Source organism: bacterium (genome assembly GCA_035308905.1).
Taxonomy (GTDB): Bacteria; Sysuimicrobiota; Sysuimicrobiia; order Sysuimicrobiales; family Segetimicrobiaceae; genus DASSJF01.
The window spans coordinates 1-56,121 of sequence record DATGFS010000008.1 but is presented as its reverse complement, the minus strand read 5'-3'; the positions used below and the strand labels follow the sequence as shown (position 1 = coordinate 56,121).

59 protein-coding genes and 1 riboswitch (1 of these 60 only partly in view) are annotated in these 56,121 nt (G+C 70.9%); of the genes, 51 read left to right on the top strand and 8 right to left on the bottom strand.

Features of this window, described 5'->3' with window-relative positions; genetic code table 11:
* The 6 genes in view from VKT83_02585 to VKT83_02560 are tightly spaced (at most 27 nt apart) and all read left to right on the top strand, a layout consistent with a single transcriptional unit that may run on beyond the window.
* Positions 1-1,391, top strand: the 3' portion of a protein-coding gene (locus tag VKT83_02585) for a PTS system mannose/fructose/sorbose family transporter subunit IID (protein HLY21332.1). It extends 226 nt beyond the left edge of the window; 1,391 of the gene's 1,617 nt are visible here — the last part of the coding sequence; its start codon lies beyond the left edge, outside the window; the stop codon is at positions 1,389-1,391.
* A gap of 11 nt (positions 1,392-1,402) precedes the next feature.
* Positions 1,403-2,551 (top strand): SIS domain-containing protein, encoded by a 1,149-nt coding sequence (locus VKT83_02580; GenBank protein HLY21331.1) that lies wholly within the window; start codon positions 1,403-1,405, stop codon positions 2,549-2,551.
* A 27-nt stretch (positions 2,552-2,578) separates the two neighbouring features.
* Complete coding sequence (locus VKT83_02575) at positions 2,579-3,070, top strand: PTS sugar transporter subunit IIB (protein HLY21330.1); 492 nt, start codon at positions 2,579-2,581, stop codon at positions 3,068-3,070.
* Positions 3,071-3,072: 2 nt separating this feature from the next.
* Complete coding sequence (locus VKT83_02570) at positions 3,073-3,537, top strand: PTS sugar transporter subunit IIA (protein ID HLY21329.1); 465 nt, start codon at positions 3,073-3,075, stop codon at positions 3,535-3,537.
* Positions 3,534-4,865: a class II D-tagatose-bisphosphate aldolase, non-catalytic subunit gene (locus tag VKT83_02565; GenBank protein ID HLY21328.1), complete on the top strand. Its 1,332-nt coding sequence runs from the start codon at positions 3,534-3,536 to the stop codon at positions 4,863-4,865. Before VKT83_02570 ends, VKT83_02565 begins: the two co-directional genes overlap by 4 nt.
* On the top strand, positions 4,862-5,611 hold the full coding sequence (locus tag VKT83_02560; GenBank protein ID HLY21327.1) for an SIS domain-containing protein: 750 nt from the start codon (positions 4,862-4,864) through the stop codon (positions 5,609-5,611). Before VKT83_02565 ends, VKT83_02560 begins: the two co-directional genes overlap by 4 nt.
* A 47-nt stretch (positions 5,612-5,658) precedes the next feature.
* On the opposite strand, the gene VKT83_02555 is transcribed toward VKT83_02560, so the two are convergent.
* Entirely contained in the window at positions 5,659-7,437 is a 1,779-nt protein-coding gene (locus VKT83_02555; protein HLY21326.1) for a GAF domain-containing sensor histidine kinase, read from the bottom strand.
* Positions 7,438-7,904: 467 nt separating this feature from the next.
* Between VKT83_02555 and VKT83_02550 the strand changes: the two genes are divergently transcribed.
* Both VKT83_02550 and VKT83_02545 read left to right on the top strand, forming a co-directional pair.
* Positions 7,905-8,099, top strand: coding sequence for a hypothetical protein (locus tag VKT83_02550; protein HLY21325.1), 195 nt, complete (start codon positions 7,905-7,907; stop codon positions 8,097-8,099).
* A gap of 32 nt (positions 8,100-8,131) precedes the next feature.
* Positions 8,132-8,368, top strand: coding sequence for a hypothetical protein (locus VKT83_02545; protein ID HLY21324.1), 237 nt, complete (start codon positions 8,132-8,134; stop codon positions 8,366-8,368).
* A 54-nt stretch (positions 8,369-8,422) separates the two neighbouring features.
* Here the strand turns inward: VKT83_02545 and VKT83_02540 are convergent, their stop codons facing one another.
* Positions 8,423-9,835: an MBL fold metallo-hydrolase gene (locus VKT83_02540; protein ID HLY21323.1), complete on the bottom strand. Its 1,413-nt coding sequence runs from the start codon at positions 9,833-9,835 to the stop codon at positions 8,423-8,425.
* 123 nt (positions 9,836-9,958) lie between these two features.
* On the opposite strand from VKT83_02540, the gene VKT83_02535 reads away from it, so the two are divergent.
* The 33 genes from VKT83_02535 to VKT83_02375 all read left to right on the top strand — a co-directional run bounded on the left by VKT83_02535 (position 9,959) and on the right by VKT83_02375 (position 40,218).
* Positions 9,959-10,183, top strand: a complete 225-nt coding sequence (locus tag VKT83_02535; GenBank protein HLY21322.1) for a hypothetical protein — start codon at positions 9,959-9,961, stop codon at positions 10,181-10,183.
* 229 nt (positions 10,184-10,412) lie between these two features.
* A complete protein-coding gene (locus VKT83_02530) occupies positions 10,413-10,916 on the top strand; it encodes a Rieske (2Fe-2S) protein (GenBank protein HLY21321.1) in 504 nt (167 codons plus the stop codon).
* Positions 10,913-12,268 (top strand): cytochrome b N-terminal domain-containing protein, encoded by a 1,356-nt coding sequence (locus VKT83_02525; protein ID HLY21320.1) that lies wholly within the window; start codon positions 10,913-10,915, stop codon positions 12,266-12,268. Before VKT83_02530 ends, VKT83_02525 begins: the two co-directional genes overlap by 4 nt.
* 126 nt (positions 12,269-12,394) lie before the next feature.
* Positions 12,395-12,886, top strand: a complete 492-nt coding sequence (locus VKT83_02520) for a hypothetical protein (GenBank protein ID HLY21319.1) — start codon at positions 12,395-12,397, stop codon at positions 12,884-12,886.
* Between the two features lie 189 nt (positions 12,887-13,075).
* Positions 13,076-13,684, top strand: coding sequence for a TetR/AcrR family transcriptional regulator (locus VKT83_02515; GenBank protein HLY21318.1), 609 nt, complete (start codon positions 13,076-13,078; stop codon positions 13,682-13,684).
* Complete coding sequence (locus tag VKT83_02510; GenBank protein HLY21317.1) at positions 13,654-14,430, top strand: enoyl-CoA hydratase-related protein; 777 nt, start codon at positions 13,654-13,656, stop codon at positions 14,428-14,430. The genes VKT83_02515 and VKT83_02510 overlap by 31 nt, the downstream gene beginning before the upstream one ends.
* A gap of 50 nt (positions 14,431-14,480) precedes the next feature.
* Positions 14,481-14,702 carry a cold shock domain-containing protein gene (locus tag VKT83_02505; GenBank protein HLY21316.1) on the top strand — a complete coding sequence of 74 codons (222 nt, stop codon included), beginning with the start codon at positions 14,481-14,483 and terminating at the stop codon, positions 14,700-14,702.
* 5 nt (positions 14,703-14,707) lie between these two features.
* A complete protein-coding gene (locus VKT83_02500; protein HLY21315.1) occupies positions 14,708-15,889 on the top strand; it encodes an FAD-binding oxidoreductase in 1,182 nt (393 codons plus the stop codon).
* A gap of 175 nt (positions 15,890-16,064) precedes the next feature.
* Positions 16,065-17,342 carry a 3-isopropylmalate dehydratase large subunit gene (locus tag VKT83_02495; protein ID HLY21314.1) on the top strand — a complete coding sequence of 426 codons (1,278 nt, stop codon included), beginning with the start codon at positions 16,065-16,067 and terminating at the stop codon, positions 17,340-17,342.
* Positions 17,339-17,866: a 3-isopropylmalate dehydratase small subunit gene (gene leuD / locus VKT83_02490; GenBank protein HLY21313.1), complete on the top strand. Its 528-nt coding sequence runs from the start codon at positions 17,339-17,341 to the stop codon at positions 17,864-17,866. Before VKT83_02495 ends, leuD begins: the two co-directional genes overlap by 4 nt.
* Complete coding sequence (locus VKT83_02485; GenBank protein ID HLY21312.1) at positions 17,863-19,155, top strand: phenylacetate--CoA ligase; 1,293 nt, start codon at positions 17,863-17,865, stop codon at positions 19,153-19,155. Before leuD ends, VKT83_02485 begins: the two co-directional genes overlap by 4 nt.
* On the top strand, positions 19,152-20,384 hold the full coding sequence (locus VKT83_02480; protein ID HLY21311.1) for a LeuA family protein: 1,233 nt from the start codon (positions 19,152-19,154) through the stop codon (positions 20,382-20,384). The genes VKT83_02485 and VKT83_02480 overlap by 4 nt, the downstream gene beginning before the upstream one ends.
* Positions 20,384-22,228 carry an indolepyruvate ferredoxin oxidoreductase subunit alpha gene (iorA, locus tag VKT83_02475; protein ID HLY21310.1) on the top strand — a complete coding sequence of 615 codons (1,845 nt, stop codon included), beginning with the start codon at positions 20,384-20,386 and terminating at the stop codon, positions 22,226-22,228. The genes VKT83_02480 and iorA overlap by 1 nt, the downstream gene beginning before the upstream one ends.
* On the top strand, positions 22,221-23,093 hold the full coding sequence (locus VKT83_02470; protein HLY21309.1) for a 2-oxoacid:acceptor oxidoreductase family protein: 873 nt from the start codon (positions 22,221-22,223) through the stop codon (positions 23,091-23,093). Before iorA ends, VKT83_02470 begins: the two co-directional genes overlap by 8 nt.
* Complete coding sequence (locus tag VKT83_02465) at positions 23,090-24,241, top strand: 2-oxoacid:acceptor oxidoreductase subunit alpha (protein ID HLY21308.1); 1,152 nt, start codon at positions 23,090-23,092, stop codon at positions 24,239-24,241. Before VKT83_02470 ends, VKT83_02465 begins: the two co-directional genes overlap by 4 nt.
* Positions 24,241-25,080 carry a thiamine pyrophosphate-dependent enzyme gene (locus VKT83_02460; GenBank protein ID HLY21307.1) on the top strand — a complete coding sequence of 280 codons (840 nt, stop codon included), beginning with the start codon at positions 24,241-24,243 and terminating at the stop codon, positions 25,078-25,080. Before VKT83_02465 ends, VKT83_02460 begins: the two co-directional genes overlap by 1 nt.
* A complete protein-coding gene (locus VKT83_02455) occupies positions 25,077-25,643 on the top strand; it encodes a 2-oxoacid:acceptor oxidoreductase family protein (GenBank protein ID HLY21306.1) in 567 nt (188 codons plus the stop codon). The genes VKT83_02460 and VKT83_02455 overlap by 4 nt, the downstream gene beginning before the upstream one ends.
* A complete protein-coding gene (locus VKT83_02450; protein HLY21305.1) occupies positions 25,640-26,317 on the top strand; it encodes a TetR/AcrR family transcriptional regulator in 678 nt (225 codons plus the stop codon). Before VKT83_02455 ends, VKT83_02450 begins: the two co-directional genes overlap by 4 nt.
* Positions 26,304-27,569, top strand: coding sequence for a CoA transferase (locus tag VKT83_02445; protein ID HLY21304.1), 1,266 nt, complete (start codon positions 26,304-26,306; stop codon positions 27,567-27,569). Before VKT83_02450 ends, VKT83_02445 begins: the two co-directional genes overlap by 14 nt.
* Positions 27,547-28,335 carry an enoyl-CoA hydratase-related protein gene (locus tag VKT83_02440; GenBank protein ID HLY21303.1) on the top strand — a complete coding sequence of 263 codons (789 nt, stop codon included), beginning with the start codon at positions 27,547-27,549 and terminating at the stop codon, positions 28,333-28,335. Before VKT83_02445 ends, VKT83_02440 begins: the two co-directional genes overlap by 23 nt.
* A gap of 14 nt (positions 28,336-28,349) precedes the next feature.
* On the top strand, positions 28,350-29,096 hold the full coding sequence (locus tag VKT83_02435; GenBank protein HLY21302.1) for an SDR family NAD(P)-dependent oxidoreductase: 747 nt from the start codon (positions 28,350-28,352) through the stop codon (positions 29,094-29,096).
* A 1-nt stretch (position 29,097) separates the two neighbouring features.
* On the top strand, positions 29,098-29,520 hold the full coding sequence (locus VKT83_02430) for a Zn-ribbon domain-containing OB-fold protein (protein ID HLY21301.1): 423 nt from the start codon (positions 29,098-29,100) through the stop codon (positions 29,518-29,520).
* On the top strand, positions 29,513-30,655 hold the full coding sequence (locus VKT83_02425; GenBank protein ID HLY21300.1) for a thiolase family protein: 1,143 nt from the start codon (positions 29,513-29,515) through the stop codon (positions 30,653-30,655). The genes VKT83_02430 and VKT83_02425 overlap by 8 nt, the downstream gene beginning before the upstream one ends.
* A gap of 4 nt (positions 30,656-30,659) precedes the next feature.
* The gene (locus tag VKT83_02420; protein HLY21299.1) at positions 30,660-31,820 is read left to right on the top strand and encodes a PrpF domain-containing protein; all 1,161 of its coding nucleotides are present in this window, start codon (positions 30,660-30,662) and stop codon (positions 31,818-31,820) included.
* On the top strand, positions 31,817-32,947 hold the full coding sequence (locus tag VKT83_02415) for an XdhC family protein (protein ID HLY21298.1): 1,131 nt from the start codon (positions 31,817-31,819) through the stop codon (positions 32,945-32,947). The genes VKT83_02420 and VKT83_02415 overlap by 4 nt, the downstream gene beginning before the upstream one ends.
* A 38-nt stretch (positions 32,948-32,985) precedes the next feature.
* Positions 32,986-33,624, top strand: coding sequence for a LuxR C-terminal-related transcriptional regulator (locus VKT83_02410; protein ID HLY21297.1), 639 nt, complete (start codon positions 32,986-32,988; stop codon positions 33,622-33,624).
* A 135-nt stretch (positions 33,625-33,759) separates the two neighbouring features.
* Entirely contained in the window at positions 33,760-34,929 is a 1,170-nt protein-coding gene (locus VKT83_02405; protein ID HLY21296.1) for a 2-hydroxyacyl-CoA dehydratase family protein, read from the top strand.
* 29 nt (positions 34,930-34,958) lie between these two features.
* Positions 34,959-36,284 (top strand): 2-hydroxyacyl-CoA dehydratase family protein, encoded by a 1,326-nt coding sequence (locus tag VKT83_02400; protein ID HLY21295.1) that lies wholly within the window; start codon positions 34,959-34,961, stop codon positions 36,282-36,284.
* Positions 36,285-36,289: 5 nt separating this feature from the next.
* On the top strand, positions 36,290-37,102 hold the full coding sequence (locus VKT83_02395; GenBank protein ID HLY21294.1) for an acyl-CoA dehydratase activase: 813 nt from the start codon (positions 36,290-36,292) through the stop codon (positions 37,100-37,102).
* Complete coding sequence (locus tag VKT83_02390) at positions 37,099-37,908, top strand: acyl-CoA dehydratase activase (GenBank protein HLY21293.1); 810 nt, start codon at positions 37,099-37,101, stop codon at positions 37,906-37,908. Before VKT83_02395 ends, VKT83_02390 begins: the two co-directional genes overlap by 4 nt.
* 30 nt (positions 37,909-37,938) lie before the next feature.
* Complete coding sequence (locus VKT83_02385) at positions 37,939-38,916, top strand: enoyl-CoA hydratase/isomerase family protein (protein ID HLY21292.1); 978 nt, start codon at positions 37,939-37,941, stop codon at positions 38,914-38,916.
* 19 nt (positions 38,917-38,935) lie between these two features.
* A complete protein-coding gene (locus tag VKT83_02380; protein ID HLY21291.1) occupies positions 38,936-39,679 on the top strand; it encodes a glucose 1-dehydrogenase in 744 nt (247 codons plus the stop codon).
* On the top strand, positions 39,676-40,218 hold the full coding sequence (locus tag VKT83_02375) for a hemerythrin domain-containing protein (protein HLY21290.1): 543 nt from the start codon (positions 39,676-39,678) through the stop codon (positions 40,216-40,218). The genes VKT83_02380 and VKT83_02375 overlap by 4 nt, the downstream gene beginning before the upstream one ends.
* A 50-nt stretch (positions 40,219-40,268) precedes the next feature.
* Here VKT83_02375 and VKT83_02370 read toward each other — a convergent pair whose 3' ends face one another.
* The 3 genes from VKT83_02370 to VKT83_02360 are packed head-to-tail and all read right to left on the bottom strand — an operon-like array spanning position 40,269 to position 42,410.
* Positions 40,269-41,303, bottom strand: coding sequence for a cytochrome b N-terminal domain-containing protein (locus tag VKT83_02370; protein HLY21289.1), 1,035 nt, complete (start codon positions 41,301-41,303; stop codon positions 40,269-40,271).
* A complete protein-coding gene (locus VKT83_02365) occupies positions 41,300-41,764 on the bottom strand; it encodes a hypothetical protein (protein ID HLY21288.1) in 465 nt (154 codons plus the stop codon). Before VKT83_02365 ends, VKT83_02370 begins: the two co-directional genes overlap by 4 nt.
* Positions 41,765-41,777: 13 nt before the next feature.
* The gene (locus VKT83_02360) at positions 41,778-42,410 is read right to left on the bottom strand and encodes a plastocyanin/azurin family copper-binding protein (GenBank protein ID HLY21287.1); all 633 of its coding nucleotides are present in this window, start codon (positions 42,408-42,410) and stop codon (positions 41,778-41,780) included.
* Between the two features lie 295 nt (positions 42,411-42,705).
* Here VKT83_02360 and VKT83_02355 point away from each other — a divergent pair, with 295 nt between their 5' ends.
* Positions 42,706-43,884 carry a TIGR04053 family radical SAM/SPASM domain-containing protein gene (locus VKT83_02355; protein ID HLY21286.1) on the top strand — a complete coding sequence of 393 codons (1,179 nt, stop codon included), beginning with the start codon at positions 42,706-42,708 and terminating at the stop codon, positions 43,882-43,884.
* Here the strand turns inward: VKT83_02355 and VKT83_02350 are convergent.
* Both VKT83_02350 and VKT83_02345 read right to left on the bottom strand, forming a co-directional pair.
* Positions 43,878-44,624: an SDR family NAD(P)-dependent oxidoreductase gene (locus VKT83_02350; protein HLY21285.1), complete on the bottom strand. Its 747-nt coding sequence runs from the start codon at positions 44,622-44,624 to the stop codon at positions 43,878-43,880. The genes VKT83_02355 and VKT83_02350 overlap by 7 nt on opposite strands.
* Positions 44,621-45,694 carry a Gfo/Idh/MocA family oxidoreductase gene (locus VKT83_02345; protein HLY21284.1) on the bottom strand — a complete coding sequence of 358 codons (1,074 nt, stop codon included), beginning with the start codon at positions 45,692-45,694 and terminating at the stop codon, positions 44,621-44,623. Before VKT83_02345 ends, VKT83_02350 begins: the two co-directional genes overlap by 4 nt.
* 166 nt (positions 45,695-45,860) lie before the next feature.
* Here VKT83_02345 and VKT83_02340 point away from each other — a divergent pair, with 166 nt between their 5' ends.
* Genes VKT83_02340 through VKT83_02315 form a run of 6 tightly spaced genes read left to right on the top strand, consistent with a single transcriptional unit; the run spans position 45,861 to position 52,110 of the window.
* Complete coding sequence (locus VKT83_02340) at positions 45,861-47,159, top strand: sugar ABC transporter substrate-binding protein (protein ID HLY21283.1); 1,299 nt, start codon at positions 45,861-45,863, stop codon at positions 47,157-47,159.
* A 24-nt stretch (positions 47,160-47,183) separates the two neighbouring features.
* Positions 47,184-48,056: a sugar ABC transporter permease gene (locus VKT83_02335; GenBank protein HLY21282.1), complete on the top strand. Its 873-nt coding sequence runs from the start codon at positions 47,184-47,186 to the stop codon at positions 48,054-48,056.
* On the top strand, positions 48,056-48,889 hold the full coding sequence (locus VKT83_02330) for a carbohydrate ABC transporter permease (GenBank protein ID HLY21281.1): 834 nt from the start codon (positions 48,056-48,058) through the stop codon (positions 48,887-48,889). The genes VKT83_02335 and VKT83_02330 overlap by 1 nt, the downstream gene beginning before the upstream one ends.
* A 1-nt stretch (position 48,890) precedes the next feature.
* Complete coding sequence (locus VKT83_02325; protein ID HLY21280.1) at positions 48,891-50,024, top strand: enolase C-terminal domain-like protein; 1,134 nt, start codon at positions 48,891-48,893, stop codon at positions 50,022-50,024.
* A complete protein-coding gene (locus VKT83_02320; GenBank protein ID HLY21279.1) occupies positions 50,021-50,887 on the top strand; it encodes a TIM barrel protein in 867 nt (288 codons plus the stop codon). Before VKT83_02325 ends, VKT83_02320 begins: the two co-directional genes overlap by 4 nt.
* A 20-nt stretch (positions 50,888-50,907) precedes the next feature.
* A complete protein-coding gene (locus VKT83_02315) occupies positions 50,908-52,110 on the top strand; it encodes a M20 family metallopeptidase (protein ID HLY21278.1) in 1,203 nt (400 codons plus the stop codon).
* 9 nt (positions 52,111-52,119) lie between these two features.
* Here VKT83_02315 and VKT83_02310 read toward each other — a convergent pair whose 3' ends face one another.
* Complete coding sequence (locus VKT83_02310) at positions 52,120-52,674, bottom strand: YSC84-related protein (GenBank protein HLY21277.1); 555 nt, start codon at positions 52,672-52,674, stop codon at positions 52,120-52,122.
* Between the two features lie 257 nt (positions 52,675-52,931).
* On the opposite strand from VKT83_02310, the gene VKT83_02305 reads away from it, so the two are divergent.
* The 3 genes from VKT83_02305 to VKT83_02295 all read left to right on the top strand — a co-directional run.
* Entirely contained in the window at positions 52,932-54,161 is a 1,230-nt protein-coding gene (locus tag VKT83_02305) for an ABC transporter substrate-binding protein (GenBank protein ID HLY21276.1), read from the top strand.
* A gap of 41 nt (positions 54,162-54,202) precedes the next feature.
* Positions 54,203-55,396 (top strand): prolyl oligopeptidase family serine peptidase, encoded by a 1,194-nt coding sequence (locus VKT83_02300; protein HLY21275.1) that lies wholly within the window; start codon positions 54,203-54,205, stop codon positions 55,394-55,396.
* A 159-nt stretch (positions 55,397-55,555) separates the two neighbouring features.
* Positions 55,556-55,631, top strand: a riboswitch (cyclic di-GMP riboswitch).
* Between the two features lie 29 nt (positions 55,632-55,660).
* The coding region (locus tag VKT83_02295; GenBank protein HLY21274.1) for a hypothetical protein at positions 55,661-56,121 on the top strand (461 nt) is incomplete at its 3' end.

Below are 56,121 nucleotides of genomic sequence, written 5' to 3'. Positions count from 1 at the left end.
GCAGCATCCTCGGCACCGCCTTCGGCATCGCCGCCCACCAGGGGATCGGGGCGGCGATTCTGATCGCGGTCCCGGCGGCGCTGCTCGGTTCGTTCTTCGAGCTGCTGGCAAAGACCGTGAGTGTGTTCTTCGTGAACGCCGCGGAGCGCTACGCGGACAAGGCCCAGGACCGGGGCATCGCGCTGATGGTACACCTCGGCAACGCGGTGCACTTCCTCGCCGACGCGGTGCCGACGTTCGTCGCGCTCGCGATCGGCGTGGAGGCGGTGCGGGCCCTCGCAGCGTCGATTCCGCACTGGCTGACCGCCGGCATCAACCTCGCGGGGAACATGCTGCCGGCTCTCGGGTTCGCGCTGCTGCTGAACTCGCTCGTCACCCCGGCGCTCTTCCCGTTCTTCTTCCTGGGCTTCCTGCTGGCGGCGTACACGCAGTTTAACATCCTCGGCGTGGCGGCCCTCGCCGTCGTCATGGCGGCCATAATGCAGACGCGCCGCGCCGCGGAAGGTCCGGCGCGGGTTCCCGTGCCGGCTGCGCAGCCCGCGCGTCCGGTGCCGGCGATCGCCGGCGGCAGCGTGGACATCGCCGTGCGGCCGGCGGTGACGCCCGCCGACATCCGCCAGATCTTCTGGCGCGGCTTCGCCCTGCAGTCGGCGTTCAGCTTCGACCGGATGCAGGCGCTGGGGTTCACGTGGGCGCTGATTCCATTTCTGAAGAGGATCTATAAGGGACAGCCGCAGCGGTACGTGGAAGCGCTCAAGCGGCATCTCGTCTTCTTCAACACGCACCCGTGGATCCACGGCTCGATCCTCGCGCTGACGGCCGACATGGAGGCCCGGCGCGCGGCCGGGGAGGACATCGAGCCCCAGGCGATCCAGGGCATGAAGTCCGGGCTCATGGGCCCGCTGGCCGGCATCGGGGACTCGATGTTCCACGGTACCGCGCGGCCGCTGATGGGTGGGATTTGCGCATCCCTGGCCCTCACCGGCAACCCCGTCGCGCCGTTCCTGTTCATCGCGGTTCTCGGCGTGCTGCACCTCTACGTCTACTGGACCACGCTCGACTCCGCCTATCGTCTCGGCCAGCGTGCGCTGAACATGTTCAGCTCGGCGGGGCTGCGCCGCGTGATGGAGAGCGCCGCGATGGTCGGACTGATGACGGTCGGCGCGCTGACCGCGGTCTGGATCTCCGTGGGAACGCCGCTCACCTACACCGTCGGCAAGACCTCCGTGTCTCTGCAGGCGATGCTGGACGGCATCATGCCGAAGATGCTGCCGCTGGCGCTCGTGCTGGTAGTGTTCTGGCTGGTGCGGCGGCGCACCAAGACCACGACGCTCATGCTCAGCCTGATCGCCGCGTCCCTGATCCTCGGCGGCTTCCAAATTCTGAAGTAGGAGCGACACACGTGATACCCACTGCACTGGGCGGGGGGCACGCGCAGCCGGCGGGGGACATGCTCACCTCCGCGCTCGAGCGGACCACCCATCCGTTTCTGATGTGGGAGGGCGTGGCCAGCGTTCCGGCGACGCTGCGCGGCACGCTGAGGCCGGAACGGCGGGGGGAGGTCGGACGCGCCGCGGAAGCGCTCGACGGCGTCCAAGCGGTGCATCTCGTCGGCTGCGGGACCTCCTATTTCTCCGCGATCGCTGCGACCTACGTCTTCCCGAAGATCGCCGGCGTCCCGGCAGTGGCGCACGACGCGTTCGAGTTTGCGGCATATCCTCCGGCGGCCCTCGACCGGGCCGGCCTCATCGCCATCTCGCACACCGGGGGGACCGAGTCCGTCATGGCCGCGCTGTCGACGGCGCGACAGCGCGGCGCGGTCACGATCGGCCTGACCGACGTGCCGTGGTCGCCGATCGCGGAGGCCGCGACGTGCACGATTCTGGGGGAGGGCGGGCGCGAGCCCGCCCTCCCGAAGACCCGCAGTTACGTCGCCTCCTTGTTGAAGCACTACCTGCTGGCCGTGGAGATGGCGGCCCGCCGGGAACGCAACGCCGACGCGTACCGGCGGGCCCTCGACGTGTCGCCCGAGACGGCCCGGCAGATCCTCGACGAGTCCGCGGCGCAGGCCCAGCGGCTCGGCGCGGGCGCGCGGGAGTGGCCTCGGGTGTTCGTCATCGGGGCCGGACCGAACCTCGCGACCGCGTACGAGGGCGCGTTGAAGCTGCAGGAGACGGCGCACGTCCCGGCGCACGCGTGGGAGCTCGAAGAGGCGATGCACGGGCCCTGGGTCTCGATCGATTCCGGCGACCTGGTCATCCTGCTCGCGCTGCAGGGGCCGGCCTACTCGAAGGCCACCGGGTTCGCCGCGGCGCTCGGGGAAATCGGCGCGCAGGTCTGGGTGATCACGGACGCGGCCGACGGCCTTCCCCGCGTGGCGCACGTCACGCGGCTCGCGCTCGCGGTGCCGGAGTGCCTGACGCCGCTGTACGCCGTGCTGCCGCTCTACCAGTTCGCATACCACGCGGCGCTCACCCGCGGCGTCCGGCCCGACGCGATGCGGCTCGACGACAAGCGCTATCTTGCGGCGCGCCTCGCGCTGCCCAGGTAGCGCACCGCCGCGCCGCGGGGTGCGACCGTGAAGATCGCGCTCGTGCGGGTGGACGACCGGCTGATTCACGGGCAGGTCGTGCTGGGATGGGTCCGCATGGTCGGTGCGACGCGCATCGTCGTGGCGGACGATGACGTGGCGAAAGACGAGATGCAGAAGACCCTGATGCAGTTCGCGGCGCCCCCGGGCGTGCAGACGTCCATTCTGCCGGTGGACGAGGCGGGGGCGGCGCTGGCGCACGACGGGTTTCCGGACGACACCGTGATGGTGCTCGCGCGCGGCCCCCGGGAATTGCTGCGGCTCATGGCGGCGGGCGTGCCGCTGACCAAGGTCAACGTGGGGAACGTGCGGGCGGCCCCGGGCCGGGAGCGGCTGACGAAGGAGGTCGCCGCGGACCCCGACGATCTCGCCGCATGGCAGGCGCTGGACGCGGCGGGCGCGGCGCTCGAGGCCGTATGGATCCCCGGCGGCGCCGTAACGGACTTTAATCGCGTCGTCCGGGCCCGCGCCAAGGTATGAGTATGCCGCCGCCCGCGGAGGCGCCGCGCATCGGGGTGCTCGTGATCTGCCACGGCGGGCTCGGCCAGGCACTGCTCGAGACGGTCGCGATGCTCGTCGGCCCGCCCGCCAAGGCGTGGGCCGTCGGATTGATGCCGGGCGAGGGCGTGGAGGATCTCGAGGCCAACGTGCGCGCCGCGCTCGGGCGTCTCGACCCCGGCGACGGTGCCTTGTGTCTCGTGGATATCCCGGGCGGTGTCCCCGCGCGCGTGGCGGGGGCGCTGACCGTCGGCACGGCACGCGCAGTGGAGACGGTCAGCGGTGTGAACCTGCCCATGCTGGCCGAGGTGATGTTGCGCCGCGACGACGCGGATCTCGCCGCGCTCGCGGAGCTCGCGGCACGCGCGGGTCGCGACGGGGTCGTCGACCTCGGGGCCGCGCTGCGCGCGGCCGCCGCCCGCGCCTCGGCTCGATCGTCGCGCGCATGAGCGCCGTCCGGACGGGCGACCGGCTGTCGCGGATCGTCGCGGAGCACAAAGCCGGCGCCGCGCGCGGGATCGTCTCGATCTGCTCGAGCCATCCCGCCGTGTTGGACGCGGCCGCGCGCCATGCCGCCGCGATCGGCGCGCCGCTGCTCGTCGAATCCACGTCCAACCAGGTCAATCAGGACGGCGGCTATACCGGCATGACGCCGGCCGCGTTCGCGGCGTTTCTGACGGGCATCGGACGATCCGCCGGCCTCAGCGGTGACCGGATCCTGCTCGGCGCCGACCACCTCGGGCCGTACCCGTGGCGATCCCTGGCGGCGGAGGAGGCGATGCGCCGCGCGCGCATCCTCGCGGCTGGCTGCGTCGAGACCGGCTACACGAAGCTCCACCTCGACGCCAGCATGGCGTGCGCCGGGGACCGTGACGATCGGCCGTCCAACACCCTCGTCGCGGAGCGCACGGCCGATCTCTGCGCCGCGGCCGAGGACGCGCACCGCCGCCTGCCGGAGCCGGCCGGCGCCCTCCACTACGTGATCGGATCCGACGTTCCGGCGCCCGGCGGCGAGACGGACGGCACGGCGCCGCCCGCGGTCACGGCGCCCGAGGACGTGGAGGAGATGCTCGAGATCACCCGCCGCGCCTTCGTCCGGCGCGGCCTGGACGCGGCATGGGAGCGCGTGATCGCGGTGGTGGTGCTGCCCGGCGTGGACTTCGGCGCCGGCGCCGTGCACGAGTACGAGCCCGGCGCGGCCGCGCGACTCTCGCGCTGCATCGCCGTCCACGCGCGGCTCGTGTTCGAGGCGCATTCCACCGATTACCAGCGGCCGGGGTCGCTGCGGCGGCTGGTCGAGGACCATTTCGCCATCCTGAAGGTCGGTCCGGCGCTGACGTTTGCGTTCCGGGAGGCGGTGTTCGCCCTGGCGTGGATGGAGCGGGAATGGCTGGGGGGCCGTCCCGGTGCCGTGCTGTCCGATCTGCCGGCGGTCGTGGACCGTGCGATGGTCGCCGATCCGCGGCACTGGGCCGGCTACTATCACGGAACGCCCGACGAGATCGCCTGCGCCCGCCGTTATGCGTATGCCGACCGCATGCGCTACTATTGGCCGCGACCCGACGTGCAGGCGGCCCTCGATCGTCTCTTCGAAAACCTCATTCGCCGCCCGCCGCCGCTTTCGCTGCTCAGCCAGTTCTTGCCGGAGCAGTATGCCGGCGTCCGCGACGGCCGGTTGGGCCGCGACCCGCGGGAGTGGGTCGCCGACCGCATCACCGCCGTGTTGGCCCCGTACACACAGGCCTGCGGCATGGAAAGGGAGTGGCCGAACGCGTGAGCGCCGCCAGCGAGTACCATGCCGGCATCTCCGCGATCGTCGCCCGCGTCGGCGCGGAACAGCGTCCCGCGATCGAGCGGGTGGGGGCCGCGATCGCGGGCACGGTAGCCCGGGGCGCCCTCCTGCACATCTTCGGCTCCGGGCACTCGCACATGGCCGCGGAGGAGATCTTTCACCGGGCCGGCGGCCTCTGCTGCATCAACGCGATCATCGACCCCGCGCTCTCCGGCCACGGGCCCTTCAGCATGTATCTGGAGCGGCTCGAAGGCTACGTGCCGACCGTGCTCGCGCAGTACGACCTTCGGGCCGGCGAGCACCTCATCGTGGTCTCGAATTCGGGCATCAACGCCGCCCCGGTCGAGGCCGCGATCTACGGGAAGACGCGCAGGCTCGTCGTGACCGCGCTGACGTCGCTCGAGCACTCCCGCGACGTGCCGTCGCGCCACTCCAGCGGGAAGCGGCTCTTCGAGGTCGCCGACCACGTCATCGACACCTGCGGGCCGCGCGGGGACGCGCTGCTGGCGATCGACGGGGTGCCCGAGCGCGTGGGCGGCACGTCGACGGTCACGACCGCGATCATCGTGAACATGCTGGTTGCGACCGTGATCGAACGGCTGGTCGCCGCGGGCGTGCATCCGCCGGTGCGCGTCAGCGCCAACGTCCCCGAGGGCGCCGGCGGCAACGAGGCCCGCTGCGCGGCGTTGGAGGAGCGAATCAAGCGGCAGCCGGCCTACGCGTCCCGCTGAGGGCGCCGTCTAGGCGACGGCGGGCGACGCGCTCCGGTATGGTGCGGTCAGGCGCCCCCGGGTGCCGTCAACGGGAGCTCCGCCACGACCTCGGTGCCGTGTCCCTCGTTCGACCGGATCGAGACCGTCCCGCCGATCAGCGCGGCCCGCTCGCGCATGCCCCCGAGGCCGAGGCCGCCGCGGAGCGGCTCGAACGTCCGTTGGCCATCGAGCCGAAAGCCGCGGCCGTTGTCCCACACCCTGAGGCGCACCCGGTCTGCCGCGAGACTCAGTTCGAGCTCGGTGCGCGTTGCGCCGGAGTGCTTGACGATGTTCCACATCGCCTCCTGCGCGATGCGGAACAGGGTCGTCTCGACGACCGTGTCGAGCCGGGCTTCGCCGAGCTCAATCTTGAACGTGACCTCCACCCCGCGGGGCTCGAGCTGCGCGTGCGCGTACCACCGCAGGGCCGAGGCGAGCCCGAGATCGTCCAGCACCGTGGGCCGCAGGTCGTAGATCAGCTTGCGCACCTCTTCCAGCGCCCCTTCCGCCAGGCCCTTGAGCCGGTCGAGCGCCTCCGCCGTCTGCGGCTGGTCCTCGACGGTGGCCCGGGTGATGTCGAGGTTCAGGATGAGCGCCGACAGTGACTGGCCGGTCTCGTCGTGCAGCTCCCGCGCGATCCGGCGGCGCTCGTCTTCCTGCACGGTGAGCACCCGTTTGATGAGCTCGGCGCGGATGCGCTCCTTGACGGCCAATTCCTCGAGCAGATGCGTCTTCTCAATTGCCAGGCCGACTTCGCCGCCCACCGTGGCCAGCAGCGCGAGCTCGCGGTGGCCGAAGAGCCGGCCGGCCGGCAGGACCAGGTTCATCAGCCCGGCGATCCCGCTGGACGTCCGCAGCGGGACGCTGGCGTGCTGGGCGCTCGTCCCGGCCCGCTCGAGTCGCATGCAGTTCACGATATTGACAGGGTCGGTGAGCTGATGTGCCGCGAGCAGATCGAGACACCGGCACGACCCGCGCATCCCCTCCCGCTCGTCCGCCTCGAGCACGCGGGGGAGATGATACGTGGCCGCGAGCTCATACACGTCAGTGTCCGGCCGTCTTAAGAATACCCAGCCGCTGTGGAGTTGAAGGAGCTCACCCGCGCGTTCGAGCACGTCCCGCAGCAGTTCGTGGACTGTGGTCGACCGGTGCAGCGCGGCGCTGATCTGGCTGAGCACGACGAGCCGCCGCGCCCGCTGCACGGACCGCGCGAGCACCCCCGCGCCGAACACCAGCACGAACAGCCCGCCCAGCAGCTCGAACGTGGTCTCCAGGCCGACGGTCTTCGGCACCCACGCCCAGGCGAGGTAGTTTACACCCGCGATCGCCAGCCCGCCGAAGATCAACCGCGTCCCGAGGTCGTCGAGCAGCTGCTCGGCGCGCCGGTAGCCTTCGGCCGCCAGCAGGAAGGCGACCCCGGTCGCGGTGTCCGCGATGCCGTCCGCCAGCATCACCTGACCGGTGGTCAGGAGCAGCACCGCGATCACCGCCGCCATCAGCGCGCCGAAGCCGAGGGTGCCCACGACGGCGATGCCGCGCGAGCGCGGATCGCGGGAGACGGAGGCGGTGAGGAAAAAGCCGGCGCCGGCAAGTTGCAGGGTGGTCTCGACGAGCATCAGCGGGAGTGGCACCGCCGCGGTGAGCGCGGCGAGATCGGCGAGGGCGCGCGCCGCGAGGGCCAAGGCCCCCGCCGCCCACCAGAGCGCATACGCCGCGCGCAGCTCGACGTACTGCGCGATAAGCAGAAGCGCGACCGCGAGGTAGAGGCCGATCGCGATCGCATGAATCGTGGTCAGCGCCTGCATGATTCTTTCGCCGGGTGTTCGTCCAGAAGGGGGGCCGTCCCTCCGGCCGCCGGCGAATCGGTTCTCCGCGGCGGTCGAATACGACTTCGATCCGATAGGCGAGGCCGCGCGCCGGTGCTACCTTGCAAACGGAGCGCACGCGGCGAGTCGCCGAATCAAACGCCGGCGCCCGGGAATCGACGGTCGGCCACGTTCACTTCGAGGAGCGCGCCTCTTCGGAGAGCACCGGACGACAGTAGACCCGGGAGGCACGGCTGAAGACGGTGCGGTGCCGCTCAACAAGTGCGCTCCTTTTTGCGTTTCGCTACCGGGAGTTCCTCCGGTTCCGCCTCTCCCCCGCCAGACGCAGGATCGGGTTGTGGAAGGAGCCGGAATCAGATAATCGCCGGATGGGCCGGCCGCCGGGGCGATGGTACCGTAGGACAAAGGCCCGGGGCGCCGACGGACCGGTCCGCAGGAGGGCAGCGATGAAACCACTCTACACGGCGTGTGAAAAGTGCGGCCTGCGTGAGGTCCGCCACGAACTGGAGCGGCATGGCGTCGTGATCAAGTTCTGCGACGAGTGCTACTGGGGCGAGATCTCCGAGCCCGAATCTGCGGCCGCGGCGCCGCCGCAGAAGCGGACCACCGAGCCGGCGGCCTCCGGCTCCGATCCGAAGTAGATCGTGCGATCCCATCCCTAGAGGACCGTGTCATGTGGCCGATGCTGTTTGGATCGGGTTGGGTCTGGAGCGCGCTGGTCGCGGCAGCGTTGGTGTGCTTCATCGTGGGCGTGCTGGGATTCTTGTTCCTCATCACCGTGAAGCCGGCCCGGCAGACGTCCGACGAGTTCAACGAGTTGTGGCATCGGTATGAGGAAGGCGACCTCACCCGTCCGGAGTTCGAGCGGACTCTCGGCGGACCCGCCGCCGGAGTGCGCGAAATCAGGTGAACAGCGCGGCGGGCGGTTTGTAACGGGCCGCGAACGGCGCCGCCGCAGCCCCGGTTACGACGTGGCGACCTCCACCTGCTGGCCGCGGACCGGCACGTCCGCGGCGTAGCCCCGGGCCCGGAGCGAGGCGGCGAGCGCGAGCGACCCGGCTTCTTCACCGTGCACGCAGTAGATCCGTCCCACGCGCGGCACCCGCGCCACCCACGCCGTTAGCTCGTCCCCGTCCGCGTGCGCGCTGAACTCTGCCAGTTGATGCACTTGAAGGCGCACGTCGTGCGGCTCCCCGAAGATCCGCACCGTGGCGGCGCCGCCGGCGAGGCTGCGGCCGAGCGTGTGCTCCGCCTGGAACGACACGATCACGAGCGAACAGCGGACGTCGTCGATCCGGTGAGCCAGATGGTATAAGATCCGTCCCGACTCGCACATCCCGGACGTCGCGATCACGATGAAGGGATCGGTCAGGCCGTTGAGGGTCTTGGAGTCTTCCACCTCGCGGACGTACCGCAGCCCCTTGAAGCCAAATGGATCTTCGTGCGCCAGCATGGTCCGGGTCTCGTCGTCGAAGCACTCGGGATGCCGCCGGAAGATTTCCGTCGCGTCCACCGCCATCGGGCTGTCGACGATCGTCGGGATCGATGGGATGGAGCCGGCGTTCCGCAGGCGGTGGAGCGCGTAGGTGATGTCCTGCGCCCGGCCGATCGCGAACGATGGGATCAGCACGGCGCCGCCGCGCGCGGCGGTCTCGCGGACAATCACCCCGAGGCGCTCATCCGCCCCGTCGAGCGGTTTGTGCGCCCGGTCGCCGTACGTCGACTCCATCACGAGCACGTCGAGGCCGGGCGGGGTCTCCGGATCGCGCAGGATGGCCTCGCCGGGCCGTCCCAGATCGCCGGTAAACCCGAGCGTCCGTCCATCGGCCTCGACCGTCGTGACGGCGGAGCCGAGGATGTGTCCCGCGTCGTAGAAGGTGACCCGCGCCGGACCGAGCCGGAACGGCTCATGGTACGGGACGGTCCGGAACCGGCCGATCGTGCGGTCTACCTCGCTCGCGGTATAAAGCGGCGTCACGGGCGGCAGTCCCGTGCGCGCGCGGATCTTGTTGACGTGGCGGGCGTCCTGGTGCTGCACCTTGGCGCTGTCGTGCAGCACGAGGGCCGCCAGGTCGCGCGTCGCGGGGGTGCAGTAGATCGGGCCCCGGAAGCCGCTCCGGACCAGCGTGGGCAGGTTGCCGCAGTGGTCCAGGTGGGCGTGCGAGAGCACGGCCGCCTCGAGGCTCGACGCGTCGAAGGGCAGGGTGCCGTTGATGCGGGCCGCCTCCTCGCGGTGGCCCTGGAACAGCCCGCAGTCGAGCAGGAGGCGGCTTCCGCCGGCCGACCCGCGGCCGGCAACAATGTCATTCAAGCCCGTCTCGACGAGATGCATCGAGCCGGTGACGGTGCGTACCGCGCCGAGGAACGTGATCCGCATGCCGGACTTCCGCTTCGACGCCGATGGCCGCCGGACCCCGAATCAGGCGCAGGTCCGATCCCCGGCCTCGGCGCCGCCGGTCATGATAGTGGTGCGGGCAAGGGCGATACCCGGAGGTGGTTCATGGCGCAGGAGCATGAAAGCTACTGGGCCCTGATCGAGGTGGAGCGCCAGCTGCGCAACGCGCTGAGCCAGGTGCGCGAGGCCGAGCGCCTGTCGGCGACGCCGAACACCGTTCGGACCGACATTTCGAAGATCGCGGAAGATCTCGCGGACGCCGTCTCGTTGGCGGCCGCGACCCGCCGCCGGCTGCTGGAGGCCGACAGGGCTACGCTCCGGGCGGCGTAGCACAGGCTCGGCGCGGTACTCCGGCCCGGCCGAGATCCGTCCGGGACGCCGGGTCAGATTGTGACCCGACCCGAGGATCAGCCCAGGGTCTGACGATATTTTGTTGCCCGCTCCGTATTCTCGACACGTTGGTCCAAAAAGGGACCGCCGTCCGAACACCGTAGTGGAAGTCCGGGAAATAGAGGGACCGGCACGTCGCGGGTACACGGGCCCAGGAGCGGGAGGGGAGATGGGCGGACAGCGCGCGCAGGCGCCGGCGGTAGACCGCCGCACGTTTTTCAGCCGCATGTTCTGGACGTTGAGCGCCGTGCTCGGCGCGCTGGTCGGGATACCTGTCATCGGGGCGTTCCTGTCGCCGGCCTTCAAGCCGGTCGAGAAGGCGGAGTGGGTGGCGATCGGACCGGTCACCACGTTCGGGCCGGAGCCGACGCTCGCGCATCACATGCACCCGGCCAACGAGGGATGGGTGAACGCGACGGCCGAGATGCAGGTTTGGATCGAGCGCGACGCCCAAGGCAAGTACCTGGTGTTTGACAACCACTGCACCCACCTCGGCTGCCCGTATCACTGGGAGGCGTCCGAACACAAGTTCATCTGCCCGTGCCACGGCGGCCAGTTCGACGCGACCGGCAAAGTGCTGGGCGGACCGCCGCCGCGGCCGCTCGATCACTACGAGACCAAGGTCGAAAACGGGACGCTCTACATGGGCGCGCTCGTGCGGGGTGGCGCGTGAGCGCACCCGCAGGCGCCCCGCGGGGCGGACCGGCCGCCTGGCTCGATGCCCGGATTCCCGGAGGGCTGTTCGGCGGGTTCTTGAACCGCAGCGTCCCCGACGAGACCGGGCTGCCCCACACGCTCGGCAGCGCCACGCTCTTTCTGCTCGTCGTGCAGGTCGTGACCGGGATCATCCTGGCGATGAACTACTCGCCCGCCCCCGAGCACGCCTACGACAGCATCACGTTCATCATGTCGCAGGTGGTCTTCGGTCCGGCCTTGCGCGGCCTGCACCATTGGGGCTCGAGCGCGCTCGTGATCCTCGTCGGGCTGCACATGCTCCGGACGTTCGTGTGGGGATCGTACAAGGCGCCGCGTGAAGTCACATGGATGGCCGGCGTCGTGCTGCTCTTGATTGTGATGGGCTTTGCGTTCACCGGCTACCTGCTGCCGTGGACGCAGCGGTCGTACTGGGCCACCGTCGTCGGCACGAAGATCGTCGGCACGGTGCCGGTCATCGGCGGCTGGCTGCTCCAACTGGTCCGCGGCGAGGCCGGCGTGGGGCCCGTGACCCTGGCCCGCTTCTACGCGATCCACGTGCTGTTGCTGCCGGCGCTGCTCGTGCCGGTGGTGATCTTTCACCTGTACCTCGTCTACCGGCACGGCATCGCGCCCGCCCCGGGCAACGAGGCGACGGTCGCGAAGAACAAGCGGTTCTACCCCGAGCAGCTGGCGGAAGACCTGGGCGTCTCGCTGCTCATTTTGTTGGTCTTGTTCGCGCTGACGGCGTGGAAGGGGGTGCCGACGGAGGTCCGGGCCGATCCGGCGTCGACCACGTACGTGCCGCGGCCGGAGTGGTACTTCCTGTTCTTCTTCCAGCTGCTCAAGTACTTCGAGGGGCCGTTGTGGGAGCCGGTCGGGGTGGTGGTGCTGCCGCTCGCGGCGACCCTGCTGCTCTTTCTCGTCCCCCTGCTCGACCGGCGTCCCGAGCGCCGCCCGGCCAGGCGGCCGTTCGCGATGGCGGTGGCCGCCGGCACCGTGGTGCTGGTCGGAGGGTTGACGCTCTTCGGCGCGGTGCAGGTGCCGCCCGGGACCCGGCTGGCGCCGGCCGGGTCGCCGCAGGCGCTCGTCGGTCGCGGGCACGAGGTGTTCGTCGAGAACCACTGCGACAGCTGCCACGTCGTCGCCGGGCAGGGCAACACCGTCGGTCCCGAACTGACGCACGCCGGGAGCCGCCTCTCGGCCGACCGGCTCGCCGCGCAGATCCGCAGCCCCGAGAAGGTCAACCCGAAGACGAACATGCCGGCGTTCGACAAGATATCGAACGACGACCTCAAGGCGCTGGTCGCGTATCTGCAGACGCTCAAGTAAAAAACGCCGCTCGTACCTCCGCCCTATACCGAATCCGACCGGCGTCCGATGGGCGTGGCGGGCCTCTGCCGGTAGACTCAGCCCAGTACCAAGATACGCACCAAACCCGGTAGGGAGGGGATATCGATGGCGAAGAATGTGAGCCGGCGTGAGGCTCTGGCGGTCGCTGCGAGCGGCCTGGCCGGCGCGGCGTTGATGGCAGGACCGTTTGCGCGGATGGCCGCCGCGCAAACGCAAAAGGTTACGGTCTACGTCTTCCGCGGCAAGACCGGCATTCTCGGCCCGGACGGCAAAGGGCATGACGCGTTTGTCCCGCCGAACTTCGTCGTGAAGGCGGGCGTTCCGGTGACGGTCGATTTCATCAACTACGACGAGGGCGCGCACACGCTCACGGCCCCCAAGGCGAAGCTCAACATCCAGATCAAGGGCGGCAAAGAGGTCGGCAGCGACGTGGAGCCGGTCACGACGACCGCGACCTTCACGATCGCGCAGAAGGGCACCTACCGGTGGTACTGCGCGCTGACCTGCGACGCCGGCGGCCACGGCTGGGCGATGGAGCAGGGCTACGCCGGACCCGGCAAAGAGGGCTACATGGCGGGCTTCATCGTCGCGATGTAAGAACGCTTCCCGTCCCTACCACGGCACTACGCGCGCCCGCGGCCCCGCCGCGGGCGCGCTCGTGTCTCGCCGCGCCGGCCGGCAAGTGCGGCATTTGCTTCATGCAAATGAGCCGGATTCTCCATTGGCGGCCGCCTCCGCGGCCGATACGCTGGTGTCTAGGTGATCGAGCGCTCGAACGAGGCTGCGATGGCATACGATGCCCGACGAGAGACGATCCTCGAGACCGCCGCGTCGCTGTTCGCGTCGCAGGGGTACGAACGGACGACGATCCGCGATGTCGCCCGCGCCGCCGGCATCAGCGTCGCCGGCCTGTATTATTACGTGCGCGGCAAAGACGAGCTGCTGTACCGCATCTGCGAGCGCAGCTTCACGATGGTCCTGGACTCCCTGACCGAGAAGCTGGCCGCGACCTCGGAGCCCCGGGGCCGCGTCCGCGTGGTGATCCGCAATCACTTCGAGCACTTCCTGCGGCACATGAACGAGATGAAGGTGTTGACCCGCGAGCTCGATGCGCTCGAGGGCGCCCAGGCCGCGCAGATCTACGCGCTGCGCCATCGCTACTATACGATCTGCCGCAACGTGGTGTCCGAGGTGGCCGTGGCTTCGGTGCCGCCGCGCCTTGCGACCATGGCGCTGTTCGGGATGCTCAACTGGATCCATATGTGGTACCGGCCGGAAGCGGACGGCAACGCCGATACGCTCGCCGACGGCATGACCCGGATCTTCCTCGATGGCTACGCCTCCTCCGCGGAGACACGCGCCCCATGGACGAGACCGACGGCCGCATCGCGCTGAACATCGACGGCCGGGCGGCCCGGATCGTGATCGACCGGCCTCCGCTCGGGATTCTCACGCTGCCGATGCTGCTCGGCCTGACGTCCGCCTGCGCGCGGCTCGCCCGGACCCCCGAGGTCGCCGCCGTCACGATCACGTCGACCGGCACGCGGGCCTTCTGCGCCGGCGTGGACGTCGCGGCACACGCGCCCGAGCGCGCGCGCCCGATGCTCGAGGCGTTCGAGGCGCTGGCCGTGGAGATGCTGGCGCTGCCCCAGGCCGTCATCGCCTCGGTGCAGGGTCCCGCGCTCGGGGGAGGGTGGGAGCTTGCGCTGTTGTGCGATCTCGTGGTGGCGGCGGACGGCGTCCGGTTCGGTCTGCCGGAGATCACGCTGGCCGCGTTCCCGCCCGTGGCCGCGGCGCTGCTGCCGCGCCTCGTCGGCGACGCGCGGGCGCTGGCGCTCGTGCTGACCGGCGCGCCGATCTCCGCGGCGGAGGCGCACGCGATGGGACTGGTGGCGCGCGTGGTGCCGGCGGGGGAGCTGGACCGAGCGACCCGCGAGCTGGAAGCGAGGCTCCTGGCCCACAGCGGGGCCGCGGTGCGCCTCGCCAAGCGCGCGGTGGTCGCGGACGGCCGCGACGCCCTGCGGCGCGCGCTGCGGGACGCGACGAAGCTGTACACGTCGGAGCTGGTCGCGACCGCGGACGCGGCCGAAGGCATCGCGGCGTTTCTCGGGAAGCGCACGCCGGTTTGGAAGCACGCGTAGCGGCGGCCGCGCCGATGCGACAGATGCGCGGGCCGGATGGGGGGAGGAGCATGGCGGTGTCGGGCGAGCGGGTGCAGGGCCGGGTCAAATGGTTCAACGTCAACGGCGGGTTCGGGTTTATCGGCGGTCCGGACGGCAGCAAGATTTTCGTGCACTACACGGCGGTCGCAGCCCCCGGTCCGTCGTTCCTCCGTGAAGGCGAAACGGTGGAGTTCACCATCTTCGAGGGCCTGGAAGGTTTGCAGGCGTCCGACGTGCGGCGGGTGGCCTAAGCGTGATGCAGGAGGCCGAGGCCGTCGTTATCGGGGGAGGCGTCCACGGCGCGAGCGTCGCGTATCACCTTGCCAAGGCCGGCAGGCAGGTCGCGCTGTTGGAACGGCGCACCATCGGGGCGGGGTCATCCGGGGCGTCGGGGGGCATCATTCGCTGCCACTACTCCAACCCGTCGATGGTCCGGCTGGCGCACCGGGCGGCCCAGCTGTGGCCGCGGCTCGCGGATGAACTGGGATCGCCGGTCGACTACGTGTGCAACGGGTTCGTCGCGGTCGTCGGCGCCGCCGACGCGGCGAACATGCGGCGGGTCGTGGAGATGCAGCGGCACGCCGGCGTGGACGCCGAGCTGATCGGTCCCGACGAGGTCCACCGCTGGATCCCCGGGTTCGCCCGCGACGGCCTGGCGCTCGCCGCCTACGAGGGGGAGGCCGGGTACGCCGATCCCTACGCGACCGCCACGGCGTTTGCGAACAAGGCGCGGGAACTCGGCGCGGCGATCTATTCGGGGGTCGCGGTGCTCGACATCATCAGCAACGGCGCGGTCTCCGCAGTCGCAACCGACCACGGCTCGATTCGCACGCCGCTCGTAGTCAATTGCGCGGGCGCGTGGGCGCCGCGGATCGCCCGGATGGTCGGAGTGACACTGCCCGTCAGGCCGGGCCTGCTCCAGATGGTCGCGTTCAACCCGCAGTACGGCGGGTGGACGCGGACCAGTCCCACGTGGATCGACGTCACCACCATGACATATTGCCGGCCGGACGCGATGGGCCTCATGCTCGCCGGCGGGGGTTCGGCCGAGAACACCGAGTTGGAGACAGAGGCGCCCGATCTGGACGCCGACCCGCCTCGGCCGTCCATGATGTTCGAGGCGGAGATCCACGATAATCTCGTCCGCCGCTGCCCGTGGGCGGAGCGGATGTCCCGCGTCCGCTCGTGGTCCGGACCGGACGGCATCAGCCCGGACTTCCACCTCATCTTCGGGCCGGTGCCCGGGGTCCGCGGCTACCTGCAGGTCGTGGGCGGCAGCGGCAACTCGTTCAAGCTCTGCCCGGCCACGGGCGAAGCCATCGCGGAATACGTCACGACCGGCCGCTGCTCGCACGTCGACCTCGAGGCGTTCAGCATCACGCGCTTCGCGGAGCACCGCGAATTCCGCGGCGGATACCGGATGCACATCACCGGCTGAATACCGCCGCCCCTCCTCGCGGCCGCCCCGCCACCGAACCCCTGCGTTTGCATCATCTCAATTGAGCCGGACGCTTCATTGTCTTTCCCGGCCGCGGCTTCCATAGTGAGGATCAACCGACCGGTTGGTCGGGTCCCGCGTGATTCGTGCACCCAACGCGATCGGGGGGGCCCCGATGGGAATGACCATGGCGGAGAAAATCCTCGCCCGCGCCTCCGGCCAGACCGCGGTGGTCCCCGGCCAGTTCGTCACGGGCCGTGTCGATATGGCCCTCCTCCACGACATCTTTGCGGTTCCGGTCTTCGAGATGCTCCGGCAGTCGGGTTTTTCGTCGGTGTGGGACAGCGCCCGCGTGATTGTCGTGCTGGATCACCTGGTGCCCGCGCCGTCGGTGGCTGCGGCCGAGGTGCACCGCCGCATCCGCGAGTTCGTCCGCGAGTTTGAGATTCTGCATTTCTTCGACGCCGGGAACGGCATCTGCCATCAGCTCGTCGCCGAGGGGGGCCTGGCGCAGCCCGGGCAGCTGCTTCTCGGCACCGACTCGCATACGACGACCGCCGGCGCCCTCGGGATCGGTGGCACCGGCATCGGGACCTCCGAGATGGCGTACGTCCTGGCCACCGGGGAGTTGTGGTTTCAGGTTCCGTCGACGATTCGCGTCGACCTGGCCGGCCGGCTGGCCGCGGGCGTGATGTGGAAGGACGTGGTGTTGGAGCTCGCCGGGCAGATCGGCACCGACGGCGCCCAGTACCAGGCGCTGGAATTCGGCGGGCCGGCGGCCGGCGACGTCGACATCGCCGGCCGTCTGACGATCGCCAACATGGCCGTCGAGCTCGGCGCGAAGTTCGGCCTGTTTCCGGCGGATGGGGCGACCGTCCGGCACTTTCGCCGGCGCGACATCGGCGTGGACGCGTTCGGCCCCGATGCGGACGCGCGGTACGCGCGCGCGGTGCGCCTCGACCTGGAGCCTCTGGGCCCGCGGGTCGCACTGCCGCACGCCGTCGACCACGTGAAGCCCGTCCAGGCGGTCGAAGGCGTGACGATCCATCAAGCGTTCATCGGTTCGTGCACGAACGGCCGCCTCGAGGATCTGCGTGTCGCGGCCCGGATCCTCGCGGGCCACCGCGTCCATCCGCGCACGCGCCTCTTGGTGGCCCCCGCGTCCTCGCAGATCGAGCGAGACGCGATGTCGGAGGGGCTGCTCGAGACCCTCGTCGACGCCGGCGCGCTGCTGATGCCGGCCGGCTGCGGGCCGTGCTTCGGCGGGCACGGCGGGGTGCTGGCGGCCGGCGAGCGCTGCATCGGGACGCACAACCGCAACTTCTCCGGGCGGATGGGCAGTCCGCAGGCGGAGATCTTCCTGGCGTCGCCCGCGACGGTGGCCGCGAGCGCCGTCCGCGGCCGGATCACGGATCCCCGCCGCATGCTCTCCCCCTTGCCGGAGCGGCGATGAACACCGGCGCGCCGGGCCTGCGCATTGCCGGCCGGGCGTGGCGCTTCGGCGACGATATCAGCACCGACGCGCTCTCTCCCGGCGCCTACGCGGTCGCCCCGCCCGCCGTCCGCGCGGCGCACACCCTGGAAGCGGTCAATCCGCGCTTCGCCGCGGAGGTGCGCCCCGGGGACGTGGTCGTGGCCGGACGGAACTTCGGCTGCGGCAGCAGCCGTGAGACGGCGCCGGAAGGGCTCAAGGCGCTCGGGGTCGGGTGCGTCGTCGCAGCGTCGTTCGCCCGCCTCTTTCTACGGAACGCCGTCGCCATCGGGCTGCCGGCGCTGCCGTGCGCGGATGCCGCGGCAGCCGTCGCCGACGGCGACGGCCTCGAGATCGATCTCGAGGCGGGAATCGTCCGCAACCTCGCCACCGGTGCCGTCGTGCGCGGCCGGCCGCTCGCACCGCCGATGCTGGACGTCCTGCGGGCCGGAGGGATCGGCCCGCTGCTCCGCCGGCGCGCGGGCGGCGCCCGGGACCGGGCATGATCTGGAACCCCGGCGCGGAGACCGTCGATCGCGCGGCGCTCCGCGTGGGGCAGGGCGAGCGGCTGCGCGCGACCGTCGCGCGCGTCGCCGAGGCGGTGCCGTTCTACCGCGCGCGCCTCGAGGCGGCGGGCGTCCGGGCGGCGGAGATCCGCGGCGTCGACGACCTCACCCGCATCCCGTTCACCACGAAGGACGATCTCCGGCGCTCGTATCCGTTCGGCCTGCTCGCGTGCCCGCGCGAGCAGGTCGCGGAGTTCCATTGCTCGTCGGGCACGACGGGGACGCCGACGGCGGCCGCGTACACGCGCCGCGATTGGGAGACGTGGGGCGAGACGATGGCGCGCTGCCTCGCCGGCGGCGGCGTGGGGCGCGGCGACGTCATCCAGAACGCGTTCGGCTACGGATTGTTTACCGGCGGGCTCGGCTTTCACTACGGCGCGCAGCACCTCGGGGCGGCGGTGCTGCCGGCTTCGTCCGGCAACACCGCGCGTCAGGTGCGCCTCCTGCGCGAGTTCAGGGTCACGGTGCTGTGCTGCACGCCGTCGTACGCCCTGCACATCGCCGAGGCGATCGACGCGTCGGGCGGGCCGCCCCCCGCGCTGCGGTGCGGCGCGTTCGGCGCGGAGCCCTGGTCCGAAGCGGCGCGCGCGGAGATCGAGCGCCGCCTCGGGATCCGCGCGTCCGACATCTACGGACTCAGCGAGGTGATCGGGCCGGGAGTCGCGGCGGAGTGCGAGGCGAGGAACGGGCTGCACGTGCAGGAGGACCACTTCTTCCCCGAGGTGATCGATCCGGCCACCGGCGCGCCGCTGCCGCCGGGCATGTCCGGAGAGCTGGTGCTCACCACGCTGACCAAGGAGGCGGCGCCGCTGCTTCGGTACCGGACCGGCGACGTCACCTCGCTCGATCCGCGGCCCTGCGCGTGCGGCCGCACGCTCGTCCGCATGGCCCGCGTCGGCGGCCGGATCGACGACATGTTGATCGTCCGCGGAGTCAACCTGTTCCCGTCGGACATCGAATCGGTGCTGCTGCGCATTCCGGATCTCACGCCGCACTATCAGATCGTCATCGACCGGCCGCGGGCGCTCGACGTGCTGCGGGTCCAGGTGGAAAGCCGCTGCGCGGCGCCCGGAGAGAGTCAGGCCCTCGCGCGGCGCGCGGAAAGCGCCCTGCGGGCGAGCCTCGGACTCTCCGCCGTCGTCGCCGTGCTGCCGCCGGGTGAGATTCCGCGAAGCGAGGGCAAGGCGCTCCGGGTCATCGACCGGCGTTCCGGGAGGGGAGGGCCATGATCAAATCGGTGGACCTGATCTACGACTGGAACACCGTGGGCCAGCGTCCGCGCCGGCCGCGGGGCCTCCTCGAGATCAACGACGAGACGCTGCGCGACGGGCTGCAGAGCCCCTCGGTCCGGCAGCCGTCGCCGGAGCAGAAGCGCCGGATCCTGCATCTCATGGACGATCTCGGGATCTCCAGCGTGAATCTCGGGTACCCGGGCGCCGGCCGGCAGGCGCTGGAAGACGTCGTCGCCCTGGCGCGCGAAATCCGCGCGCACCGGCTGCGGCTCCGCGCGAACTGCGCCGGCCGGACCACCGAGGCCGACATCGTCCCGATCGCGGAGGCCCAGCAGCGGAGCGGGGTCGCGATCGAAGCCGCGATCTTCCTCGGGAGCAGTCCGATTCGCCAGTACGTCGAGGGCTGGGACATCGAGTTTCTCGTCCGCACGGCCGAGACCGCGGTCTCCCACGCGCGGCGGCTGGGGCTCGACGTGATGTTCGTCACCGAGGACACCACCCGCGCCCGCCCCGACGACCTGCGGCGTCTCTATACGGCCGCGGTGGCGGCCGGGGCCGCGCGGATCTGCGTGGCCGACACGGTCGGACACGCCATGCCGTGGGGGGCCTGGCGGCTCGTCCGGTTCGTGCGCCGCGTGGTCGGCGACGAGGTCGCCATCGATTGGCACGGCCACCGCGACCGCGGGCTCGACGTGATCAACGCCCTCGTCGCGGCCGAGGCCGGGGCGGACCGGCTGCACGCCTGCGCGTTGGGGATCGGCGAGCGCGTCGGCAACACCAGCATGGAGCAGCTGCTCGTGAATCTCCGGCTGCTCGACTGGATGGGCTGGGCCGAGGTCGATCTCCATGCGCTCCCCGAGTACTGCCGGGCCGTCGCCGACGCCGTGGCGCTGCCCGTGCTTCCCAACTGTCCCATCGTCGGCAAGGACGCGTTCGAGACGAGCAGCGGGGTGCACGCGGCGGCGATCCTCAAGGCCCTGCACCGGGACGACCGCTGGCTCGCCGACCGGGTGTACAGCAGCGTGCCGGCCGAGGACATCGGCCGCGAGCAGCGGCTCACCGTCGGGCCCATGAGCGGCCAGGCCAACGTGATGCACTGGTTCGAGCAGCACCGCATCGCGCCGCACCCGGAGCTGGTGCGCCGCGTGCTCGACTGCGCCAAGGCGAGCACGCACGTCCTGCGCGACGAAGAGATCTTCGCGCTCGTGGCGTCGCGCGCGTCGTGATGGACGCGGCGGTGCGCGACGCGCATCCCGGGACCGCGCCGGCCCGGCGTGTGCTCCTCGGCAACCAAGCCGTGGCGCAGGGCGCCTACGAGGCCGGCGTGACGGTGGCGGCCGGGTATCCCGGTACGCCCAGCACCGAGATCCTGGAAGCGCTGGCGCGGTGCGACGGGGTCTACGTCGAGTGGTCGTCCAACGAGAAGGTCGCCCTCGACGTGGCGCTCGGCGCGTCCCTCGGCGGAGCCCGCGCGCTGGCCGCGATGAAGCACGTCGGCCTCAACGTGGCCGCGGACACGCTGCTCGCCGCGGCCTACACCGGCGTGGGGGCCGGTCTGGTCGTCGTCTCCGCCGACGATCCCGGCATGCACAGTTCTCAGAACGAGCAGGACAACCGTCTCTACGCCCGGTTCGCGGGCATTCCGCTCCTGGAGCCGGCGGATTCCGCGGACGCCAAGGCCTTCACCGCCGCGGCGTTCGAGCTCAGCGAAGCCTACGACACTCCGGTCATGCTGCGGACGACCACCCGCATCAGCCACGGGAGCGGCGTCGTCGAGATCGGCGGGCGGCGGACGCCGGCCAGGCCCGGCTTCCGCCGGGACCCGGCCAAGTACGTCCTGCTCCCGGCGCACGCGCGGGCGCGCCATCCCATCCTGCTCGAGCGGCTGGCCCGGCTTGAGGAGGAGGCGAATATCTCGCCCCTCAACGCCGTCGAGCTGCGCGATCCCCGCGTCGGCGTCGTCACGGGCGGCATCGCCGCGCAGTACGTGCGCGACGCGCTGCCAGAGGCGAGCGTGCTGCGGCTCGGCTTTTCGTTTCCGCTTCCGCTCCGGCGCATTCGGGATTTTGCCGCCGCGGTCGACCGGCTCTTCGTCGTCGAGGAACTCGAGCCGATCGTCGAAGACGCCCTGCGGGCGGCCGGGCTGCGGGTGGAGGGCAAGGCATATTTCCCGCGGACCGGCGAGCTGACGCCCGACCTGGTTCGCGAAGGCTTCGCGCGCGCGGGGGTGCTGGACGCGGCCGCACCGTCTCCCGTGCCGGTGGTCCGCGCCACTCCCCGGCCTCCGGTCCTCTGCCCCGGGTGTCCGCACACGGTCCCGTTCATGGCGCTGCGGCAACTCGGGGCCGTCGTCGCAGGGGACATCGGCTGCTACACACTGGCGGCGCTGCCGCCGCTCGCGGCGATCGACACGACGCTCGCGATGGGCTCGAGCATCGGGATGGCGATCGGCCTTGCGCGGTCCGGCGCGCGGGGCGGCCCGGTGGTGGCCGCGCTCGGCGACTCGACGTTCCTGCATTCCGGCATGTCCGCCCTGCTGGACGCGGTCTACAACCGCACGCCGATCACCGTCCTGATCCTCGACAACGGCACGACCGCGATGACGGGCGGGCAGCCGCACCCGGCGACCGGCCGGACGATCCGGGGCGACGCGGCGGCGCGCACCGATCTGGTGGCCCTGTGCCGGTCCTTGGGCGTGCAGTGGATCCGGGTGGTGGACCCGTACGATATCGGCGCCACCCATCGCGCGCTCGAGGCGGCCGTCGCGCATCCCGGGGTGTCGGTTGTCATCACCAACCGTCCGTGTGTCGAAGCGCCCGTGAAGATCCGCCGGCCGCCGTTCACGGTGGCCGGGGAGGCCTGCAACGCCTGCCAGGCGTGCATGGCGATGGGGTGCCCGGCGCTCCTCTGGACCGATGAGTCCTACGAGGGGCGATTCAAGGTCTCGATCGATCCGGCGTTGTGTTCCGGATGCGCGATCTGCCCGCAGCTGTGTCCCACCGGCGCCATCGTGATGAGTCCGCGCGAACCGGCCCCACGCGGCCGCGACGGAGCGTCCCCCGATGCCTAGCACACGCAGCGTCCTCATCGTCGGCGTCGGCGGTCAGGGGGTCGTGCTCGCCGGCAACATCCTGGCCGATGTGGCCCTCGCCGCGGGCTTCGACGTGAAGAAGAGCGAGGTCCACGGCATGTCCAAGCGGGGCGGGATCGTGTTCAGTCACGTCCGCTACGGCGCGGCGGTGCACAGCCCGCTCATCGGCGTCGGCGAAGCCGACGCGCTGGTGGCGCTCGAGTGGGCGGAAGGGCTCCGGTGGCGGTCCTATCTGCGCCCCGACGGCGTGTTCATCTCCGGTACGGCGCAGATCGTCCCCCCCGCGGCCCACCTCGACCACCGCCGCTGGGCGCGCGCCTACCCCGCGTTCGACCGCGCGGTCCTCGCGGATCACCGCGGACCCGTGCACACGGTCGATGCCCTAGCCGTGGCCCGCGGCGCGGGCTCCGCCAGCCTGACGAACACGGTGCTGCTCGGCGTGCTCGCCGTCCATCTCGAGCTCCCGCGCGATGCGTGGGAGGAGACGATCGTTCGCCACGTGCCGGCGCGGACGGCGGAGATGAACGTGCGTGCGTTCCGCGAGGGTCTCGCGCTCGCGCCGGCGCGGCCGGCCGCACCGGCTTCGATGTCATCGTTGCCGGCCGCGTCAACGTCGTGGTCGCCCGCCGCGGAGGTCGAGATCGCCGCCGCGTGGTGCAAGGGGTGCGACATCTGCGTGCGGGTGTGTCCCGAGCACTGCCTCCGGCTGAACGCCCGCGCGATCGCCGAGGTTGCCGACCCCGCCGCCTGCACCGGGTGCCGGCTGTGCGAGTATCTCTGTCCCGACTTCGCGGTCACTGTGCGCCGCCGCCCGGCCGCGGCCTCCGCGGGAGGGACGCCGTGAACCAGACTCCGCAGCTCCTGCAGGGCAACGCGGCGTGCGCGGCCGGGGCGATCGCGGCCGGCTGCCGCTTCTACGCCGGGTATCCGATCACGCCGTCGTCGGAGATCGCCGAAGGGATGGCCCGGCGGCTTCCCGCCGCCGGCGGTGTGTTCGTGCAGATGGAAGACGAGATCGCGTCGCTCGCCGCCGTGATCGGCGCGTCCCTCGGCGGACTGCGGGCCATGACCGCGACAAGCGGGCCGGGATTCTCGCTCATGCAGGAGCACATCGGCTTCGCCGCGATGGCCGAGGTGCCGTGCGTGATCGTGAACGTCATGCGCGGCGGGCCGAGCACCGGCCTCCCGACGTCGCCGTCGCAGGGCGACATGATGCAGGTCCGCTGGGGCACCCACGGCGACGTGCCGAGCCTCGTCCTGACGCCGGGCTCGGTGGCCGAGGTGTACGAGCTGACCGTCGCGGCCTTTGCGCTCGCGGAGCGGTTCCGCACGCCGGTGATCGTGCTCTACGACGAGATGCTCGCGCACATGCGCGAGGAGGCGGTGCTGCCCGCGGTGCCGGACGGCGGCGTGCCGGGCCGCCGCCGTCCGGCGGTGCCGCCGGCGCGATACCGGCCGTACGAGGCGGACGCGGACGGCATCGCGCCGATCGCGGACTTCGGGAGCGGCTACCGGTTCCACGTCACCGGTCTTGCGCACGACGATCGCGGCTATCCCACGCAGGATCCCCGCACCGCCGCGGCGCACCAGCGCCGCCGGCTCGACAAGATCGCATCATACCAGAGCGTGGTCGCGCCGGTCCGCACCCTGCAGCTCGACGACGCCGAGGTGGCGATCGTCGCCTGCGGCAGCGCCGCCCGCGCGGCGGAGGAGGCCGTCGGCGAGGCGCGGCGGCGCGGCATCCGCGCGGGGTTGCTGCGCCCGATCGTGCTGTGGCCGTTTCCCGACGAGAGCGTGCGGCGCACCGCGGCGTCCGTCAAGGCGCTCGTGGTGGCCGAGATGAATCTCGGCCAGATCACGCGGGAGGTGGAGCGGGCCGCCGGCGGCCGGGTCCCGGTGGTGCCGTGCCACCGCGCCGACGGCGAGCTGATCGAGCCGGAGCAGATCCTGGCCTGCGTCGAAGCGTTGTGTCCGGCCGGGGCGCGCGTGTGATGGGCGACATCCGCCGCTTCCTGCGTCCGGCGCTGATGCCGCACATTCTCTGTCCCGGCTGCAGCCACGGGATCGTGGCCGGGGCGCTGCTCCGCGCGATCGACCGCCTCGACGTGGCGCAGGATTCGGTCGCGGTCGTGGCCGGCATCGGATGCAGCAGCCGCCTCGTGGGCAGCCTGGATTTCTGCACCCTGCACACGACCCACGGCCGCGCGCCGGCCTTTGCCACGGGCCTGAAACTGGCGCGCCCCGATCTTCACGTGATCGTCCTCACCGGCGACGGCGACGGGCTCGCGATCGGCGGCAACCACCTCATCCACGCCGCGCGCCGGAACATCGATCTGACCTGCGTCCTCTTCAACAACGAGGTGTACGGGATGACCGGCGGGCAGCTGGCGCCGACGACGCCGGGCGGCGCGACCACGACCACGTCGCCGTACGGCAACGTCGAGGCGCCGTTCGACGCGTGCCGCCTGATCGCCGCCGCCGGCGCGACGTTCGTGGGCCGGGGGCTCGCGTACGAGCCGGCGGTGCTGGAAGACCTGTTCCTCCGCGGGCTGCGCCACCCGGGTTTCGCGTTCATCGAGGTGATCAGCGACTGCCCGGAGTTCTACGGCCGGTACAACGGGCTCGGCAGCCCCACCGCGATGCTCTACGGCCAGAAGCGCGCGGCCGCGGCGATCGATGCTCCGCTCGCGTCCGGCGCGTCCACGCTCCTGCACGAGAGCGACGCGGCCCCGGCCGCGGTCCCCCTCGATACCGGCGTGCTGGTCGAGATCGAGCGGCCCGAATTCTGCGCGCGCGTCCGCGCGCTCGCCGCCGGAGGGAAGAGCCGATGAGGCTCGCGATCCGCCTCGGCGGCGCGGGTGGCCATGGGATTGCCCTCGCCGGGTTGATCCTGGCCGAGGCCGCGGTCGCCGCGGGCCGCCGCGTCGTCTGCACGCAGGCGCACGGACCGGAGTCGCGGGGTGGCGCGAGCCGGTCCGACCTGATCATCAGCGATGAGCGCGTGGCCTTCCCGGTTCCCCGGCGGCTCGACGTGCTGGCGGTGCTCACACGGGAAGCGTGGGAACGGTCGCGGCACGCGCTTGCGCCGGAAGGCGTGGCGATCGTGGACGCGGGATGTGTCGCGGGCGCGGAGGGCGAGGCGCGCGAGGCGGCCGCTCCCTACGCGCTGCCGATCCTCGAGACGGCGCGGGCGATCGGAGGATCCACGCGCGGCGCCAACATGGTGATGCTGGGCCTCCTGTGCGAGTTGACCGGGGTCGTGCCGGCCGGGCTCCTCGCGGACGCGGCGGCGCGCCGGGTGCCGGAGGCCTCCCGGACCGCCAACCTCGCGGCGCTCGACGCGGGGCGCAAACTCGCCGCGGCGCGGCGCCGGGATGGCGCGGCCGCGTCATGAGTGCGGCCGTGCGCCGCGGGGCGGCCACGCTGGCGGAGCTGGACGCGGCGCACGCCGCGGGCGCGCACGACGGGCGCCGTCCCGAGGGCATGCGCGCGTCGATCCTCAAGGCGGCCGCGGCTCTGTTCCGCCGTCAGGGCTTCGAGCGCACGACGGTTCAAAGCATCGCGGACGCGGTGGGTCTCAAGAAGGGATCGCTCTACCACTACATCACCGGCAAGCAGCGGCTGCTCTTCGAGATCCTCCAGCACGCGCTCGAGCACTCCCTGCCGGCGCTCGAGCGCATCGCGTCCAGTCCGTCACCCGCCGCCGCACGGCTCCGCCGGGCGGTGCGGCTGCACATTCTCACGCTGGCGCGCGACCACGACAACGTGGCGTGCTTTCTCGAGGAAGGACGCTGGCTCGCGCCCGAATTCCGCGCCGCGCATCAGGTCACGCGCGATCGCTACGAGGGATGCTACCGCCGCATCATCGCGGACGGCATCGCGGCGGGCGAGTTCGCGCCGACCGACGTGCGGCTGGCGGGATTCGCGGTCCTGGGGATCGTCAACTGGGTCGTCCGCTGGTACCGGCCTGAGGGGCGGCTTCGCGCAGAAGAGATCGCCGAGCGGTTCGGCGACTACGCGGTCGGCCTGCTCGCGGGCGGGAGAGGGGGGCGGGATGGGCGCGCTTGACGGCATCCGCGTCCTCGATCTCTCGCAGGGCGCGGCAGGGCCGATCTGTACGATGCACCTCGGCGACCTCGGCGCGCGGGTCGTGAAGGTCGAACCGCCCGGCGGCGAGTGGGGCCGGGCGCTGGGTCCGCCGTTCGTCGGGGATGTCGCGGCGGCGTTCATCGGGATGAACCGCAACAAGCGCAGCGTCGTCGTCGACCTCAAACGGCCGGGCGGCCGCGATATCGTCGCGCGTCTCGCGGCGCATACCGACGTGCTCGTCGAGAGCTTCCGGCCCGGTGTGATGGTGAGGCTCGGCCTCGGCTATGAGACGCTGGCCGCGGATCATCCCCGGCTCGTGTACTGCGCGATCTCCGCGTTCGGTCAGGACGGGCCCTGGCGCCACCGGCCCGGCGTCGACGGCATCGTCCAGGGCGCGAGCGGCCTCATGAGCGTGACCGGTGAACCGGACGGCGGCCCGGTCAAGGTCGGCGTGCCGGCGGCGGACACCTCCGCGGGATTTCTCGCCGCGCAGGGCGTGCTCGCCGCCCTGTTCGCCCGCGAGCGCACCGGGCGCGGGCAGCGGGTGGACGTGGCGCTGCTCGACGCGCTGCTCGCGTTTCAGACCGTGCCGCTGGCGATGTACCTCGCCTCGGGGAAGCCGCCCGATCGCACCGGCAGCGGCGCGGCGTACGCCGCGCCGAACGAAGCCTTTCCGACGCGCGACGGCTTCATCATGGTGGCCGCGTACACCCCGGAACGATGGGCCGCGTTGTGCGAGGTGCTCGGCCGCCGGGACCTCGCCGCGGACGCCCGATTCGCCTCCAACGAAGCGCGCGTGCGCCACCGTGCCGCGCTGCGTGAGGCGCTGATCCCGATCTTCCGGACCCGGAGCTCGGCGGAGTGGGTATCCACGCTGGACGCCGCCGACATCATCTGCGGCTCTATCGCCACCTATCCGGAAGTGGTCGCCCACCCGCAGGTGCGCCACAACAATATGGTGGTGTCGTTCGAACACCCGCGGCTCGGACGGACGGCCGTGATCGGCAGCCCGCTGCGTCTCAGCGAGACACCGACGGCCGTCACGCGGCCGGCGCCGCTCCCGGGCGAGCACTCCGTGGAGGTGCTCCTGGAGGCAGGGTTTTCGGTTCGAGAGATCGCCGCGGCCGCGGCCGCGGGCGTCGTGCCCGGGCGCGCCGCCCCGGTGCGCGGTCAGGGCGCGGAACCTCCGCGCCGGAGGAGGGAGACACGTGGGCGAAGCCGTGCTGTTTGACCGGCAGGAGACGATCGGCGTGTTGACGCTCAACCGGCCCGAAGCGCTGAACGCGTTGACGGCCGCGATGCTGGATCGGATCGGTGAGGTGCTGGCAGACGTTGCGACCGGCGGCGAGGTGCGGGCGCTGATCCTCGCCGCCGCGGGTGAGAAGGCGTTCTGCGTCGGCGCCGACCTGAAGGCGCGGTCGCAGGAATACCAGCACGACGGCGCCGGCCGCGATCTGCTCGCCGAAGGTGTGCGACGGGTGTTCGGCCAGATCGAGGCGCTCCCGCTGCCGGTGATCGCCGCCCTCCATGGCTACGTACTGGGGGGCGGATTGGAGCTCGCGTTGGCGTGCGACCTGCGGGTGGCGGCGGAGGGGGCCCGGTTCGGGTTCCCGGAGGCCAAAGTCGGCAGCATGCCCGGCGCCGGCGGCACCCAGCGGCTGACGCGCGCGATCGGCGCGGCCCGGGCCAAAGAACTGATGTTCACGGGCGAGCACATCGACGCCGCCGAGGCCTACCGCATCGGCCTCGTCAACCGGCTCGTCCCGCGCGACGGGCTGCTGGAAGGCGCCCGGGCGCTGGCGCGCACCATTGCGTCGCGGGCGCCGCTGTCGATCGCCGCCATCAAGACGGCGGTGCACGTGTGCCACGACGTCAGCCTCGAGGCCGGACTCGCGTTCGAACGCACGGCGCACGCGGTGCTGCGCGGCAGCCGGGACCGCCGTGAGGGCATTCAGGCGTTCGTGGAAAAACGCGAGCCGCATTTCGCCGGGCGATAGAAGGGGGAGCGACGATGGGCGTTCAGGGACGAGTGGCCGTTGTCACCGGAGCCGGGCAGGGAATCGGCGAGGGGATCGCGCGCCACCTGGCCGCCGGGGGCGCCAAGGTGGTGGTCAACGACGTGATCGCCGACCGCGTCCGGCGCGTCGTCGCCGGCCTCGAGGACGCGGACGCGCAGGCCGTCGGGGTGGCCGCGGACATCAGCCGCGCGGCCGGCGCCGCGGAGGTCGTGCGGACGGCGCGCGAGGCCTTCGGGACCGTCGACATCCTCGTCAACAACGCCGGGATCGCCCGCGACCGCTACCTCACCAAGATGTCCGAGGAGGACTGGGACGAAGTGCTCCGCGTGAACCTCAAGTCGTGCTACCTGCTGTGCCGCGAGGCGGTGCCGCTCATGATGGAGCAGCGCCGCGGCCGCATCGTGAGCATCGCGTCGCGGGCCTGGCTCGGCAACCCGGGCCAGGTCAACTACGCGGCGAGCAAGGGCGCCGTGGTCAGCGTGACCCGCACGCTGGCGTTGGAGCTCGGCAAGTTCGGCATCACGGTCAACGCGGTCGCGCCGGCGCTGGTCGACACCCCGTTGTTCCGCGCGCTCAAAGACGACGTCCAGGAGCGTCTGCTCAAGACCGTGCCCGCCGGCCGCATCGGGACCCCCGCCGACATCGCCAACGCGGTGGGGTTCTTCGCGAGCGACGAGGCGTCGTACGTGACCGGACAGCTGCTGTACGTCTGCGGCGGCCGCAGCGTGGGAGCCTACTGACGTGGCGGTCACGACGGCGGCGGTCCCGCTTCGTCCCGGACTCTTCGACGTCGACGCCGGCGGGACGCCCCGGCTCCTCGGGAGCCGCTGCGAGGCATGCGGCGCGCATTTCTTTCCCCGGCGCCGGATCTGCGCCCGGTGCCGCTCCTCGGCGATGACGGCCGTGCCGCTCAGCACGCGCGGCACGCTCTACACGTACACGACGGTGCACCAGTCGACGCCGGCGTTCGCCACGCCGTACGTGCTCGCGTACGCCGATCTTCCGGAGGGCGTGCGCCTCCTGGCGCAGCTGGCGGCTGCGCCCGGTGACGTGCGCATCGGCATGCCGGTGGAGCTGCGGGTCGAACCGGTGGGCGTGAACGCGGAAGGCCGACCGGTGCTGGGCTACCGGTTCCACCCGGCGGCGGAGGCGCGCGATGGCTGACGTGTGGATCGCCGGCGTCGGGATGACGAAGTTCGGCAAGCATCCGGATCGCACCGCGGCGGACCTGGGCGTGGACGCCGTGCTCGACGCGATCGCGGACGCCGGCCTGGATCCCCGCCGCGTCGAGGCGGCGTACTGCGGGCATGTCTTCCAAGGCATGGTGACCGGGCAGCGCGTCCTGGCCGGCGCGGGGCTTGCGGGCATCCCGCTGGTGAACGTGGAGGACGCGTGCAGCAGCGGCGCCGTCGCGATCCGGGAGGCGATGCTGGCCATCCTCGCCGGCGCGCACGACATCGTGCTCGCCGTCGGTGTCGAGCACCTCACGGCCAGGTTTCGCGGCGCGCTCACCCCCGACGAGGACGACATCGAGGGCGCGGTGGGTCTCACCATGCCGGCGATCTACGCGATGCGCGCGCGGCGGCACATGGCCGAGTTCGGCACGACCCGCCGGCAGATCGCGATGGTCTCGGTGAAGAACAAGCGGAACGCCGCCCGCAACCCGCTCGCCCAGATCCGGACGCCGGTCACGCTCGACGAGGTGCTGGCCTCGCGCCCGATCGCGGACCCGCTGTGCCTGCACGATTGTTCGCCGGTGAGCGACGGCGCGGCCGCCGCGGTATTGTGCAGCGACCGCGTGGCGTGCCGGTCCGGGCCGGGGCGGGCGATGCGTCTCGCCGCGTCGGCGCTGCGAACCGGCATCGTCGAGGCCGAGCCGGGATCGATGGCGTTCGAGCCGCTGACCCGGCAGACGGCCTGGGACGCCTACGAGCGTGCCGGTCTGGGACCCGAGGAGATCGATCTCGCGGAGGTCCACGATTGCTTCTCCATCGCCGAAATATTACGCGTCGAGGGCCTGGGCCTCCACGCCGCGGGGACCTATCCCGCGGCGCTCGAGCGCGGCGACGCCGACATCGGCGGCCGCCTGCCGATCAATCCGAGCGGCGGCCTGCTCGGCAAGGGCCATCCGCTCGGCGCGACCGGCGTCGCGCAGGTCGTCGAGATCGTCCGCCAGCTGCGCGGCGCGGCGGGCAGCCGGCAGGTCGAGGGCGCCCGCGTGGGCCTGGCGCACTGCCGCGGCGGCAAGGCGGCGGGCATCGAAGGCGCGGCGTGCACCGTGCAGATCGTGACGACGTAGGGGGGTGCGGACCGTGCGGGAACAGGCCGCCATCAGATGCGTGCTGATGCGGGGCGGCACGAGTAAGGGCGTGTTTCTGTCGGCGGCCGACCTGCCCGCCGATCGGGCCGCCCGCGACCAAACCATCCTCGCGCTCTTCGGCAGTCCCGATCCCCGCCAGATCGACGGGCTCGGCGGCGCGGACATCCTCACCAGCAAGGTCGCGATCATCGGCCCACCTACGCGCTCCGACGCCGACGTAGATTACACGTTCGGCCAGGTCAGCATCCGCGAGCCGGTCGTGGACTACGACATCAACTGCGGCAACCTGTCGGCGGCCGTGGGAGTGTACGCCATCGAAGAAGGCTTTGTCCGCGCCTCGGAGCCCGTGACCTCGGTGCGGGTCCACAACACGAACACCGCCAAGGTCTTCGTCGCGCACGTGCCGGTCCGCGACGGCTCCCCGGCGGTGGAGGGGGAGACGGTGATCGACGGCGTGCCCGGCAGCGGCGCGGAGATCGTCCTCGACTTCACCGGTACCGTCGGCGCCGTGACGGGACGCCTGCTGCCCACGGGGCGGCCCCTCGACCGCCTGCACGTGCCGGCGCTCGGCGGTTCGGTGGAGGCGAGCATCGTCGACGTTGCCAACCTGTGTGTGTTCGTCGCAGCGGCCGACGTAGGCATGACCGGCGCCGAAGGCCCCGCGAACTTCACGGCCGCGCACCTGCGGGCCCTCGTCGCGGTCAAGGATGCCGCGGCCGCCCGCCTGGGCCTGTCCGCCGACGGGCTCGTCCCGCTCCCCGTCGCCGTGGCGCCGCCGCTCGCCTATCAAACATTTGCCGGCCGGGACGTGCGTCCGGACGAGGTGGATCTGCTCGCGCGTCTGGCCGGCGGCCGGCCGCCGATGCTGCACAAGACGTTTCCGGGAACCGCGGCCACGTGCACCGCGGTCGCGGCGCGGATCGCAGGGACCGTTCCCGCAACGGCGTCCGCCCGCGCCCGGCACGATCGGGAGATCCGCATCGGCCATCCCGGCGGGGTGATGCCGGCGCGGGCCTTGGTGTCCGGCGGTCCGCCGTGGACCGTCCGCGAGGCGGGTTACTTCCGCACCGCCCGGCGTCTGATGGAGGGGCACGCGCTGGTCCGCCGCGCCGTCCTCGGCGCGTATGCGGGCGCGCGGCGATGAAGGACGTCCTGGACCGCGTCGAGCGCTGGCTGGCCGGGGGCAGGCGCGTCGGCCTCGCGACCGTGATCGCCACGGAGCGCTCCGCGCCCCGCGATCCCGGCGCCGTGATGGCGGTCACCGAGGATCTTGAAGTCGCCGGCTCCGTGTCCGGGGGCTGTGTGGAAGCGGCGGTGATCGAGGAGGCGGCGCAGGTGATCCGGACCGGCCGCCCCGCGCGCGTGACCTACGGCATTTCCGACGAGGACGCGGTCGCCATCGGGCTGTCCTGCGGCGGCATCGTTCACATCTTCGTCGAACGCGTGACGGGGACGGGGGAGCTGTTCGCCGCGTTCGCGCGGGCGGTCCGAGAGGATCGTCCGGTCGCCCTCGCGACCGAGGTGACCGGGCCGCACGCGGGCGCGAAGATGCTCGTCGCGCCGGATCGGACGCTCGGCGGGTTCGGAGATCCGGCGCTGGACGGCGAGGTGACCGCCGACGCCCGGGCGATGCTCGAGCGGGCGCAGACCGGCGCGCGCCGGTACGGCGCCGGCGCGCGCGAGCGCGCGGACGTGGAGGTGTTCATCAACTCGTTCGCGCCGGCGCCGGCGATGTATCTCTTCGGCGCGACGGTCCACGCCGCGGCGGTCGCGCGCATCGGGAAGTTTTTGGGCTACCGCGTCACCGTGTGCGACGCCCGGGCGGCGCTCGCCACCCGGGCGCGAATCCCGGACGCCGACGCCATCGCGGTCCAGTGGCCGGACGAGTTTCTGACCCGCGCTCCGGTCGACCGGCGGACCGCGATCTGCATCCTCACGCACGATCCGAAGTTCGACCTGCCGCTGCTCCAAATCGCGCTTACGACCTCCGCGGGCTACATCGGCATCCTCGGCAGCCGCCGGACCCATGCGGCCCGGTGCACGGCGCTCCGCGCCGCGGGCGTGCCCGCGGACGCGCTCACCCGGGTCCGCGCTCCGATCGGCCTCGATCTCGGGGCGCGCACCCCCGAGGAGGTGGCGGTCGCGATCGCCGCGGAGATCATCGCGCTCAGGGATGAGCGGCCGCTCTCGGAGAGGATTCCCCGTGCGGAGCACCGAACGCCCGCCGCAACATGGCCCGAGTGGAGCGACGCCGCAAGCCGGCCCCGGTAGCCCGGCGGAGTCGGCGCCGCCGCGCGCCCGCGGCGGCCGTGGGGTCCACCGACGTTCTCGATTTGTTCACGCGCACCACCGACGGGGTGATGGCCGTGGACCCGGCCTGCCGCGTGATTCTCTGGAATCGCGCCGCGGAGTCGGTGTTGGGGTATTCGGCCGCGGAGGTGCTCGGCCGGGCGTGCCACGACGTGGTGCGCGGGCGCGACGCGGTCGGGAATCTCTTCTGCCATCCGCACTGCAGCGTGCTGACTATGGCGCGCCGTGACGAGATGGCGCACGCCTACGACCTCACGACCCAGGGCAAGGACGGCGCGGAGCGGCGGCTCAACGTCAGCACGGTGCTGGTGCCGGGCGCCGGCGGCAACATCGTCGTCCACCTCTTCCGGGACGTGACGGCCGCCCGCAGAGAACGCCACCCGGAGGCCGTCCCCGGCGGCGACGGAAACGGCGCGCCGTCCGCGAGTTCGCCGGCGGATGCCCCGGGTCAGCTGACCGCGCGCGAACGGGAGATCCTGTGTCTCATGGCCCGCGGGGAAGGCACCCAGGCCATGGCGCGGCGGCTCTTCATCAGCACCGCCACCGTCCGCAACCACACGCAGAGCATCCTGACGAAGCTGGCGGTGCACAGCCGCCTCGAAGCCGTCGCCCTCGCCTTCCGCAGCGGAATTATTTGACCCCGCGGTAGGGGAATCGCTCCCCTAGAGCATCTGCCTCAGGGAAATAGGCCGGCCGCGTCATTGTTCCCGCGCCCCCACCGCGATACCGTGGGACCAAGGCATTCGAACGAGCGCTCGGTCGGGAGGCGGCTGATGGCCTCGGGGCACAGTGTGGACGCCATCCTCGAGGACTGCCGGGCCCTGGTGGAGGATCCGGAGTTCCCCGCGGTCCACCGGTGGCTCGAGGCCAATCCAGGGGGCAAAGTCCTCGGCCACTTCCAGGTGTACTTCCCCGAGGAGATCCCGCACGCCGCCGGCATGCTGCCGGTCAAGATTCTTGGGGCGGGCAGCGCGGTGCAGATCCGCAAAGCCGACGCGCGGATCGCCGCGTTCGTGTGCTCCATCATCCGCAGCTCCCTCGAACTGGCTCTCACCGGCCGGCTGGACTTTCTCTCGGTGTTCGTCACGCCGCCGATCTGCGACGCGGCACGCAACGCCTGCGGCGTGTGGGTGCGCAACCTGCCGAAGGTCAACTGCCAGATGCTCTACCTGCCGCAGAACGTCACCTCGCCGCACGCTGCAGCCTACCTGCGGGACGAGTACCGCCGGATCGCCCACGTGATCGAGGAGACCACGGGGCGGCCGATCATGGAGGCCGCCTTGTGCCGGAGTATCGCGCTGTTCAACGAGAACCGGCGGCTCCTCCGCGAGCTGTACCGCGTCAAGCGGGAGACGCCGTGGCTGCTGTCCGCGGTGGAGGCGTACACGCTCGTGCGCGCGGGCGGGGTCATGCCGCGCGAAGAGCACAACGTCCTGCTCCGCCAAGTGCTCGAGTTGGTGCCCCAGCGGCCGGGCAAGCGGCAGGACAAGATTCGCGTCGTCTTCGAGGGCGGCTACTGCGAGCAGCCTCCCGCCGACCTGCTCGCGGTGATCCAGGACGCCTGTTACATCGTGGACGACGATCTGCTGATCGGGCTGCGCTGGCTGACCGAGGACGTCCCGACCGACGGCGACCCGCTCGCGAACCTCGCCCGCGCGTACCTCGACGGATCGAGCTACAGCCCCGTGCAGCACGATCCGCGCAAACCCAAACCGGAGATGCTGCTCCGGCGCATCCGGGAGGCCACTGCCGAGGCCGCGATCGTCGCCGCGCCCAAGATGTGCGAGCCGGGGCTGGAGGAGCAGGTCAACCACATCCGCGCGCTCGAGAAGGCGGGGATCCCGCACCTCGTGATGGAGTTCGAAGAGAAGATGACCGTTTTCGAGCAGATGCGGATGGAAGTCGAGACGTTCGCCGAGTCGCTATTGCTCGACTTCGCATGAGCAAATACGCCGGGCCGGGGGGCCCTACGATGGCCGAGACAAAGACGCCGATCGGCTTCATCCGCAACGAGGGCCGCCGTCTGATGGACCGGTGGTGGCAGGAGATGACGGCCGCCGACGGGGCGGGGCGCCCGACGGCGTACGTCTTTGTGATGGGCTCCCTCGACGAAATCTTGCGGGTGTTCGATCTGCCCATCAATTGTCCCGAGATCACGTCGCTGCAAACCGCCGTGCGCGGCCGGTCGCTTGAATACTTGCAAACCGCCGAGGGCTACGGCTACTCCCCCGATATCTGCGGCTACGTGAAGGCGGACGTGGGGCTGCAGCTCAAGGACCGCCAGCATCCCAACGGGACCGTCCCCAAGCCCGCGCTCGCGATCGCGACGAACATGTGCAACACCTACATCAAGTGGGCCGAGATCTGGGAGCAGATGTACCACTGCCCGGTGTTCGTCCTCGACCTGCCGGCCTGGCGCGGGGGCGACGTGACCCCGCGGGTCGACGGCGAGGCCTTCCGGAACGACCGGCGCTACGTGGAGGGGCAGCTGCGGGACCTGATCGGCCTCTGCGAGCGTCTGACCGGCCGGCGCTTCGACATCGACCGGCTGCGCGAGGTGATGGCCGAGGTCAACCGCATGGCCGCTGGCTACCAGGCCGTGCTGTCGCTGAACCGCCACCGGCCCGCGCCGTTCAGCGCGATCCGCGAGGGCATCGTGTTCCAAGGCATCTCCAACCTCTACCGGGGCACGCCCGAGGGGTCCCGGTTCTTCGAGGGCGCCGCGGAGGAACTGCGCGAGCGCATCCACCTCGGGATGGGCACGCTTAACGAGAAATACCGGCTGCTCCTGACCGGCACCACATGCTACGCCGCGCTCAAGCGCTTCGCCGAGCTGTTCGAGGAGTGGGGCGGGGTCTTCGTCCACAGCACGTACATGGTGTTCGCCGGCGGCGGCTTCGGCTCGGACTTCGCCTACGACGTGACCCGCCCGATCGAGAGTCTGGCCGAGACGCTGCTGCTCTCCGCCTGGCGGGGGTTCAGCACACCGATGTTCTACGCGCAGGACTGGCTCGCCGAGACGGTCCGGGAGTGGTCCGTGGACGGCATCTGCTTCCACGGCGTGAAGTCGTGCCGCACCACGTCCACCGGCCTCCCGGACGTCCGCGAGTGGCTGCGCACCCATTTCGACATTCCGGGGCTGTTCATCCAATCGGACCTTGTGGACCCGCGGATGTGGTCGGATGCGCAGCTCAAGAACCGGATCGACGCGTTTATCGAGTCGCTGGCCGGGCGCCGGGCGACGGGATCTCACGAGGCCGGCATTAGGCGGCCATCCGACGCGAACGCGGCGAGGTGAGGGAGATGCTGGTCGGCGGGGTGGACGTGGGATCCACCCAAACCAAAGCGGTCGTGATGGACGACACGCGGCTTGTCGGCCGCGCGATCGTCGACACCGGCGTCCGGTTGACCGACGCGGCCGGGACGGCGTTCCGCCAGGCGCTCGCGACCGCCGGGGCCGCCGAGGCGGACGTGGCGTGCGTCATCGGGACCGGCTACGGGCGGTTCCGGGTGGAATTCGGACACGCCCAGGTCACGGAGATCTCCTGCCACGCGCGCGGCGCCGTCTACCTGTTCCCCGGGACCCGCAGCGTGCTCGACATCGGCGGGCAGGACACCAAGGCGATCCGCGTCAGCGAGACCGGCCAGGTGCTGGATTTCAGCATGAACGACAAGTGCTCGGCGGGGACCGGCCGGTTTCTCGGCGCCGCGTCGCAGGCGTTGGAGATCCCCCTCGGCGAGCTCGGCCCGCTCGCGCTGCGCGCCAAGAACGCGGTGACGATGACCACGACGTGCACGGTCTTCGCGGAATCGGAGATCCTGGGCTGGCTCGCCCGGGGCCGAAAGACCGAGGACGTGCTGATGGGCGTGCACACGGCGATCGCCTCCCGCAGCCTGTCGTTGCTGCGGCGCGTGGGGATCGAGCCCGAGGTCACCTTCACGGGCGGCGTAGCCCGGAACGTCGCGATGGTGAAGCTGCTCGCGGATCTGACCGGCGTGCCGCTCAACGTCAGCGAGGAGTCACACTATTGCGGGGCGATCGGCGCGGCGCTGTACGCGCTCGACCGGATGCTGGTGGGCGCGGAAGCCGGCGCCGGGGGAGGCGGACCGTCATGAGTTTCACCGCCGGCATCGACGTCGGCTCGGCGTACACGAAGGTGGTGCTCGCGGGCGACGACGGCCCGCTCGCCGGAATGGCCGCGATCCCGAGCGGCTACGACTTCGCCAAGGCCGCGGAGCGCGGCCTCGCCGCCGCGCTCGAATCCGCGGGGATCCCGCGCGACGAGATCGGCTACGTGGCCGCCACGGGCTACGGCCGCTACATGGTCCCGTTCCGGGATCTCGCCATCACCGAGCTCACGTGCCATGCGCACGCCGTGTACCGGCTGTTCCCGTCGGTCCGCAGCGTGCTGGACATCGGCGGCCAGACCGTGAAGGCCATCCGCCTCGGCGAGCGCGGACGGGTCAAGGCGTTTCGCCTGAACGACAAGTGCGCGGCCGGCAGCGGCGCGTTTCTGGAAAAGACGATGCGCTACCTCGGGTACGGCGCCGCGGACATCGCCCCGCTCGCCGGGGCCGCGAAGTCGCCCGTGACGATTTCCAGCGTGTGCGCCGTCTTCGCCGAGTCCGAGGTTATCAACCACCTGACCGCCGGGCAGAGCGCGGAAGACGTGTGCGCCGGCGCCGTGATGGCGCTCGCGGAACGCGCCGGCCAGGTGTTCAAGCGGGTCCGGCCCGAGCCGGAGTACGCGCTCACGGGCGGCCTCACACGGGTGCCGCTTCTGCGCCGGGCGATCGAGGAAGCGCTCGGTGTGACGTTCCACGTCGCCGCTGACGAGTTGGGCGTGTACGCGGGCGCGATGGGTGCCGCCCTGTTGGGCCGCGAGCGGGCCCGCAAACTGACCGAGCAACGGACCGCCTAGCGAGGCGGGCGAGAGGGAGGAGGATCGACCATGAAGACCATGCCCGAGCCGGCTCCCGCAGCCCTGGAGCCGCGGGAGCCGGCGGAGTTTCACTTTCAGGACATCCTCTATGAGAAGCGCGACTGGGTGGCGCGGGTCACGATCAACCGGCCGAAGGTCTACAACGCCTACCGGGCGCACACCCTCGTCGAGATGCGCGACGCCTTTCGCGACGCCTCCTACGACGACGGGGTCGCCGTGCTGGTGCTTACCGGCGCGGGGGACCGGGCGTTCTGCACCGGCGGGGACGTCGCGGAGTACGCCGGCGAGTACACCCGGCGGCCGCGCGACTACTGGAAGTACATGACCCTCTTCATCGAGGCGCACGACGCGCTGCGCAACATCGGCAAGCCCACGATCGCCAGGCTGAACGGGATCGTGGCGGGCGGCGGCAATGAGTGGAACATGGACTGCGACCTCGCGGTGGCCGCGGATGACGTCACCATCCGGCAGGTGGGCACGAAAGTCGGCAGCGTCGCGGCGGGCGGCGCCACGCAGTGGCTGCCGATCATGATCGGGGACCGGCGGGCCCGCGAGATGCTCCTCACCTGCGAGCCCGTCACCGCGCGGCAGGCGCTCGAGTGGGGCCTCGTCAATCGCGTGGTGCCGCGGAGCGAGCTCGACGCGGCCGTCGACACGCTCTGCCAAAACCTCATCGACAAGTTCCCGGAGTGTCTCAGGTACACCAAGCAGCAGCTGAACTTCTGGAAAGACCTCCCCTGGCACCTGACCGCGGGCCACGCCCGGGACTGGCTGAGCCTGCACTTCGCCTCCCGCGAGCCCTGGGAAGGCATGACGGCGTTCGTCGACAAGCGGCCGGTCGACTACCGGGCGCTGCGTGCGCGGGCGCGCGACGGCGAGGCGACGGAATCGGTCTGGGGCCCGCCGACGGGCACGTGTCCGGCGTGCGGGGCGCGCGGCCTGCCCGAGGAGATGGCGTTCTGCGGCCACTGCGGACAGAAGTTGTAGCGGCCGCCGGGGCGCGCGCATGACAGCCGGCGATCGGGTGGTTCTGGTAACCGGAGGCGCAAGCGGCATCGGCAAGGCGATCTGCGCGGCGTTTGCCTCGGCGGGCGGCCGTGTGGCCGTCGCCGACATCAACGCGGCGGGGGCCGGAGAAGTGGCGGAGGCGGCCCGCGCGGGCATGCCGGTGGTGATGGACGTCACCGACCGCCGCAGCGTCGTCGCCGGTGTCGATCGGGTGGTGGCCGCGTGGGGGCGGATCGACGTGCTGGTCAACGCGGCCGGTTGGGACCGGATCGGGCGGTTCGTGGACAGTACCGAGGAGTTTTGGGACCGCGTGATCGCCGTGAACTACCGGGGGATGCTGGCGACCTGCCATACGGTGGTGCCCCACATGAGCGGGCGGCGCAGCGGCGCCATCGTGAACATCGCCTCCGAGGCGGGGCGCGCCGGCTCGTCGGGGGAAGCGGTGTACTCCGGCGCCAAGGGTGCGGTGATCGCCTTCAGCAAGGCGCTCGCGCGCGAGGTGGCGCGCGACGGCATCCGCGTCAACGTCGTGGCGCCCGGGCTCACCGACACGCCGCTGCTGCAGGGCATGATCGCCGCCGGCAACGAGAAGCTCATCTCCGCGATCGTCAAGGCGACGCCCCTCGGCCGGCTGGCCCGGCCCGAAGAGGTCGCCCACGCCGCCGTCTTCCTCGCGTCGGACGCCGCGTCGTTCATCACCGGCCAGACGCTCGCCGTCGGCGGCGGCCTCACGATGGTATGACCGTCCGCGCGACGCAGGAATTGACGGCCGAGCACCGCGTCATCGAAGACGTGCTGGCGGCGCTCGATCGCGCCGTGACGGACGCGGCCGGCACTCGCGTCGTTCCCGCGGCGTTTCTCCGGGGCGTGGTGGCGTTCAGCCGGATGTTCGTGGACCGGTGCCATCACGGGAAAGAGGAACGGTGTTTCTTTCCCTGCCTCGCGAAGTGCGGGGTGCCGGTGGAGGGCGGACCGATCGGGGTCATGCTGCGCGAACACGAGGAGGGCCGCCGGCTGGTCGGGGTCATCGATGACACCCTGGCCCGGCACGAAGCCGGCAGCGCGACGCTGGAGGACGTGCTCGGCGCCTGCCGCGACTACGTGCATCTCCTGCGCGCGCACATCGCCAAAGAGACCCAGGTCCTCTTTCCCATCGGCGACGCCGTCGTGGGGGATGAGGACGAGGCCGGCGTGCGGCGGTGCTTCGAGGAGACCGACGGCGCATTCGGGGCCGGCGCGCGCGACGTCCTCACGCGGCTGGCCGAGACCCGAACACGCTGACCGGGCCAACGTACTGAACGCTGCCGCGAGGTTTCCCGGCTGCGGCGGACTTAGTGGAAGTGGGCGACCGGCTGCGTCAACCAGGCAAACATGCCGAGGCCGGTCAGGGCCGCCATGACCGCCGCGCCCGCCGCCAATGCCCGCCGCCGGCCGCTCCATCCCGGCGCGCGACCGCGGTCTAGGATCGGGACGGCCAACAGCCACAAGAAGAAGATCACGGCGCCCCACAGGCCCTGCAACCCAAAGAGGTTCTCGAGGCCGTACAACGGCAGGAAGAGCCATGGCGGTTTCGTGACTTCGATGCCGGACACGGGTGCCGCGCCTTCTCCGTCGGGGAAGATGACGCTCAGCGCGAGCGCCAAGCCGAGCATGATGCAGCCGTACCCGGCCGCTTTCTTGAGGTGCTGGGCGAACGTGTACCTGACGGCGGCGGGTTCGGAACGCACGAGAGCCGCCGAGATCCCGTGTTGTCTGACGAGATAGATATGCGTGACGAGCAGGATGAAAAACAGCATCGGCAGCAGGCTGACGTGCGCCATGTACAGCCGGGTGAGAAGCGGCACGTGACTGGAAAACGCCGGCGAGAACCAGCCGCCGAATACGCCGAGCAGCGCCGCGAAGGCAGTGTTGTGCTCCAGGGCCTCTATCCCCAACTGGTCCCACCGCAGCACGGTCCCCGTATAGAACAGCGCCAGCATCGTCGCGAGCAACGCGACGCCTACGGCCCAATTGGCCTCGCGCGGGAAGCGGTACGCGCCCGTCGCGTAGACGCGGATCACATGCAGCAACAGGACGATGACCGTCAAGTGTGCGGCCCAGATGTGGATGCCGCGAATGACCTCGCCGGCGGGCACTTGGGTGATGATGGCCCGGATGCTCTGATTCGCCGCGCCGGGATCGGGGACATAGAATTGCCCGAGGAGAATGCCGGTACCGACCAGGATCACGAGCCCGGCGAGCGTGATCGCGCCCAGGACGTACGGCAGCGTGTTCGCGTAGGCCGGAACCTCGTAGAGGAAGTTGTGAAGCGCCAGCCTGGCGTCCACCGCCGTCCACAATCGTTTCCAGCGGGACGACGGCGTCATTTGCGTGCGATCAAGCTCCCCGCACCGATCAACAGCGCCGCGGCGGCCAGCAGTTCGTAGACAGCCGGCGTGGCGGTGAAGCGCGGCCGAACAGGGACGAGGAGGGTCCGATCCACGCCCGAGGGTTCGGCCTCCGCGGGATGGAGCGCCTGCATGAGGTAGGCGGCGGCCGCCGTGGCATCTTCCGCACCGAGCGCCTGGGCGGCGTCCCGTACCCGCGGCATGTCCACGCCGCGCGTGTCCTGAGCGAACAGCGCCTTGATTACCCGCTCGGTTGCGACGGCGACGTCGGGCGGACTCACTTCGAGGGCGGCCAGGGCCTGGCGTACCAGCGTCAGCGCATCCCGGGGGGTCGCCGGCAGTTGAGCCGCCGGCGTCGCCGGGAGCGCCGACAAGCCGAACAACAGGATCGCGGCGGCCGCTCCGCCGGCCGCCGCCGACCTAATGCGGGTCCGAATCACCGGCGCCGGGTTGCTAGAGCACCACCACGTAGCCCTGCGTGGCGATGGGGAAGTTAGGCGCTCCCTTCTTGGCCGCCGCCAGTCCGAGCTTCGAATTGTACGTCGCGCCACGCTGGTCGTAAAAGAAGTACACGCCCGGCTTCGCGAACGTTGCCGAGCCGCTCTTGCCGGCGGCGAGGCTGAGGTTTGGCGTGCCGGCTCCAACGAACGTCGCCGTGTGCGCGGTGTGATCTTCGTTGATCCACGTGACCTTGCCGCCGGCGCGCACGACGGCGATGTCCGGCGCATAGGCGCCGCCGGCGATCTTCATCGTCGCCGACTGCGAGCCGGTGAGCCCGGGTCCCTTGACCACGATCAACCCTTCCATCGCCACCGGAAACGTATCCGCCTCTTTGCGCGCCACGGCCCGCCGGAGACTCGGGTTGAAGGTCGCGTGGTCGAGACAGTAGTAGGGGTAGATCCCGGCCTTCGTGAACGTGAACGACGCCGACTTCCCCGCCGGGTGGACGAGTGTGAACGACGCCGGCGTGCCGGGCACGGTCGTGCTCACGTGCGGGTCGGTGTCCTTGTTGACCCACGTGACGGTTTGTCCCACATCGATCACGATGGCCGCCGGATTGTACGAGTCTCCGGGGATTGTCACCATCCCGGCGGCTCCGGCGCTCGTTGTACCGGAACCGTAGACAATCAATCCCGCAAGGAGAAGGGCTAGTCCGGCCCCGTATGCACGCTGCATCCGATCCCCCCCTGTTTCGAGTACTCCAACATCAGACTACTTATGACTCGCTGAGTCTGTCACCTTGGGGTCCTCGGCCAGGTGGACCGCCACACGCGCCGGCCGGTGCTGTGCGCACAGTTCACCGCGCGGCTCTGATCGGGCGGAGAAGGGACCGACAATCGGACATCGGTCTGATGCGGCGCCGCCCGGCCGGTGCTAGCGTATGACCATGCATCCTACCGTCCGCCACCCTGCGATCGACGTCTCGCAGCGGCCCTTCATGGTGATCTGGGAAGTGACGCGCGCGTGCGACCTCGCCTGCCAGCACTGCCGGGCGGAAGCGGCGCCGCTCCCCCATCGCGATGAGCTGACGACCGCGGAGGCGCAAACCCTGATCGACCAGGTGGCGGGCTTCGGATCCCCCCCGCCACTGTTCATCATGACCGGCGGCGATCCGATCAAGCGGCCGGATCTGGTGCGTCTGATCGAACACGCGGTCGCGCGCCGCCTGCCGGTCGCCCTCTCGCCGTCGGCGACGCCGCTGCTGACCAGTCAGGCGATCGCGGACGTGAAGGCGGCCGGCGCCGTCGCCATGTCCCTCAGTCTCGACGGGGACACCCGGGCGACCCACGACGCGTTTCGAGGCGTGTCCGGCGTGTTCGAGCGCACCCTCGACGCGTGGGACGCGGCGCTCCGCTACGGGCTCAAGGTGCAGATCAACACCACGGTGACCGGCGGCAACGTCATGGCGCTGCCCGGCATCGCCCGGATGGTCCGCGAGCGCGGGGCGATGGCCTGGAGCGTCTTCTTCCTCGTCCCGGTCGGGCGGGGGAACGGCCTGCCGCAGATCAACGCGGCGGAGTGCGAGGACGTGCTGCATTTCCTCTACGACGTCGGGGCCGGGCTGCCGGTCAAGACGACCGAGGGGCACCACTTCAAGCGGATCGTGCTGCAGCGTGCCATTCTGGAGCGCCGCGGCATCGGCCCGGCATCCGTGCTCACGTTTGGACCGCTGTACCACGCGCTGCGGACGATGCTCGGACCGTGGCCGGCCGGTACCGGGCGGCGCCGCACGCCGATGGACGTGAACGCCGGCCGCGGGTTCGTGTTCGTCTCGCATACCGGCAGCGTTCACGGCAGCGGGTTCATGCCGCTGCCCGCCGGAAACGTCCGGCGCCGCCCGCTCGGCGAGATCTATCGCGACAGTCCGCTCCTGCGCGTGCTGCGCGATCCCGCGTCGTGGCACGGCCGCTGCGCCCGCTGCGAGTTTCGCGACGTCTGCGGCGGCTCGCGCTCCCGGGCCTACGCGTCGACGGGCGATCCCACCGGCGACGACCCGCTGTGCGCGTACGTGCCCGGCAGCTTCCCGTTCGCCGCCGATCTGGCCGCGGCGCTTCAGTAGGTCGCCCGCCCCCCCGAGATATCGAAGACCGCGCCCGTCGAGAACGAGCACCCCTCGGAGGCGAGCCACGCGACGAGCGCGGCCACCTCCTCCACCGCGCCGAAACGGCCCATCGGAATCTTGGACAGCATGAACTGAATGTGCTCGCGCGTCATCTGCGCGAAGATGTCGGTCTCCACCGCGGCCGGCGTCACGCAGTTGACGAGTACGCCGGCGCCGGCGAGCTCCTTGCCGAGAGATTTGGTCAGCGCGATCACACCGGCCTTCGCCGCGCTGTACGCGGAGGCGTTCGGGTTGCCTTCCTTGCCGGCGATGGACGCGATGTTGACGACGCGGCCGTACTTTCGTTCGAGCATCGCGGGGACGAGGGCCTGACAGCACAGGAACACGCCCGTGAGATCGATGTCGAGCACCCTCCGCCACGCGTCCCGTGGGTACTCCCAGCTCGTGGCGTTCGGGCCGGCGATGCCGGCGTTGTTGACGAGCACGTCCACGCGGCCGTGGCGGCGAAGCGTCTCGCGGGCCGCGGCATCTACCGACGACGCGTCCGATACGTCGACGGCGAGCGCTTCCGCCTCGCCTGCGCCGAGCAGTTCGGCGGCCGCCCGCTCACCCTGCGCTCCGTCGACGTCCCAGATGGTCACGGCCGCGCCCTCCGCGCCGAGCCGCTTCGCGATCCCGAATCCGATGCCGCGGGCTGCGCCGGTGACGACGGCGTGCCTGCCCCGCAATGTGCTCATGTCCGCCCCCTTGTCGCGGTCCCGAGCGTGACGGGTCCGCCGGTCTCGATCGAGCGCGCCGCCGCGCCGATGAACTCCACGGTCAGCAGGCCTAAGTCGCCGCCGACGAGGACGCCGGCGTCCCCCCCGAGGGCCGCCACGAGCCGCGCGCACGGGGCTTCCCGAGGGTAGCGCTCCGGCTCCGACTCGACCCGTTCGTCGAGGCTCGTGCCGTCGTAGCTGCGCACGCTCAGCGTGCCCCGCGCCATGTCGTACGCGGCGTGGCCGCGGTCGCCGAACAACTCGATCCGCTCGACGGTGGGGCTTCCCGGCGCGACCGTGCCGGTGCCGGCGATTGTGCCGACGGCGGCGTCGCCGGTCTCTCCGCAGCGGAAGGTCACCGCGTCCCAGCCGTCCGCGCGCGGCGTGTCTCCTCCGGCAAACGCCTGCACCGAGACCGGTACGAGCCCGGTGACGAAGAAGAGGAGGGAGGCGACGTGCGTGACCTGGGAGTAGAGCTGGCCGCCGCCGCGCGAGCGATCGTCGTAGGTTTCGGGATTCGGCGGAAAGAGCGCGTCGTCCGCGGACCGGTGGGGCCGTCCCTGGTACAGCGGCCGCACGGACGTCGCGAACACACCGGCCGCGAGCCGCAGGCCGCCGAGCGCGCCCGCCGCGATCCGGTCGCGCAGAGCCTGCGCCAGCCGGCAGTGCGGGTAGGGATACCCGACATGGAGCCGCCGGCCGGTGCGGCGGGCCATATCGAGCAGGTCGCGGGCGGCGCGGGCGGCGACCGTCATCGGCTTTTCGACGAGCACGTCGGCGCCGGCGAGCAGGCAATCGCGCGCGATCGCGTAGTGGCTGTCCGGCGGCGTGGCGACGACCACGCCATCCACGCGCTCCGCCTCGAGCAGCGCGCGGTGGTCCGCGTACCATCGCGGTACGCCGAAGCGCGCGGCCGCCCGCTGCGCGCGCGTGGGATCGGCGTCGGCCACGGCGACGAGGTCGCAGGCGGCATCGGCGCGGAGCGCCGGCAGGTGCACACGGGTAGCCCACCAGCCGCAGCCGACCACCGCGATGCGGACCCGATTCACCCGGTGTGCCTCCTTGTTCTCACCGCGGCGAGCGCGGCGCCGGCACGGCACTGAAGGAACCGTTGTCCGACACAGTCAATGAAACACCCGAGAGATTCGCGCTGTCAAATGCACCCGCTTGTCTCCGCCGCGACCCCAACGTCGCGCCATCGATGAGGAGGACGGCATGAGCGTGCGCGCAGTACCGACCATCTCCCGCCGGAGGTTCCTCGCGCTGACGGCCTCGGCCGCCGGCGCCGGCATCGCCGTGGCGGCCGCGGGCTCCGCGTCGCGCGGCGTTCCGGCCGCGTCCGCCCAAGCCGCGACCGTCGCGGTCGACGAGCCGAGCGTTCTTCAACCCGGCTACAAGGAGCAGCTCGACGGCCTCGACCAGGCCTTTGCCCTCAAGTATCCCGGCAGCCGCATCGAGCAGGTGTCGCCGCCGTTTCCGCAATACCACCAGCAGGTCCTGACCCTGCTGCAGGCCGGGTCGCCCCCCGACGTCATCCGAATCGACGACCCGCAGCTGTCGTATTACATTGAGCAGGACTGGCTGGAGCCGCTGGACCCGTGGCTCAAGGGCGCCGGCCTCGATCCCAACACCTTCATCAACGCGCAGAAGGATGCGATGCGAGGCGGCCGCGCCTTCGCGGTCCCGCGGGAGTCCAATCCGCGCGTGTTCTTCTATAACCGCGCGCTCTATCAGAAGGCGGGCGTCGGCGTGCCGGCCGATCTCGCCGCGTACCGCGAGGCGCTGCGGAAGACGTCGGATCCCCGCTCGGGCCAGTTCGGCATGGGCATCGCGACGAAGTCCGGCGATCCGACCGGCCTGATGATCCAGCTGATGCCGGTCGTCCTCGGCTTCGGCGGGGCGTTCTACGACGGCACGCGGCCGACGGCGACCGATCCCAAAGTGATCGCGGCCCTCCGGTTCGTCAAGGATCTGTGGGACAACAACGAGATCCCGCGCGGCCTCGACGCGGTGACGATCAACAACCTCGTCACCCAGGGCAAGGTCGCCAGCATCATCTCCGGATCGTTCGTGTACTTTCAGGCGCAGAAGGCCAACCCCGCGGTGGGCGCGCAGCTGTGGGCCGGCAAGAACCCGCTGCCGTCGCCGGCGACGATGCGCGCGACCGCGTGGTGGGGCGTGCCGAAGGCCGCCAAGCACAAGGACCTGGCCGCCAAGTACATGCTGCTGCTGCTGACGCCCGTGCAGCAGAAGCGCCAGGTGGAATTGACGGGCACGCTGCCCGCGCGCCCCGGCATGGTGCCGGCGGACTTCATCGCAAAGAACCCGTGGTTTAGGGCCGTGGTCGACATCGGCTACGGCGGGAAGGCCGTGTCGTACTTTCCGCAGCAGATCGGCAACAAGGGGAACGACGCGCTCGCGGCCATCGGGAACGGCGTGCTGTCGATCCTCTACCAGGGGGCGGCCCCGGAACGGGCCATGCAGGACGTCCAGACCAAGCTCGAGCGGCTGTGACGTCGGGCGGACGTGCTCCGCGGCGTGCGTAGCGACCGCGCGGCGCCGGCGGTGTTTCTCGGCCCGGCGGTCTGCACGGTGCTGCTCGTCTTTCTGCTGCCGATCGCGCTGGGGGTCTGGACGAGCTTCCAGGCGGACGGCTCCACCCTCGACCGGGCGCGGTGGGTGGGATTGGCCAACTACGCCGTCCTCTTCGGGGACCCGGCCTTCGCGCACTCCGTTCTCGTCTCGGTGGTGTTCACGGCCGCGTCGGTCGCGGGCGCCTACGCCGCCGGCCTCATCGCGGCGCTGATCCTCAACCGGCCGTTTCCCGGGCAGCCCGTGCTGAGCGGCATCGTGATTCTGCCGTGGGCGATGCCGTACGTCGCCGCGGCCATGATCTGGTCGTGGCTCTTCGATTATCAGTACGGGCTCTTCAACTATCTCCTCAACGTCATGAGCGTCGTGCACGGGAAGGTCGGGTTTCTGACCGATCCGCACCTCGCGCTGTGGGCGGTGGTCACGGTCCAGATCTGGAAGATCTTTCCCCTCGCCGCGGTGCTGCTGCTGGCCGGCCTCAAGACCATTCCGGCCGAGCACGTCGACGCCGCGCGGGTGGACGGCGCGGGCGGATGGGGCGTGTTCCGGCACGTGACCCTGCCCGGGCTGCGGCCCGTTACCGTGGTCCTCGTGCTGCTGCTCACGATTTGGGTGTTCGGGCGATCCTTCACCGTGATCTACGTGATGACCGGCGGCGGCCCCGTCGACGTGACGCTCAATCTCGTGCTGATGACCTTCCAGCAGGGCTTTCAACTGTTCCATCTGAGCCGGGCGGCCGCGCTCGGCACGGTGGTGATGTGCATCTCCGCCGCCTTCGCCCTCGTCTACCTGCGCTTCATCGAGGCGCCGGCGGTGTGATGCGGATCCGCCGGGCGGGCCGGGTCGTGCTGGCGGGCGCGGGCATCGCCGCGTTCGCGCTGCTCGTCGTCCTGCCGATCTATTGGATGCTCGTCACCGCGCTGCGGCCGGACGCCGACCTCTTCAGCTATCCGCCCAAAGTCTTTCCCGGCGCGCTCGACCCGGGCCGGGCGCTCGCGGCCTTCAAAGGCACGAACATCGTGACCTGGCTGCGGAACTCGTTTGCGGTGTCGCTCGCGACGACCCTCGTCGCGGGGATCCTCGGCATCCCGGCGGGCTACGCGATGTCGCGGTTTCGCAGCCGGGCGGTGCGGACCGCGGCCGCCGCGACCGTGATCACGCAGATGATGCCGCCGCTCCTCCTGCTGGTGCCGATGTTCCTGGTGTTTCGGAAGCTGGCCCTGCTGGACAACCTCGGCGGGCTCGTGATCGTGGATGTCGCGTGGGTGCTGCCGCTTACGGTGTGGATGATGAAGTCGATGTTCGACGCCTCGCCGCCCGAGATCGACGAGGCGGCCAAGGTCGACGGGTGCGGGCCGTTCGCCACGCTGTGGCGCGTCGTACTGCCGCTGGCGCTGCCGGGGCTCGCCGCGGTGGCGATGTACGCGTTCATCGAGACGTGGGACGAGTTTCTCTTCGCGCGTACGTTCATCACCAGCGTGAACCTCTGGCCGGCTTCGGTCGGCCTCTACTCGTTCGAGGGCGAGTACCTCGTGCCGGAGCAGCAGGTGATGGCGGCCGCGATTCTCTTCGCCCTGCCGTCGCTGGTGCTCTTCATGTTCGTGCGCAAGGCCTTCATCGGCAGCCTCAGCGCCGGCGCGGTGAAGGGCTGAGATGCGGATCACCGGCATCCGCACGATCGTCGAGCCCTATTCGTCGGGGACGTGGCTCGATCAGATCCAGGTGGCGAACCCGATGTTCCGCTTCCCGCGGTTTCGGGGGCCGCGGTCGGCCTGGCGCGGTCCGGGGTCCGACGCCGTCCGCGTGTTCGTACTGACAGACGAGGGGGTCGTCGGCACCGGCGAGTCCCGCGGCGGCGTAGTCACGAAGGCCATCATCGACCACCACCTGGCGGCGCTGCTCCGCGACCAGGATCCGCTCGACATCGAATTGCGCTGGGAAGAGATGTGGCGGGCGTTGCTGCCGTACGGCCGGAAGGGCGTGGCGGTGATGGCGCTCTCCGCGGTCGACCTCGCGCTGTGGGACCTGCTCGCCAAGTGGACGGGGACGCCGCTGTACCGGCTGCTCGGCGGCGCCGCGCGTGAGCCGCTGCCGGTCTACGCGACCCATCCCGAGCCGGCGCGCCTGGCGGCCGAGGGATACGTCGGACTCAAGGTGCCGATGCCGTGCGCGGTGGAGGACGGCCCCGCCGGGTTCGACCGCAACGTGGAGACCGCGGCCGCCGCCCGCCGGGCGGTCGGGCCGGACGTCGATGTGATGGTCGACTGCTTCATGGCGTGGGACGTCGAGTACACGCTGCGCTTCGCCCGCGCTACCCGGGAATACGGCCTGCGCTGGATCGAGGAGTCGCTGCCGCCGGACGACTACGAGGGATACGCGCGGCTCCGGCGGGAGATCGATTGGACCCAGGTCGCGACCGGCGAGCACGAGTACACGCGCTGGGGCTTCGCCCGGCTGCTCGCCGCCGAGGCGGCCGACGTCCTGCAGCCGGACGTCGCGTGGGCCGGGGGGATCACGGAAGTGCGCCGCATCGCCGCCCTCGCCTCCGCCCGCGGGATCCCGGTGATCCCGCACGCGGGCGTGCTCCAGCCCTGGACCGTCCACCTCATGGCGGCGATGCCGAACTGTCCGATGGGGGAGACGATCGTCTTCGGCGCGGGCGACCGGCGGCCCGCGGCATCCATCCGTTCGGAGATCACCGTCGAGCACGGGCGCGTGCGGCCGAACGAGACGCCCGGCGCGGGCGTCGTCCTGAACGTCGATCCCGCCGCGCTCCCGGAGTCATGACTCCCGCGCCGCCGCGGTTCCGCTTCAGCTGCACGAGCTTCTCGTTCCCGCTGCTGCGCCTACCGGCCGTCGCCCGCGTGCTGTCCGCGCTCGAGTTCCGGCACGTCGATCTTTGCATCGCGGACGGCGACCGCGACGTGCGGGCGCAGGCCGTGGAGGCGGACCCCGCGGCCGTGGCCGGCCTCGATCGGAGAGCCTGCGAGGACGCCGGCCTGTCGGTTGTGGACGTGTTTTGCCACCTCGGCCGCAACGCCTTCGACCGGCCGGTCAACACACCCGACCCGGCGCAGCGGCGGCACAACCGCGAGCGGTTCTCCGCGTACCTGGCCTACGCCGCGGCGGTGGGGGCGGAGGGCCTCACCCTGTCGCCGGGCAAGCCGTGGGCGGAGATGAGCGACGGCGGAGTTCACCTCGCCTGCGAGGAACTCGCCGTGTACGCGGGATGGGCACGGGGACGCGGACTGCGGCTGTCCGTGGAGCCGCACCTCGATTCGATCGCCGCGGAGCCGGAATCCGCCGCGCGGCTGGTCGAGCGTGTGCCGGGGTTGACGTTGACCATCGACTATTCGCACTTCGTCGCCCGGGGCATCGATCAGGCGGCGGTGCATCCGTTGCTGCCGCTGGCCGGGCACGTCCATGTCCGACAGGCGGCCCCCGGGAAGCTGCAGGCGGCCGACGACGAGGGCGTCATCGATTTCGATCCGGTGCTCGAGCGCCTCGCCGGCCTCGGATACCGGGGCGCCCTGACCCTCGAATACCTGTGGAGTCCCTGGCAGGGGATGAATCGCATCGACGTCGTGACCGAGACGCTGCGGCTGCGCCGGCGGCTGGAAGCGCGCGGCGCGGCGCCCGCGGCACGCTAGTGGAGGGAGAGGAGCGGGGTATGGACAGCGACCGGACGTCGTGGGAGGCGGTCGACGCCGCCCTCAGCGGCGGTGAGGTGCTCGATCTGGCACGACAAATGGTCGCGACGCCGAGCTACGCGGCCGAGCACCATTGGGAAGCCGGCGTCGCCCGGGTGCTCGAGGAATTCTTGAGCCGCGAGGGGTTCGCCGTCACGCGGCAGCCGGTCCTGGACGGCCGCGAGAATCTGATCGCCGTGCTGCCCGGCCGGGCTCCGACCCGGCCCCTGCTCATGTTCAACGGCCACATGGACACCGTTCCGCCGTCCGCGTCGATGCCGTATCCCCCGTTTGCCGCGGAGGTCCACGACGGGAAGCTGTGGGGACGCGGCGCGGTGGACATGAAGGGCGCCGTCGCGGCTATGGCCGCGGCCCTCGTCGCGCTGCGCCGGGCCGGGGTGCGCCCGCCGCGCCCCGTCGTGCTCGCCGCCGTGATCGGTGAGGAGAGCGGCAACCTCGGCACCGCGGCGCTCGGGCGGGACGGTCCGCCGGCGGACCTGGCCGTGGTGGGCGAACCGAGCGATCTCGCCATCATTCCCGCGCACCGCGGCGTGTACCGGTGCGACGTCGTCGTGCACGGCCGCGCCGCCCACGGCAGCACGCCCGAACTCGGCGCGAATGCGATCGGGCTCGCCGCGCGGCTCATCGTCGCGCTCGACGGCCGGCTGCCGGAGATGTGGAAGAACCAGTGGCACCCGGTGCTCGGCGGCCCCAGCGTGAACATCGGCACGATCCGGGGCGGGATCGCGACCAACGTGGTGCCCGACCGCTGTGAGTTTACCTTCGGGAAGCGCTGGGTTCCGGGCGATTCACCGGAGCGCATCCGCGCGGACCTCGAGGCGGTGATCGCGGCAAGCATCGGCGCCGGGAAGGCGGACGTCGTCCGCGACGAGGCGTTCGACGCGGTGCCGCGCCCGCCGCTGGACCTCCCCGCGGAGCACCCGCTCACACGCGCGCTCGCGGAGGCGATCGAGGACGTAACCGGGCGCCGCGCGGCCATTGGCCGCTTCCAGGCGTTCACCGACGCCGCGGTGCTGCAGGCGGCGGGGACGCCGGCCGTCGTCTTCGGACCCGGAGACCTCGCGCTGGCCCACACCGACGAGGAGCACGTCCCGATCGACGCGCTCCACACGGCGGCCAGGATCTACGCGCGGCTCGCGCTGCGCCTCTGCGGCGCGGATTGATTCCCGGCGCTAGCGATTGATCCGGGTGATCTTCGCGCCCTGCAGCGAGACGTCGAACATCAGGCCCTTTTGACCCACGACGAACGCGACGATCGGCTGGTTGACCTGCATCGTGCTGAGATCAGCGCCCACCCCGACGTTCACGAGTGTCACCGCGCCGTCGACGCCGACCTGCCAGCCGGAGGAGCTTTCAAAGTGCCGGAGCGCCGCCGCATCGCGGAAGACGAGGAGAAGGTCCTTCTTCTGAATGCCGAACGAGGCGCCCCACGAGCCGCCCGTGATGCTGTAGTAGCCGACGGTCCGCGATCCCTCGCGCAGCGCGCCCTCGCCGTACTGGCCGCCGATGACAAACGCGACCTTCACGACGTTGGGAAACACCAGCACGCCTCTCGACGCGGCGATAAACTTGGCCCCGCCTTTGACCTGTTGATTGAACCTGGCCAGGGCCGCGTCGACGCTCGCGTTGATCTCTGCGGCCGTCCTCGCGAACGAAGCCGGGGGAACAACGAGCGTGCCGAGCAGCATTAGCGATGCGGCGAAGACCAGGATTCTGCGCGAACGCATTCTCTCTCAGCCTCCCTCTCGCGCCGGCGACACACTGGCGCCGGGCGCTACCTTCCGACCTTTGCTTGCGATTGGGGCGGTTTGAAACAGCACTTCGGAAGCGATGTACCCTACTTCGGAAGCGATGTACCCCGCCACCTGCCGGCCGCCTCCCGGCCTGCGGCCTCCTGCAGGAATTGTGTGGGGCAGTAGCAACCTATCCTTCAGATATACACCCGGGTCGTGCTCACGTTGAACGTCCGAAGGGGGGCGCTCCGATGAACCGCTGTGTGCTCGCGCTGCTCATCGCCGGATTGATGGCCGCGCTCGCGGGGACCGGCACACTCGCCGCGCAGGGTCCGATCAAGATCGGGTTGGTCACCGCCACGACGGGGATCTTCGCCCCCAACGGCCGGGACATGATCAACGGATTTGAGCTCGCTCTGAAGGAGGCCGGCAGCAAGGCCGCCGGCCGCCAGATCGAGCTCATCGTCGAGGACGACCAGGGTCTTCCCGGGCCGTCCCTGACGAAGGCGCGCAAGCTGGTCGAACTGGACAAGGTGGACATGATGACGGGCCCGCTCGCCGCGAGCTCCGGCTACGTGCTGCGGGACTACGTCGACGAGCAGAAGATCCCGGCGCTGTTCCCGGTCGTTTCCTCCGACGACCTCACCCAGCGCAAGACCTCCGCCTGGGTCGTGCGCACCGGGTGGACGAGCAGCCAGCCCAATCATCCGTTCGGTGAATACGCGGCCAAGACGCTGCATTACAAGCGCATCGCGACGATCGCCTACGACTTCGCGTTCGGCTGGGAGACGGTCGAAGGCTTCCAGGATACGTTCGAGCAGAACGGCGGGCGCGTCGTGGAACACCTGTGGCCGCCGATCGGGGCGCCCGACTACAGCCCGTACCTGGGGCGGATTCAGAACGTCGACGCGGTGTACGCGACGTTCAGCGGCAATGACGCCCTGCGGTTCCTTCAGCAGTACCGCGCGTTCGGGCTCATGGGCCGCATCCCGCTGATCGGCAACGGCACCCTGACGGACGAGCACATCCTGTTCCAGGAGAACGACCTGGCCAAGGACATCATCACGCCGCTGCACTACAGCGCGGCCCTGAACTCCGACGCGAACCGCACGTTCGTGCGGGCCTACGTCCGCGCCTACAATCGCGTGCCGTCGTATTACTCCGAAGCCTGCTACACCGGCATGCAGGTTATCCTGAAAGCGCTCCAGGCGACCGGCGGCAAGATCGAAGATCGCGCCGCGTTCGTCGCGGCGATGCGCAAGGTGACGCTGCCGGAAGCGCCGCGCGGGCCGTTGCGCTTCGACGCGTACGGCGCGCCGATTCAGAACGTCTACATCCGCCGAGTCGAGATCGTGAACGGGGAGCCGCAGAACACGGTGATCTTCACGTATCCCCACGTGTCCCAGTTCTGGACGTACAATCCGGCGGACTACCTGAAGAAGCCCGTCTACACGCGGGACCTGCCGCCCGCGCACCCGTAGCGGCCGCCTGAACGCTGGAGCGTCCGCCGCGGGACCGGCCCATGCCGGAGCCGGCGTTCATGTACTTCCCGGACCACTACCGGTGGTCCCATGGGATGCTGCATGTGCTGGGTTCCGCGCCGTGGGGCGGCGCCGAGATCGACGAGGTGCACCGCACCGGCCTGCGGCTGCGCGACCGGGTGGGGGACGACCGCGCGTGGTTCGAGGAATGGTGCCGGACGGCCGAGGCCGTGGAGCGGGCAGGCCGCGAGCGCGCCGAGCGCGGCCACGCCGCGAGCGCCGCGGCCTCGCTGTTCCGCGCGGCCCACTACTATCATATCGGCGAGCGATTTCTGCAGCCGAAGACCGCCGACGGCCTGGCAGCGTACCGCCGGGGCGTCGACTGTTTCCGTGACGCGGCGGGGGCCATGCCGTGGCCGCGGATCGAACCGGTCGAAGTGCCCTACGAGGGAACGGCGCTCCCCGCGCTGCTCGTGCATGCCGGTCCCCACGGGGGCAGACGCGCGGCGACCACCGGCGGACGGGCGCCCGCGGTCGTTTTCTTCGACGGCTTCGACATCACCAAGGAGATCCAGTACTTCAAGGGGGTCGCCGGCCTCGCCGCGCGCGGCATCGCCTGCCTGATCGTCGATGGGCCCGGCAACGGGGAGGCGATCCGGTTCCGGAACTTGACGCTGCACCATCAAACGGAACGCTACGCGACCCCGGCGTACGAATACCTTGCCCGGCGCGAAGAGATCGATCCGTCACGCATCGCTGTGATGGCGATCAGTCTCGGCGGGTACTACGCGCCTCGCGCCGCCGCGTTTGAGCCGCGCTATGCGGCCTGCATCGCATGGGGCGCGCAGTGGGACTACCACGCGGTGTGGAAGGAGCGGCTCGACCGGCTCGCCCGCGGCGAGTCGCCGTCGCTCTCCGTGCCCTGGGAGCACCTCTTGTGGATCTTCGGCGTGCGCACGCGGGAAGAGGCGCTTGCGCGGCTCGAGGGATTCCGGCTCGCCGGCGTGGCCGAGAAGATCGCCTGCCCGTTCCTGCTGCTCCACGGCGAGGGGGACTCGCAGATCCCGCTCACGACAGCGCGGCGCTGCTTTGATGCCGTCGGTTCCAGCCGGAAGACATTCAAAGTGTTCACGCGCGAGGAAGGCGGGTACCACCACTGCCAGGTCGACAACACGAGCATCGCCGTCGCCTATATGTGGGACTGGCTGGAAGACGTGCTCCGAGCCGCCATGTAAGGGCGCAATTGTCCAGCGACGGGATCAAGAACGCATCGATTCTGGAACCGATCCCCGATACAGCCGCCACCCGATAGATGCTCGTGCGGGCCTGTGAGACGCTAAATTCGGCAGCAGGTCGTAGAGAAGGAGGCCGAGCCGGACAAGTCACGCGGTCCCTCGCCGAGAGAGCAAACCTAGGGCGACCTAGGGACGCAAAGCCACGGAACCCCATGCGGTGAGCCGGGTTGCCGAAACGAGGCGGGCCATATTGGGGGGGGACCTATGAGGCAGTTCATCACCGCAGTGGTCATCGCGACGCTCCTGATGTGGGGAGGATTCGCAGGCGTCGCGCAAGCTCAAATCGCCGGGCCGGCCATCCAGACACAGGGCACTTTGACCTCGGTCAGCGTTGACGCGCTGACCTTCTCCGTTATTGGGCCGGCGGGCACGCAGGCGTTCCACGTCACATCCGTAACCGCTTTCTACGCCGGCACCGAGCGGATCGGCTTCGACCGCCTGTCCGAGTTCATCGGCGCCGTAGCGCTCGTGCGGTCTGCGCCCGTCGAATCCGAGCAGATCGCCGGCATCGTCACGCTGCTTGTGTACCCCGTGTCCGGAACCGTTTCCGGCGTCGGCCCCGATACTACCGAGCTGGGCGGTGGTCCGGCGATCGGCGGCGGCAATAACGGTGGCGGCGGCAACAACGGTGGCGGCGGCAACAACGGTGGCGGCGGCAACAACGG

Coding starts and splice junctions, on each gene's coding strand:
- VKT83_02400 (HLY21295.1), top strand. CDS start 34,959: ATGGCCGAGACAAAGACGCCGATCGGCTTCATCCGCAACGAGGGCCGC.
- VKT83_02415 (HLY21298.1), top strand. CDS start 31,817: ATGAAGGACGTCCTGGACCGCGTCGAGCGCTGGCTGGCCGGGGGCAGG.
- VKT83_02535 (HLY21322.1), top strand. CDS start 9,959: ATGGCGCAGGAGCATGAAAGCTACTGGGCCCTGATCGAGGTGGAGCGC.
- VKT83_02480 (HLY21311.1), top strand. CDS start 19,152: ATGATCAAATCGGTGGACCTGATCTACGACTGGAACACCGTGGGCCAG.
- VKT83_02570 (HLY21329.1), top strand. CDS start 3,073: ATGCCGCCGCCCGCGGAGGCGCCGCGCATCGGGGTGCTCGTGATCTGC.
- VKT83_02350 (HLY21285.1), bottom strand. CDS start 44,624: ATGAGCACATTGCGGGGCAGGCACGCCGTCGTCACCGGCGCAGCCCGC.
- VKT83_02540 (HLY21323.1), bottom strand. CDS start 9,835: ATGCGGATCACGTTCCTCGGCGCGGTACGCACCGTCACCGGCTCGATG.
- VKT83_02450 (HLY21305.1), top strand. CDS start 25,640: ATGAGTGCGGCCGTGCGCCGCGGGGCGGCCACGCTGGCGGAGCTGGAC.
- VKT83_02355 (HLY21286.1), top strand. CDS start 42,706: ATGACCATGCATCCTACCGTCCGCCACCCTGCGATCGACGTCTCGCAG.
- VKT83_02550 (HLY21325.1), top strand. CDS start 7,905: ATGAAACCACTCTACACGGCGTGTGAAAAGTGCGGCCTGCGTGAGGTC.
- VKT83_02545 (HLY21324.1), top strand. CDS start 8,132: ATGTGGCCGATGCTGTTTGGATCGGGTTGGGTCTGGAGCGCGCTGGTC.
- VKT83_02530 (HLY21321.1), top strand. CDS start 10,413: ATGGGCGGACAGCGCGCGCAGGCGCCGGCGGTAGACCGCCGCACGTTT.
- VKT83_02300 (HLY21275.1), top strand. CDS start 54,203: ATGCCGGAGCCGGCGTTCATGTACTTCCCGGACCACTACCGGTGGTCC.
- VKT83_02455 (HLY21306.1), top strand. CDS start 25,077: ATGAGGCTCGCGATCCGCCTCGGCGGCGCGGGTGGCCATGGGATTGCC.
- VKT83_02390 (HLY21293.1), top strand. CDS start 37,099: ATGAGTTTCACCGCCGGCATCGACGTCGGCTCGGCGTACACGAAGGTG.
- VKT83_02460 (HLY21307.1), top strand. CDS start 24,241: ATGGGCGACATCCGCCGCTTCCTGCGTCCGGCGCTGATGCCGCACATT.
- VKT83_02405 (HLY21296.1), top strand. CDS start 33,760: ATGGCCTCGGGGCACAGTGTGGACGCCATCCTCGAGGACTGCCGGGCC.
- VKT83_02310 (HLY21277.1), bottom strand. CDS start 52,674: ATGCGTTCGCGCAGAATCCTGGTCTTCGCCGCATCGCTAATGCTGCTC.
- VKT83_02375 (HLY21290.1), top strand. CDS start 39,676: ATGACCGTCCGCGCGACGCAGGAATTGACGGCCGAGCACCGCGTCATC.
- VKT83_02505 (HLY21316.1), top strand. CDS start 14,481: ATGGCGGTGTCGGGCGAGCGGGTGCAGGGCCGGGTCAAATGGTTCAAC.
- VKT83_02360 (HLY21287.1), bottom strand. CDS start 42,410: ATGGTGACAATCCCCGGAGACTCGTACAATCCGGCGGCCATCGTGATC.
- VKT83_02370 (HLY21289.1), bottom strand. CDS start 41,303: ATGACGCCGTCGTCCCGCTGGAAACGATTGTGGACGGCGGTGGACGCC.
- VKT83_02425 (HLY21300.1), top strand. CDS start 29,513: ATGGCTGACGTGTGGATCGCCGGCGTCGGGATGACGAAGTTCGGCAAG.
- VKT83_02435 (HLY21302.1), top strand. CDS start 28,350: ATGGGCGTTCAGGGACGAGTGGCCGTTGTCACCGGAGCCGGGCAGGGA.
- VKT83_02515 (HLY21318.1), top strand. CDS start 13,076: ATGGCATACGATGCCCGACGAGAGACGATCCTCGAGACCGCCGCGTCG.
- VKT83_02395 (HLY21294.1), top strand. CDS start 36,290: ATGCTGGTCGGCGGGGTGGACGTGGGATCCACCCAAACCAAAGCGGTC.
- VKT83_02485 (HLY21312.1), top strand. CDS start 17,863: ATGATCTGGAACCCCGGCGCGGAGACCGTCGATCGCGCGGCGCTCCGC.
- VKT83_02520 (HLY21319.1), top strand. CDS start 12,395: ATGGCGAAGAATGTGAGCCGGCGTGAGGCTCTGGCGGTCGCTGCGAGC.
- VKT83_02385 (HLY21292.1), top strand. CDS start 37,939: ATGAAGACCATGCCCGAGCCGGCTCCCGCAGCCCTGGAGCCGCGGGAG.
- VKT83_02470 (HLY21309.1), top strand. CDS start 22,221: ATGCCTAGCACACGCAGCGTCCTCATCGTCGGCGTCGGCGGTCAGGGG.
- leuD (HLY21313.1), top strand. CDS start 17,339: ATGAACACCGGCGCGCCGGGCCTGCGCATTGCCGGCCGGGCGTGGCGC.
- VKT83_02340 (HLY21283.1), top strand. CDS start 45,861: ATGAGCGTGCGCGCAGTACCGACCATCTCCCGCCGGAGGTTCCTCGCG.
- VKT83_02500 (HLY21315.1), top strand. CDS start 14,708: ATGCAGGAGGCCGAGGCCGTCGTTATCGGGGGAGGCGTCCACGGCGCG.
- VKT83_02565 (HLY21328.1), top strand. CDS start 3,534: ATGAGCGCCGTCCGGACGGGCGACCGGCTGTCGCGGATCGTCGCGGAG.
- VKT83_02495 (HLY21314.1), top strand. CDS start 16,065: ATGGGAATGACCATGGCGGAGAAAATCCTCGCCCGCGCCTCCGGCCAG.
- VKT83_02315 (HLY21278.1), top strand. CDS start 50,908: ATGGACAGCGACCGGACGTCGTGGGAGGCGGTCGACGCCGCCCTCAGC.
- VKT83_02380 (HLY21291.1), top strand. CDS start 38,936: ATGACAGCCGGCGATCGGGTGGTTCTGGTAACCGGAGGCGCAAGCGGC.
- VKT83_02305 (HLY21276.1), top strand. CDS start 52,932: ATGAACCGCTGTGTGCTCGCGCTGCTCATCGCCGGATTGATGGCCGCG.
- iorA (HLY21310.1), top strand. CDS start 20,384: ATGGACGCGGCGGTGCGCGACGCGCATCCCGGGACCGCGCCGGCCCGG.
- VKT83_02320 (HLY21279.1), top strand. CDS start 50,021: ATGACTCCCGCGCCGCCGCGGTTCCGCTTCAGCTGCACGAGCTTCTCG.
- VKT83_02510 (HLY21317.1), top strand. CDS start 13,654: ATGGACGAGACCGACGGCCGCATCGCGCTGAACATCGACGGCCGGGCG.
- VKT83_02330 (HLY21281.1), top strand. CDS start 48,056: ATGCGGATCCGCCGGGCGGGCCGGGTCGTGCTGGCGGGCGCGGGCATC.
- VKT83_02445 (HLY21304.1), top strand. CDS start 26,304: ATGGGCGCGCTTGACGGCATCCGCGTCCTCGATCTCTCGCAGGGCGCG.
- VKT83_02325 (HLY21280.1), top strand. CDS start 48,891: ATGCGGATCACCGGCATCCGCACGATCGTCGAGCCCTATTCGTCGGGG.
- VKT83_02555 (HLY21326.1), bottom strand. CDS start 7,437: ATGCAGGCGCTGACCACGATTCATGCGATCGCGATCGGCCTCTACCTC.